General features: G+C 69.0%; 58 protein-coding genes, 1 pseudogene and 1 riboswitch. Of the genes and pseudogenes, 33 read left to right on the top strand and 26 right to left on the bottom strand.

Features of this window, described 5'->3' with window-relative positions:
- Window positions 1-312 precede the first annotated feature (312 nt).
- From JOL79_RS21450 to JOL79_RS21440, 3 genes are all read left to right on the top strand, one after another.
- Complete coding sequence (locus JOL79_RS21450; RefSeq protein WP_210157665.1) at window positions 313-2,250, top strand: amidase; 1,938 nt, start codon at window positions 313-315, stop codon at window positions 2,248-2,250.
- Window positions 2,247-2,453: a hypothetical protein gene (locus JOL79_RS21445; RefSeq protein ID WP_210157664.1), complete on the top strand. Its 207-nt coding sequence runs from the start codon at window positions 2,247-2,249 to the stop codon at window positions 2,451-2,453. Before JOL79_RS21450 ends, JOL79_RS21445 begins: the two co-directional genes overlap by 4 nt.
- Before the next feature lie 137 nt (window positions 2,454-2,590).
- Window positions 2,591-3,277: a siderophore-interacting protein gene (locus JOL79_RS21440; protein ID WP_210157663.1), complete on the top strand. Its 687-nt coding sequence runs from the start codon at window positions 2,591-2,593 to the stop codon at window positions 3,275-3,277.
- A gap of 11 nt (window positions 3,278-3,288) precedes the next feature.
- Here the strand turns inward: JOL79_RS21440 and JOL79_RS21435 are convergent, their stop codons facing one another.
- Window positions 3,289-3,870 (bottom strand): TetR/AcrR family transcriptional regulator, encoded by a 582-nt coding sequence (locus tag JOL79_RS21435; protein ID WP_210157662.1) that lies wholly within the window; start codon window positions 3,868-3,870, stop codon window positions 3,289-3,291.
- Between the two features lie 83 nt (window positions 3,871-3,953).
- Between JOL79_RS21435 and JOL79_RS21430 the strand changes: the two genes are divergently transcribed.
- Window positions 3,954-5,171 carry an FAD-dependent monooxygenase gene (locus JOL79_RS21430; RefSeq protein ID WP_210157661.1) on the top strand — a complete coding sequence of 406 codons (1,218 nt, stop codon included), beginning with the start codon at window positions 3,954-3,956 and terminating at the stop codon, window positions 5,169-5,171.
- Here the strand turns inward: JOL79_RS21430 and JOL79_RS21425 are convergent.
- Window positions 5,159-5,683, bottom strand: coding sequence for a hypothetical protein (locus JOL79_RS21425; protein ID WP_210157660.1), 525 nt, complete (start codon window positions 5,681-5,683; stop codon window positions 5,159-5,161). The two genes, JOL79_RS21430 and JOL79_RS21425, sit on opposite strands and share 13 nt — an antisense overlap.
- A 106-nt stretch (window positions 5,684-5,789) precedes the next feature.
- The gene (locus tag JOL79_RS21420; RefSeq protein WP_230985220.1) at window positions 5,790-6,335 is read right to left on the bottom strand and encodes a TetR/AcrR family transcriptional regulator; all 546 of its coding nucleotides are present in this window, start codon (window positions 6,333-6,335) and stop codon (window positions 5,790-5,792) included.
- 147 nt (window positions 6,336-6,482) lie between these two features.
- On the opposite strand from JOL79_RS21420, the gene JOL79_RS21415 reads away from it, so the two are divergent.
- Window positions 6,483-7,322 carry an oxidoreductase gene (locus JOL79_RS21415; RefSeq protein ID WP_210157658.1) on the top strand — a complete coding sequence of 280 codons (840 nt, stop codon included), beginning with the start codon at window positions 6,483-6,485 and terminating at the stop codon, window positions 7,320-7,322.
- A gap of 72 nt (window positions 7,323-7,394) precedes the next feature.
- On the opposite strand, the gene JOL79_RS21410 is transcribed toward JOL79_RS21415, so the two are convergent.
- Entirely contained in the window at window positions 7,395-7,823 is a 429-nt protein-coding gene (locus JOL79_RS21410) for a MerR family transcriptional regulator (RefSeq protein ID WP_210157657.1), read from the bottom strand.
- A gap of 27 nt (window positions 7,824-7,850) precedes the next feature.
- Here JOL79_RS21410 and JOL79_RS21405 point away from each other — a divergent pair, with 27 nt between their 5' ends.
- From JOL79_RS21405 to JOL79_RS21380, 6 genes are all read left to right on the top strand, one after another.
- Window positions 7,851-8,603: an MBL fold metallo-hydrolase gene (locus tag JOL79_RS21405; RefSeq protein WP_210157656.1), complete on the top strand. Its 753-nt coding sequence runs from the start codon at window positions 7,851-7,853 to the stop codon at window positions 8,601-8,603.
- Window positions 8,604-8,981: 378 nt separating this feature from the next.
- Window positions 8,982-9,139, top strand: a riboswitch (cyclic di-AMP (ydaO/yuaA leader).
- 128 nt (window positions 9,140-9,267) lie between these two features.
- Window positions 9,268-9,771, top strand: coding sequence for a C40 family peptidase (locus tag JOL79_RS34230; protein ID WP_210157655.1), 504 nt, complete (start codon window positions 9,268-9,270; stop codon window positions 9,769-9,771).
- Window positions 9,772-9,910: 139 nt separating this feature from the next.
- Window positions 9,911-10,492, top strand: coding sequence for a TetR/AcrR family transcriptional regulator (locus JOL79_RS21395; protein WP_210157654.1), 582 nt, complete (start codon window positions 9,911-9,913; stop codon window positions 10,490-10,492).
- A 79-nt stretch (window positions 10,493-10,571) separates the two neighbouring features.
- Window positions 10,572-11,012: a nuclear transport factor 2 family protein gene (locus JOL79_RS21390; protein ID WP_210157653.1), complete on the top strand. Its 441-nt coding sequence runs from the start codon at window positions 10,572-10,574 to the stop codon at window positions 11,010-11,012.
- A 60-nt stretch (window positions 11,013-11,072) separates the two neighbouring features.
- A complete protein-coding gene (locus JOL79_RS21385) occupies window positions 11,073-12,014 on the top strand; it encodes an NADP-dependent oxidoreductase (RefSeq protein ID WP_210157652.1) in 942 nt (313 codons plus the stop codon).
- 110 nt (window positions 12,015-12,124) lie between these two features.
- Window positions 12,125-13,264 (top strand): Gfo/Idh/MocA family protein, encoded by a 1,140-nt coding sequence (locus JOL79_RS21380; protein WP_210157651.1) that lies wholly within the window; start codon window positions 12,125-12,127, stop codon window positions 13,262-13,264.
- Window positions 13,265-13,595: 331 nt separating this feature from the next.
- Here the strand turns inward: JOL79_RS21380 and JOL79_RS35855 are convergent, their stop codons facing one another.
- A complete protein-coding gene (locus tag JOL79_RS35855) occupies window positions 13,596-13,895 on the bottom strand; it encodes a Fic family protein (RefSeq protein ID WP_372446800.1) in 300 nt (99 codons plus the stop codon).
- Window positions 13,896-14,824: 929 nt separating this feature from the next.
- Between JOL79_RS35855 and JOL79_RS34225 the strand changes: the two genes are divergently transcribed.
- Window positions 14,825-16,174 (top strand): CE1 family esterase, encoded by a 1,350-nt coding sequence (locus JOL79_RS34225; protein ID WP_230985200.1) that lies wholly within the window; start codon window positions 14,825-14,827, stop codon window positions 16,172-16,174.
- Window positions 16,175-16,269: 95 nt separating this feature from the next.
- Here JOL79_RS34225 and JOL79_RS21365 read toward each other — a convergent pair whose 3' ends face one another.
- Together JOL79_RS21365 and JOL79_RS21360 are read right to left on the bottom strand one after the other, a co-directional pair.
- On the bottom strand, window positions 16,270-16,884 hold the full coding sequence (locus tag JOL79_RS21365) for a histidine phosphatase family protein (protein ID WP_210157649.1): 615 nt from the start codon (window positions 16,882-16,884) through the stop codon (window positions 16,270-16,272).
- Between the two features lie 44 nt (window positions 16,885-16,928).
- On the bottom strand, window positions 16,929-18,176 hold the full coding sequence (locus JOL79_RS21360; protein ID WP_210157648.1) for a PEP/pyruvate-binding domain-containing protein: 1,248 nt from the start codon (window positions 18,174-18,176) through the stop codon (window positions 16,929-16,931).
- A 59-nt stretch (window positions 18,177-18,235) separates the two neighbouring features.
- Here JOL79_RS21360 and JOL79_RS21355 point away from each other — a divergent pair, with 59 nt between their 5' ends.
- The 3 genes from JOL79_RS21355 to JOL79_RS21345 all read left to right on the top strand — a co-directional run bounded on the left by JOL79_RS21355 (window position 18,236) and on the right by JOL79_RS21345 (window position 20,054).
- Complete coding sequence (locus JOL79_RS21355; protein WP_210157647.1) at window positions 18,236-18,631, top strand: DNA-binding protein; 396 nt, start codon at window positions 18,236-18,238, stop codon at window positions 18,629-18,631.
- Window positions 18,628-19,263 carry a transcriptional regulator gene (locus JOL79_RS21350; protein ID WP_210157646.1) on the top strand — a complete coding sequence of 212 codons (636 nt, stop codon included), beginning with the start codon at window positions 18,628-18,630 and terminating at the stop codon, window positions 19,261-19,263. The genes JOL79_RS21355 and JOL79_RS21350 overlap by 4 nt, the downstream gene beginning before the upstream one ends.
- Window positions 19,264-19,487: 224 nt before the next feature.
- Window positions 19,488-20,054, top strand: a complete 567-nt coding sequence (locus JOL79_RS21345; RefSeq protein ID WP_210157645.1) for a hypothetical protein — start codon at window positions 19,488-19,490, stop codon at window positions 20,052-20,054.
- A gap of 25 nt (window positions 20,055-20,079) precedes the next feature.
- On the opposite strand, the gene JOL79_RS21340 is transcribed toward JOL79_RS21345, so the two are convergent.
- Window positions 20,080-20,499, bottom strand: coding sequence for a MarR family winged helix-turn-helix transcriptional regulator (locus JOL79_RS21340; protein ID WP_210157644.1), 420 nt, complete (start codon window positions 20,497-20,499; stop codon window positions 20,080-20,082).
- A 93-nt stretch (window positions 20,500-20,592) separates the two neighbouring features.
- On the opposite strand from JOL79_RS21340, the gene JOL79_RS21335 reads away from it, so the two are divergent.
- Window positions 20,593-21,459, top strand: a complete 867-nt coding sequence (locus tag JOL79_RS21335) for an SDR family oxidoreductase (RefSeq protein ID WP_210157643.1) — start codon at window positions 20,593-20,595, stop codon at window positions 21,457-21,459.
- 69 nt (window positions 21,460-21,528) lie between these two features.
- On the opposite strand, the gene JOL79_RS21330 is transcribed toward JOL79_RS21335, so the two are convergent.
- The 4 genes from JOL79_RS21330 to JOL79_RS21315 all read right to left on the bottom strand — a co-directional run bounded on the left by JOL79_RS21330 (window position 21,529) and on the right by JOL79_RS21315 (window position 25,096).
- Window positions 21,529-22,884: a hypothetical protein gene (locus JOL79_RS21330; RefSeq protein WP_210157642.1), complete on the bottom strand. Its 1,356-nt coding sequence runs from the start codon at window positions 22,882-22,884 to the stop codon at window positions 21,529-21,531.
- Between the two features lie 49 nt (window positions 22,885-22,933).
- A complete protein-coding gene (locus tag JOL79_RS21325) occupies window positions 22,934-23,851 on the bottom strand; it encodes an oxidoreductase (protein WP_307848654.1) in 918 nt (305 codons plus the stop codon).
- Window positions 23,852-24,346 (bottom strand): hypothetical protein, encoded by a 495-nt coding sequence (locus tag JOL79_RS21320; RefSeq protein WP_210157641.1) that lies wholly within the window; start codon window positions 24,344-24,346, stop codon window positions 23,852-23,854.
- Window positions 24,347-24,532: 186 nt separating this feature from the next.
- On the bottom strand, window positions 24,533-25,096 hold the full coding sequence (locus tag JOL79_RS21315) for a TetR/AcrR family transcriptional regulator (RefSeq protein ID WP_210157640.1): 564 nt from the start codon (window positions 25,094-25,096) through the stop codon (window positions 24,533-24,535).
- An 81-nt stretch (window positions 25,097-25,177) separates the two neighbouring features.
- Here JOL79_RS21315 and JOL79_RS21310 point away from each other — a divergent pair, with 81 nt between their 5' ends.
- Entirely contained in the window at window positions 25,178-26,062 is an 885-nt protein-coding gene (locus JOL79_RS21310) for an NAD(P)H-binding protein (protein ID WP_210157639.1), read from the top strand.
- 30 nt (window positions 26,063-26,092) lie between these two features.
- On the opposite strand, the gene JOL79_RS21305 is transcribed toward JOL79_RS21310, so the two are convergent.
- On the bottom strand, window positions 26,093-27,109 hold the full coding sequence (locus tag JOL79_RS21305) for a helix-turn-helix transcriptional regulator (RefSeq protein ID WP_210157638.1): 1,017 nt from the start codon (window positions 27,107-27,109) through the stop codon (window positions 26,093-26,095).
- A gap of 92 nt (window positions 27,110-27,201) precedes the next feature.
- Here JOL79_RS21305 and JOL79_RS21300 point away from each other — a divergent pair, with 92 nt between their 5' ends.
- Window positions 27,202-27,600, top strand: a complete 399-nt coding sequence (locus JOL79_RS21300; protein WP_210157637.1) for a VOC family protein — start codon at window positions 27,202-27,204, stop codon at window positions 27,598-27,600.
- Between the two features lie 340 nt (window positions 27,601-27,940).
- Here JOL79_RS21300 and JOL79_RS21295 read toward each other — a convergent pair whose 3' ends face one another.
- Entirely contained in the window at window positions 27,941-28,795 is an 855-nt protein-coding gene (locus JOL79_RS21295; protein WP_210157636.1) for an alpha/beta fold hydrolase, read from the bottom strand.
- A gap of 179 nt (window positions 28,796-28,974) precedes the next feature.
- On the opposite strand from JOL79_RS21295, the gene JOL79_RS21290 reads away from it, so the two are divergent.
- The 4 genes from JOL79_RS21290 (at window position 28,975) to JOL79_RS21275 (ending at window position 32,714) form a co-directional block, all read left to right on the top strand.
- Entirely contained in the window at window positions 28,975-29,913 is a 939-nt protein-coding gene (locus JOL79_RS21290; protein ID WP_210157635.1) for a TetR/AcrR family transcriptional regulator C-terminal domain-containing protein, read from the top strand.
- Between the two features lie 309 nt (window positions 29,914-30,222).
- Complete coding sequence (locus tag JOL79_RS21285; RefSeq protein ID WP_210157634.1) at window positions 30,223-30,807, top strand: hypothetical protein; 585 nt, start codon at window positions 30,223-30,225, stop codon at window positions 30,805-30,807.
- A 57-nt stretch (window positions 30,808-30,864) separates the two neighbouring features.
- Entirely contained in the window at window positions 30,865-32,049 is a 1,185-nt protein-coding gene (locus tag JOL79_RS21280; protein ID WP_443674005.1) for a sensor histidine kinase, read from the top strand.
- Window positions 32,046-32,714, top strand: a complete 669-nt coding sequence (locus JOL79_RS21275) for a response regulator (RefSeq protein ID WP_210157632.1) — start codon at window positions 32,046-32,048, stop codon at window positions 32,712-32,714. Before JOL79_RS21280 ends, JOL79_RS21275 begins: the two co-directional genes overlap by 4 nt.
- Before the next feature lie 205 nt (window positions 32,715-32,919).
- Here the strand turns inward: JOL79_RS21275 and JOL79_RS21270 are convergent, their stop codons facing one another.
- The gene (locus tag JOL79_RS21270; protein ID WP_210157631.1) at window positions 32,920-33,954 is read right to left on the bottom strand and encodes a hypothetical protein; all 1,035 of its coding nucleotides are present in this window, start codon (window positions 33,952-33,954) and stop codon (window positions 32,920-32,922) included.
- Between the two features lie 262 nt (window positions 33,955-34,216).
- Between JOL79_RS21270 and JOL79_RS21265 the strand changes: the two genes are divergently transcribed.
- The 3 genes from JOL79_RS21265 (at window position 34,217) to JOL79_RS21255 (ending at window position 36,454) form a co-directional block, all read left to right on the top strand.
- Window positions 34,217-35,101 carry a fructosamine kinase family protein gene (locus tag JOL79_RS21265; protein ID WP_210157630.1) on the top strand — a complete coding sequence of 295 codons (885 nt, stop codon included), beginning with the start codon at window positions 34,217-34,219 and terminating at the stop codon, window positions 35,099-35,101.
- A gap of 104 nt (window positions 35,102-35,205) precedes the next feature.
- Window positions 35,206-35,958, top strand: coding sequence for an SAM-dependent methyltransferase (locus JOL79_RS21260; protein ID WP_210157629.1), 753 nt, complete (start codon window positions 35,206-35,208; stop codon window positions 35,956-35,958).
- Between the two features lie 118 nt (window positions 35,959-36,076).
- On the top strand, window positions 36,077-36,454 hold the full coding sequence (locus JOL79_RS21255; RefSeq protein WP_210157628.1) for a GNAT family N-acetyltransferase: 378 nt from the start codon (window positions 36,077-36,079) through the stop codon (window positions 36,452-36,454).
- A gap of 107 nt (window positions 36,455-36,561) precedes the next feature.
- On the opposite strand, the gene JOL79_RS21250 is transcribed toward JOL79_RS21255, so the two are convergent.
- Window positions 36,562-37,557: an ArsR/SmtB family transcription factor gene (locus tag JOL79_RS21250; protein ID WP_210157627.1), complete on the bottom strand. Its 996-nt coding sequence runs from the start codon at window positions 37,555-37,557 to the stop codon at window positions 36,562-36,564.
- Between the two features lie 130 nt (window positions 37,558-37,687).
- Between JOL79_RS21250 and JOL79_RS21245 the strand changes: the two genes are divergently transcribed.
- From JOL79_RS21245 to JOL79_RS21235, 3 genes are all read left to right on the top strand, one after another.
- Window positions 37,688-38,263, top strand: coding sequence for a dihydrofolate reductase family protein (locus JOL79_RS21245; RefSeq protein ID WP_210157626.1), 576 nt, complete (start codon window positions 37,688-37,690; stop codon window positions 38,261-38,263).
- A 10-nt stretch (window positions 38,264-38,273) separates the two neighbouring features.
- On the top strand, window positions 38,274-39,356 hold the full coding sequence (locus JOL79_RS21240) for a questin oxidase family protein (RefSeq protein ID WP_210157625.1): 1,083 nt from the start codon (window positions 38,274-38,276) through the stop codon (window positions 39,354-39,356).
- 78 nt (window positions 39,357-39,434) lie between these two features.
- Entirely contained in the window at window positions 39,435-40,013 is a 579-nt protein-coding gene (locus JOL79_RS21235; RefSeq protein WP_210157624.1) for a helix-turn-helix domain-containing protein, read from the top strand.
- A gap of 176 nt (window positions 40,014-40,189) precedes the next feature.
- On the opposite strand, the gene JOL79_RS21230 is transcribed toward JOL79_RS21235, so the two are convergent.
- The 3 genes from JOL79_RS21230 to JOL79_RS21220 form a co-directional block, all read right to left on the bottom strand.
- Entirely contained in the window at window positions 40,190-41,269 is a 1,080-nt protein-coding gene (locus JOL79_RS21230) for a hypothetical protein (protein ID WP_210157623.1), read from the bottom strand.
- Window positions 41,270-41,513: 244 nt separating this feature from the next.
- Window positions 41,514-43,883, bottom strand: coding sequence for an RICIN domain-containing protein (locus JOL79_RS21225; RefSeq protein ID WP_210157622.1), 2,370 nt, complete (start codon window positions 43,881-43,883; stop codon window positions 41,514-41,516).
- Between the two features lie 482 nt (window positions 43,884-44,365).
- Window positions 44,366-45,265, bottom strand: a complete 900-nt coding sequence (locus JOL79_RS21220) for a dihydrodipicolinate synthase family protein (RefSeq protein ID WP_210157621.1) — start codon at window positions 45,263-45,265, stop codon at window positions 44,366-44,368.
- A gap of 71 nt (window positions 45,266-45,336) precedes the next feature.
- Between JOL79_RS21220 and JOL79_RS21215 the strand changes: the two genes are divergently transcribed.
- On the top strand, window positions 45,337-46,323 hold the full coding sequence (locus JOL79_RS21215; protein WP_210157620.1) for a LysR substrate-binding domain-containing protein: 987 nt from the start codon (window positions 45,337-45,339) through the stop codon (window positions 46,321-46,323).
- Window positions 46,324-46,637: 314 nt separating this feature from the next.
- On the opposite strand, the gene JOL79_RS21210 is transcribed toward JOL79_RS21215, so the two are convergent.
- Window positions 46,638-47,585 carry an SDR family NAD(P)-dependent oxidoreductase gene (locus JOL79_RS21210; RefSeq protein WP_210157619.1) on the bottom strand — a complete coding sequence of 316 codons (948 nt, stop codon included), beginning with the start codon at window positions 47,583-47,585 and terminating at the stop codon, window positions 46,638-46,640.
- Between the two features lie 109 nt (window positions 47,586-47,694).
- Between JOL79_RS21210 and JOL79_RS21205 the strand changes: the two genes are divergently transcribed.
- Entirely contained in the window at window positions 47,695-48,360 is a 666-nt protein-coding gene (locus tag JOL79_RS21205; RefSeq protein WP_210157618.1) for a TetR/AcrR family transcriptional regulator, read from the top strand.
- A 50-nt stretch (window positions 48,361-48,410) separates the two neighbouring features.
- Here the strand turns inward: JOL79_RS21205 and JOL79_RS21200 are convergent, their stop codons facing one another.
- Window positions 48,411-48,854 (bottom strand): MarR family winged helix-turn-helix transcriptional regulator, encoded by a 444-nt coding sequence (locus tag JOL79_RS21200; protein WP_230985198.1) that lies wholly within the window; start codon window positions 48,852-48,854, stop codon window positions 48,411-48,413.
- Window positions 48,855-48,943: 89 nt separating this feature from the next.
- Here JOL79_RS21200 and JOL79_RS21195 point away from each other — a divergent pair, with 89 nt between their 5' ends.
- From JOL79_RS21195 to JOL79_RS21185, 3 genes are all read left to right on the top strand, one after another.
- On the top strand, window positions 48,944-49,675 hold the full coding sequence (locus JOL79_RS21195; RefSeq protein ID WP_210157617.1) for an SDR family NAD(P)-dependent oxidoreductase: 732 nt from the start codon (window positions 48,944-48,946) through the stop codon (window positions 49,673-49,675).
- 659 nt (window positions 49,676-50,334) lie between these two features.
- Window positions 50,335-51,225 (top strand): SDR family oxidoreductase, encoded by an 891-nt coding sequence (locus JOL79_RS21190; RefSeq protein WP_210157616.1) that lies wholly within the window; start codon window positions 50,335-50,337, stop codon window positions 51,223-51,225.
- 24 nt (window positions 51,226-51,249) lie between these two features.
- Window positions 51,250-52,257 (top strand): alcohol dehydrogenase catalytic domain-containing protein, encoded by a 1,008-nt coding sequence (locus JOL79_RS21185; RefSeq protein ID WP_210157615.1) that lies wholly within the window; start codon window positions 51,250-51,252, stop codon window positions 52,255-52,257.
- Between the two features lie 174 nt (window positions 52,258-52,431).
- Here JOL79_RS21185 and JOL79_RS21180 read toward each other — a convergent pair.
- From JOL79_RS21180 to JOL79_RS21160, 5 genes and pseudogenes are all read right to left on the bottom strand, one after another.
- Window positions 52,432-52,536 (bottom strand): annotated as a pseudogene (locus JOL79_RS21180) (peptide-methionine (S)-S-oxide reductase MsrA); the annotation flags it as partial.
- 94 nt (window positions 52,537-52,630) lie between these two features.
- Window positions 52,631-53,047 carry a type II toxin-antitoxin system VapC family toxin gene (locus tag JOL79_RS21175; protein WP_210157614.1) on the bottom strand — a complete coding sequence of 139 codons (417 nt, stop codon included), beginning with the start codon at window positions 53,045-53,047 and terminating at the stop codon, window positions 52,631-52,633.
- Window positions 53,044-53,250, bottom strand: coding sequence for a hypothetical protein (locus tag JOL79_RS21170; protein WP_030506893.1), 207 nt, complete (start codon window positions 53,248-53,250; stop codon window positions 53,044-53,046). Before JOL79_RS21170 ends, JOL79_RS21175 begins: the two co-directional genes overlap by 4 nt.
- Window positions 53,251-53,489: 239 nt before the next feature.
- Window positions 53,490-53,789 (bottom strand): helix-turn-helix domain-containing protein, encoded by a 300-nt coding sequence (locus JOL79_RS21165; RefSeq protein ID WP_210157613.1) that lies wholly within the window; start codon window positions 53,787-53,789, stop codon window positions 53,490-53,492.
- The gene (locus JOL79_RS21160) at window positions 53,786-54,127 is read right to left on the bottom strand and encodes a type II toxin-antitoxin system RelE/ParE family toxin (RefSeq protein ID WP_307848652.1); all 342 of its coding nucleotides are present in this window, start codon (window positions 54,125-54,127) and stop codon (window positions 53,786-53,788) included. Before JOL79_RS21160 ends, JOL79_RS21165 begins: the two co-directional genes overlap by 4 nt.
- Window positions 54,128-54,261: the final 134 nt, after the last annotated feature.

The following is a 54,261-nucleotide window of genomic DNA, read 5'->3' as shown; positions in this document are numbered from 1 at the left end:
CGATTACCACAGTCGGACGCACCGGCCTGGGTCCGTCACGCAGGGGTGATCGCGAAATGCGAACCGGAAATCGACCGGAAATGAATGCCAAAAGAGATGAGCCGCCGCAGCGGTCCGTCTTTGAAAGATTCAGCTCCTGAGCCGGCCCGGCCCGCCGCTCGGTAGATCACCCGAAATGTTGCCGACACGATCTATGTATCCCGCCGAAACGATCTCTTCCTATCGTCGCGCCTGGCGTTCCGGGCATCCCGAAGTCGTTGCCCGGCATGTCCTGATCACGTGCGAGGACCACGGAAGAGATGAGGTACTGACGTGGGTCAACACGAAAGCGCGGGCGCGTCCGCACCGGCCGGCGAGCGCGCCGGCCCGGGAACGCTGAGCCGCCGATCCCTGATCGGGGGCGCGGGCACGGCCGCCGCGGGCACGGCGCTGGCCATGACGCTGGGCGGCGGCGTGGCGAAGGCCGCGACCACGACGAAGGAGCCGGGTGAGGCCAAGGACGGGAACACCGCCTGCCTGCCCTCGGCGAAGGACATCCCCCACCGGTCGCGACTGGTCGACTACGAGATCGTGGAACTGGCGGCACTGCTGCGCGCGGGCAAGGTGTCGAGCGTCGAGCTGACCCAGGCCTACCTGGATCGGATCCACAAGTTCAACGGCCCGTTCGAGACCTACGGCAACAACGGGCTGTACAACGCGTTCGTCAGACTGGACGAGGCCGGCGCGCTCGCCGCCGCACGGGCCGCGGACAAGCGCCTCGCCGCGTGCCGCCGCGGCGGTGAAGCGGTGCCGCTGCTCTACGGCATCCCCATGGGGATCAAGGACTCCGTGGGCGTCAAGGGCCTCAACGCGCAGAACGGCTCGGCGGCGTTCTCCGGCAACCTGGCGCTCCAGGACGCGACCGTGGTGGCCCGGCTGCGGGCGGCCGGCGTGGTCCTGCTGGGCAGCACGATCTGCTCGGCCTTCTCCGGCTCCATCACCGGCACCTTCGCCGGCAACGCGTGGAACGTCGCCTACGTCCCCGGCGGGTCGAGCCAGGGCTCCGGTGTCGCACCGGTGGCCCGGCTGGCGGCGGCCTGCATCGGCGAGGAGACCGGCGGCAGCATCATCATGCCGTCGGCCGCCAACGGGGCCACCGGCATCAAGCCGTCCCTCGGCACGGTCTCCGTCGCCGGGGTCATGCCGCTGTCGCCCGGCTACGACGTGCTCGGCCCGCTGAGCCGCAGCGCCCGCGACTCGGCGCTGATCCTGGCCACCATCCTCGGCCCCGACCCGGTCAACGACCCGCAGACCCTGTCGGCCCCGTCCCCGTTCCCCGAGATCCCCCTCATCCCGCGCCGGGGCCGCAAGCCGCTCCAAGGCATGACCATCGGCATCCCGCAGACCGACTGGATGAACGTCAACGGCTCGATCAAGGTCGGGGTGAGCCCCCAGTCCACGTACGGCGCGGGGCATCTGGCCGCCTTCAACCGCCTGGTCGGGCAGTTGCAGAGCCTGGGCGCCACCGTGATCCAGTTCCCGGGCCTGGACATGACCGACTCCTCGCAGAACCCCTATTTCGCCTCGTCGGACGTGCTGGCCACGGTGGACGGCTCACCCGTGTCCCCGTCCGCGGCGGTCGTCAACTCCAACCGGTACGAGGTGCGCTTCGCCGCCGCCGTAGCGGACTTCTGTGCCAGTGGCATCCCGTCGGCCGCTGCGGTGGCCACCCTGACCTCCCAGTACGGCCGCCGGGCGCCCGGTGAGCCGGCCGCGAGCTTCGCCGCCGCCGACCGGTTCAACGGCGGGATCTCCGCCGCCGTCCGATACGAGGGCGAGCAGCGCCGCCGGCGGCTCATCGCCAACTACACCAAGGCGCTGCGGGACCACAACGTCGACTTCATGCTCGTCATGTCGATCGGCGACGTCGTCGGCCAGCGATCCGGCGGCGCCGGCTTCCCGGTCTACCGGGCCTACTACCAGGTGCCGAACGCGCTCGGCTGGCCGATGGTCAGCTTCCCGATCGGATACGTCCAGGGCCTGGCGGCCTCCGCCCAGTTCTGGGGGCCCCGCTTCGCCGAGGCCGACATCGTCCAGGCGGCGATCGACTACCAGGACCGCTTCCCCGAGTATCACAACGCCGCGCCGCCGGACCCCGCCCCGCCGGCGACCCCGTCGCCGAACGCGCGATCCCTGCCGTCGTTCGAGGACGACGGCCCGAGCAACGACCCGATCATCGGTGAGGCCGAGGTCAGGGCGGCACTGGGATGAGCCTCAACACTCCGGCGCCGTTCCTCACCGTCGCCTACGGCACGCCGATCGCCATCGGGTTCCTCCCGCGTGATCCCAACGAGCAGAACGGACGTCTGCTGACGCTCGGCTGGCAGGCGAAACTCGGCACCTCGTTCCTTCCCTACGACCCCGAAGACGAGGAGATCGGGCCCTACGCGCCGTCCCCCAACCCGTCGACCTGACGCGTCCCCTCACCCGCCCGGCCCCGGACCGCACTCCGGGGCCGGGTCCCCCATCGGCTCAGGGCTTGACTTCACGTACACATGAACCGGCAACGTATAGCCGTGATCAAGCCACACGAGCGCCGCGAGCCGGCGCCATGAGCCTGTTCCTGCACGGCGCCGTCGAGGAGGTCGAACGGATCGCCGACCGCATGCGCCGCATCCGTATCGCCGGCCCCGGCCTGCGTGACCTGCCCTGGGTGCCCGGTGCGCACATCCGCCTGGTGGTCGGCGACCTCCGATCGCCGCGCTCGTGGCTGCGCGGGCTGCTCCGCACCTACTCGGTCTGGGACTACTCCCCTGACGGACGCCTCGACCTGTGCATCCTCGACCACCCGGCCGGAGGGCCGGGAACGCAGTGGGCACGGCGGGTGCGGGCCGGCGACCGGGCGAGCTTCACCGCGCCGGAAGGCCGCCTCGTGCTGCGTGACGACGCCCCTTATCACCTGTTCGCCGGGGACGAGACCGCGGCCGTCGCGTTCGGGGCGATGCTGCGCGGGCTCCCGCCGTCCGCGATCGTGCACGGCGCGCTGACGGCGGAGGGACCGGGCGACCGTCTTCCGCTGGCGCACGGCGACAGCGTCATGTGGACATACCGGCCGGCCGATCTCGTCGACGCGGTCCGTTCACTGGACCTGCCCGGCACGCCGGGCGTCGCCTACCTGGCCGGCGAGGCCCGCACCTGTCAGGCGGTGCGCGACCACCTCGTCCGCGAACGCGGCTGGACGCGCCGCGCCGTCATCGTGAAGCCGTTCTGGGCCCCGGGACGGCGTGGCATGGATTGACCGCCGGCCGGTCACTCCGGCCCCAGACGCGTGGCGACCGTGCGCAGCGCGTCGAGGAGGTCGTGCGCCGACGGCGCGTGATTCTGATCGACGAGCCACTGGGCCGCCATCCCGCCGAGGAGCGCCTGGTAGAACGAGCCGACGGCCATCGCCCTCTTCTCGTCCGCGTCCGGGTCGAGGCCCTCGAAGAGCGCCGCCAGCCCGAGTTTCGCCTGCCGATTGGCGCTCGCGAACGCCTCTCTGACCTCGGGCAGGCGGTCCATCTGGGCGACGAGCTCGAACTGGATGGCCCACAGGGGCCTGAGCCTGACGTAGGACTCGATGATCCGCTCCCACGTCGCCTCGAACCGCTGCGCGGGCGTCGCGCCGGGGGCCGGGGCAGCGGCGAGGGCCTGCTCGATCTCCCTGCCCCACTCCTCCATCGCCTCGATGAGAGCCGCGTTGAGCAGCGCCTTCGTCGATCGGAAGTGGTAGCCGATGGAGGCGAGGCTGGTGCCGGCGGCCGTCGCGATGTCGCGTGCGGTGGTGCCCGAATAGCCCTTCTCCAGCAGACAGCGCCTGGCTCCCGCGAGCAGGTCTTCCCGGTTTCCCATGCCCCGATCTTAGCCGATCACCGAACAAACGTCTTGGACATTTGTGCTAGACAATCGAATGAGACGTTTGTACAGTCCAGGTCATGACGAACATCCTGATCTCCGGCGGGAGCGTGGCCGGAGCCACGCTGGCCTTCTGGGCGCGCAGACATGGGTTCAACCCGACCGTCGTGGAGCGCGCACCCGCGCTGCGGGACGGCGGCTACAAGATCGATATCCGGGGAGCGGCTCTCGAGGTCGTCGACCGCATGGGACTGCTCGACGAGGTGCGCCGGCGTGGCACGGACATGCGGATCGCGCGGTTCGTCGACGCGAAGGGCAGGCAGATGGCGACCATGAGCGCCCAGCTCTTCGGCGGCCGAACGGGGGGCGACGTGGAGATCATGCGCGGCGACCTCGTCCACCTGCTGTACGAGGCGACCAGAAACGACGTGGAGTACCTCTTCGGCGAATCAATCACCGGGCTACAGGAGACACCCGACGGGGTGCGCGTCTCGTTCGAGAACGGCCCTCCGCGCACGTTCGACCTGGTTATCGGTGCGGACGGCCTGCACTCCAATGTCCGCGCGCTGGCCTTCGGTGCGGAGTCCCGGTTTCTCCACCACCTCGGACACCACATCTCGATCTTCACGGTGCCCAACCATCTCCGTCTGGACCGCACCGAGATGATGCACCCGGCCCCGGGCCGGAGCGTCGGGATGTACGCCACCCGGCAGGGCGACGACGCCAAGGCGATGTTCTTCTTCGCCTCGCCGCCGCGAGCCCACGAGCGCCGGGACCTCGGCCGGCAGAAGCAGCTGCTCGCCGAGGTCTTCGCCGGCCAGGGCTGGGAGGTCCCCCGCCTCCTCGACGCCATGGAGGCCGCGCCGGACTTCTATCTGGACTCGATCAGCCAGGTCCGCATGGACCACTGGTCGTCGGGCCGGGTGGCCCTCGTGGGCGACGCCGCGTACGGTCCCTCGCCCGCCTCCGGTCAGGGCACCAGCCTCGCCCTCGTCGGCGCCTACGTCCTGGCGGGCCGCCTCGCGCTCGCGGCCGGAGACCACACCGCCGGTTTCGCGGCGTACGAGCGCGAGATGCGGCCCTTCGTGGAGCAGAACCAGAGACTCGCCGCGAGCAACCTCAAGGGCATGGTGCTGAAGTCGGCCGCGCGAATCCGGTTCCAGATGCTGATGCTGCGGCTGATGCCCCGTCTGCCGGGCAGGGACCGCATGATCGAGCGGATCGCGGAACCGATCCGCACGGCCGCGACCGCCATCACGATCAAGGATTACCCGGCGCGGCCGGCTCAGCCTTCGTAGTAGACGTACAGCGGCTTCCAGGTGCCCGCGTAGAGACAGTTGAGCGACGGCTTCGACGCCTTGGCCTCGGCACACACCTTCAACTCGACCTCGTAGACGTTCTTGTCCGCGAACGCGAACTTCAGCGGCGTGCCGTACGAGCAGGTGCGGTAGTTGTGCTGCTTGAGGACGACCTTGCCGTTGGGCGCCGCGATCGAGACGCGGAAGACGGCCCAGCCGCAGGTCGAACGGCTGACGGTCCGGTCGGTGACGCTGCCGGTGACGGCGACGAGGGAGGCGGGAGCGCTGGGGTCGTCCTTCGGCGTCGCCCGCAGCGACCCGAGCGCCTTGGCCCTGCGGCCGGGGGCGTAGTACGTACCCCACTGGGCGTGCGGGGCCTGCGCGACCGTCGCCGAGGAAGCGGCGGAGGCGGCGGAGCCCGCGGAGGTGGTGGCGGCGTGAGCGGTGGCCGGGGCGAGGGCGAGGATGCCGGCAGCGAGTGAGATCGCAGTGAGGGCGCGGGGGGTGGTCATCTGACGGTCCTTTCGTCTGTCGCTGACCGCAGTCTGCGATGCCCCGCTTGCAACCGGCTTGCTCCCATATTTCACCGCCTCGACGGTCCGGCCGGAGGGCGGGGCACTATCCCCGCCCGACGCCGTTGAGCAGGGTGTCGACGACGAGATCGGCGGCCTGAGGAGGGTCGAGCAGGGGGAACCCGTGGGCGGCGGTGTCGACGAGGTGATCCAGCATGGCCCTGGCCCACGAGATCGGCACGTCCGCGCGGAGCAGCCCTTCGTCGGCCGCCCTCCGGAGGAACCGGTCGAGCCGGCCGCTCGCCTCCTCCCGGAGGACGTTCGCGTCCGGATCCTCGCGCATCATCCGGCGGACGTCCAAGGGCCACTCGCGGCTGACCGGGACGATGCCCTCGACGTACCGGTGCAACGCCACCGCCACCGGTGCCTCGGCTAGCCGGGCCTCGTCCATGACCCGGTTGGCGGAGTCGAGTTTCGCCCGGAAGACCGCCGTGAGCAGGGCCTCGCGAGTGGGGAAACGCCGATAGACGGTTCGCCGGTCGAGACCGGCCTCGGCGGCGATCGTGGCGATCGTGGTCGCCGGATCCTCGGCCAGCAGGCGGGCACCCGTACGCAGGACCGCGTCCAGGTTGCGCGCGGCGTCGGCTCTCATCACTCCCTCAGTGTACGCATGAGTGACAGATACTCGCTTGACAGCATCAGTGATGAGACATATATCTGAGCTATTGTCACATTGATGTGACAGTTAACGATGACTGGCTCGCCTCGATCAGGACGGCGAGCCGAGGGAGGAACAGGCATGACCAGGACCTGGCTCATCACCGGCAGCTCGCGCGGCTTCGGACGCGAGCTCGCGGAGGCCGCGCTCTCCCACGGCGACCGCGTGGTCGCGACCGCCCGGCGGCCGGAGCAGCTCGACGACCTCGTCCGCAAGTACGGCGACCGGGTGCGCCCGTTCGCGCTCGACGTCACCGACGCCGACGCGGCGCGGGCCGCCGTACAGCTCGCCGTGGACACGTTCGGGGGGCTGGACGTCGTCGTGAACAACGCCGGCTACGCCAACTCCGCGCCCATCGAGGAGACCCCCGACGACGACTTCCGCGCGCAGGTCGAGACCAATTTCTTCGGCGTCGTCAACGTCACGAAGGCCGCCCTGCCGATCCTGCGCGCGCGGCGTTCCGGCCACATCATCCAGTTCTCCTCCATCGGCGGACGCGTGGGCGGCTCTCCCGGCCTGGCGGCCTACCAGTCGGCGAAGTTCGCCGTCGAGGGCTTCTCCGAGGTGCTCACCAACGAGGTGAAACCGCTGGGCATCAAGATCACCATCATCGAGCCGGGAGCCTTCCGTACCGACTGGGCGGGCTCGTCCATGAACATCCCACCCGTCGGGCCGGATTACGAGGACACCGTCGGCGCCATGAACCGCCGGCGTGCCGGATTCGACCGCACGGCGCCCGGAGACCCGGCGCGAGCGGCACAGATCATCCTCGGCATCGTGGACCTCGACGAGCCACCCCTGCGCCTGCTTCTCGGGGCCGACGCGCTGGAGCTCGCCGAGACGTCGTCGCGCGCCCGCGCCGCCGAAGCCGCGCGGTGGGCCGAGCTGAGCCGCTCCGCTGAATTCCCGCCCGGCGTGTGAACACGGCCGCACTCCGGGCGCGGCTCCCGTGCGGGCGCAGGTGAACGGCCGAGGACGCGGTCCGGCCGGCCGCTACCGCCCGCCGCTCCCGCCGTCCGCGCGGGGCCCGGGCGGGATCCGCGCCGCGATCTGCTCACGCGCGTGCTCGCAGTCCGCGAACCGGTACGGACAGGCAAGAGCGTGCTCGATCAGATCCTTGGCCGCACGTGCCCGCGCGATCCGCTGCTCCAGCTGGGCGACATGGCGATGGAGAAGGTCACGGTGATCCATCGGGTCGGGCGTGGAGAGCAGGACGCGCAGCTCGCGCAGCCCGAAGCCCGCCTCCTTCGCCATCCGGATCAGCGTCACGCGGACCAGCGCGTCCTGTCCGTAGCGGCGCTGACCGCCCACCCGGCGCGCGGGCTCGATCAGGCCCATGCTCTCCCAGTAGCGCAGCACGTGGGCGCCGAGCCCGAACCGTTCGGCCAACTCGCCGATGGTCAGATCCTCACTTGACTTCATGTTCACATTAACCGGCACCGTTGAGCCATGATCAAGGCATCGATCGCGGTAACGCGAGTGGTCAACTCATGTGTGCTTCTCGAACTGGACGGTCACGCCGTGCTGACCGACCCGTGGTTCACCGAACGATGGTTCCTGCGCCGCGGCGAGCCGCTCGGACTGCGCGTCGCCGACCTGCCGCCGCTCGCCGCCGTCGTCGTCACGAACCTGGCCGCCAACCACTCGGATCTCCGCGCGCTGCGCGCGTTGGCCGGTCCGGACTCCCCGCCTGTGTACGTGCCCACCTCACGCATGGCGCGCCGGGCCGCTGCCCTGGGGTTCCGGCACGCCGAGCGCCTCCGCTGGGGGCAGGAACGCGAGGTCGCGCCCGGCCTGTCGATGCGGGTCGTTCCCGCGGGACGGACCCTGGTGTGGCCCAACAACGCCTACGTGTTCACCACCCCCGGTTGCCGCGTGTTCTTCGGCGGAGAGATCGCCGAAGTGACGCCGCTCAAGCGGTATCGAGCCGGGCATCGGCCGGTCGACCTGGCACTGCTTCCAGTGAACGGGCTGCGTCCGCTCCTCGGCCCGCGCCTGGTGATGGGTCCCGCCCAGGCGGTCGCGGGGGCGTCGGTGCTCGGCGCGAAAGCGCTGGTTCCCGTACACGACGCGCACGGGCGTGATCCCCTGTCGGTGCTGTTCCGCATCGCGGGCACCGCCTCGGACGCGGTGGCCCTGGCCGGGCCGGACCTGAGCGTCGTCGACCTGCCGACGGGCGAACGCCGGGTCCTGACCCTGTGAGCCGAGCGGCCGGCCACCGCGCCGGCCGCCGTGCAAATGTTCAGTCCAGGCTCACGTCGGTCCCCTTGGTGTGCGGGCCGACGGACTCGATCGGGCGTGACCTGCGGTAACAGCCCTTACGCCAGACGCCGAGCCACGATGTGACGCGCATCACATCTCCTGGCGACTGCCGCCCTGACCTGCAGATTCGCGCTATTGATCCTTTTTATGGTGGTTTTACCTCTTTGCACCCTTTGCGGAGTTATGTAGCCCCTTGGTAGTTTCCTTGCCCTGCAAGCGGCGCTCCCCACGGCGCCGCCGGCACGAACCCGGCCAGGCCGGGTTCAGAACTTGAACATCCACGATCGCCGGTGTCACGTCCTCTCCGCCCCCCAAGGCGCCGGCGATCTGCCGAATCCGGGCAGCAAGGAGCTCGGAACCGGGGAACCAATCGACCTTCGACGAAGGTCTGGGGTGAATCGGCGCGCCATGCGCCGTAGGGCGTCTTCCCTGCCCGAATCCGTCAGCTAACCCGGTAGGCGCAAGCGGAAGACGCAAGGAGAGATCCCTGTCTACCAACTCCCCCACTCTGCCCCGCATCACGCGCGTCACGATCAGTGGTGTCGCGCTCGCCGTTTCCGTCGGGGCATTCAGCGCACTGCCCGCGTCGGCCGCCTCGGGGACGGTGACGCCCCCGCCGCCGGCCCCGTCGGTCATCCCACCTGGGCCTGCCGCACCACTCGTCACCAGGGCGATCCCCAACGTAGACGAGGCCCCCGCGGCTGCGGCCCCCGCTGAGAAGAAGCTCACCAAGTCGGCCCTGCAGCAGGAGAAGGCGGAGCACGCCATCAGCGTGGCGAGAAGGCACCTCGGCGATCCCTACATATGGGGTGCCACGGGTCCCCGGGCGTTCGACTGCTCGGGGCTGGTCCAGTTCGCCTGGCGCAAGGCCGGCGTCAAGCTCCCGCGCACGACGTGGGAGATGCTCGACGCCGTGAAGAAGAAGGTCTCCCTCGCGCATCTCAAGCCGGGCGATCTCATCTTCACCAACGGCGGCGGCCACGTGGGCATGTACCTGGGGCACAAGAAGGTGATCAACGCTCCCCATTCGGGCGCGGTGGTCAGTGTCGACAGGCTCAAGGGCTACTGGAGGAGCAACTTCCTCACGGCCGTACGCCCCGGGGTCTGATCCCGTACGCCGACAACCTCGGACGGGGATGCCCTGACGCGCGCCGCCAGGGCATCCCCGCACCGTTTCTCTTATTCGGTTCCGTGACCGTAGCCACAAATACTTGACCGGACGTTCCAGATATCCGTACGGTACCGACATGGCTCGAATCAGGGAGTTCGACACCGAGGCCGCCCTGGAGGCGGCCATGTCCGCCTTCCGCCGGAGGGGATACGAGGGGACCTCGGTTCAGGACCTGGTTGACGCCACGGGAATTGGGCGCGGATCGCTGTACGCGGCGTTCGGCAGCAAAGACGGTCTCTACCTGGCGGTCATGGACCGCTACCGCGAGCAGTACGCGGTCCCGCTGATCGAACTTCTCGACAGTGGCGCACCCGCACGGGACCTGATCCGCGCCGTGCTGGTCGGCGTGGTGGACGAGGTCGTTCGCGACGGCGAGCGGTTGTCCTGCCTCATCGTCAGCGCCACGACGGAGCGACTGCCGCACGACCCCGAGGTCGCGAAGCGTGTAAGGGCGACGACCACGTCACTGGAGGACGCACTGGTCGAGCTGATCGGAAAGGCCCAGAAGAGCGGTCAGGTGACGCCCGAGCGCGACGCGAGAGACCTGGCGCGCTTTCTTCTGACGACCGTCCACGGCCTGCGGGTCATGGGCGCGATCAATACCGATCGAGGATCGCTGATGCGTGTTGCGGAGGTGGCCCTGGGCTGCCTCGACTGAGTTTTTCACACCCCGAATATGTAACGATCATTCAAGATTTTTGGTTGGCGGTGGAGGCCGCGACCGCGAAGGAGGCATCTTGGAGGACGACCGGCTTCGGCTTCTCTTGGACATCGAGGAGATCAGGCAGCTCAAGGCCCGTTATTTCCGATACATCGACACCAAGGATTGGGGCGTCTGCCGTGAGGTGTTCACGGCAGACGCGCGCATCGACATCGGCGGCGTCAGGACAGTCGACGAGTTCATCTCCGTCACCCGCGCATGGCTCGGGGACGCCGTGTCGGTGCACAGCGGGTCCATGCCCGAGATAGACATCACCGGCCCCGGCGAGGCCACCGGGATCTGGGGCATGCGCGACTACATCGTCTTCCCCGACGAGGGCGGCGCCCCGAGAGGAATGCGGGGTTATGGGCACTACCACGACCGATACCGGCGGATCGACGGCCGCTGGCGCATCCACACCACAAGATTGACCCGCCTGCGGATCGATCCGTTCGAAGGCGGCCTTCCCGATGTATGAGCTCTCGGACACATATACCGGTCCACGACTTCGGCACGCGGCCCGGACTCTGGAGGACGCATGAAAGCGGTAGGCGCCATGGCGTTCGGGGGCCCGGAGGTGCTCCAGGTCGTCGACGTTCCCGAACCACACGCGGGCACGGGTGAAGTGCGCGTCCGCGTACACGCCGCGGCGGTCAATCCGACGGACACGCTCATGCGTGCGGGCCTCACCTCTCTGCCCGGCGTGCTGCCTCCGTACATCCCCGGTCAGGACGCGGCCGGAGTCGTGGACGAGATCGGGAAAGGCACCGTCACCGATTTGCGGATCGGCGACCGGGTGATGGCCATGGTCATGCCGAACGGACCGCTCGGCGGCGCCTATGCCGAGTATGTGGTCCTGCCCGCGTCATGGGTGACCAGGGCCCCGGTCGGCACCGGCCACGCCGAGGCGTCGACCCTTCCGTTGAACGGTCTCACCGCCCGCCTGGCACTCGACCTGCTGGCCCTGTCACCCGGACAGACCCTGGCGGTGACCGGTGCGGCGGGAGGGTTCGGCGGCTACATGGTCCAGTTGGCGAAGGCGGACGGCTTGCGCGTCGTCGCCGACGCTTCACCGGCCGACGAGGACCTCGTCCGATCTCTGGGCGCGGATCTCGTCGTGGCCCGGGGAGACGACGTCGGCGCCCGCATCCGCCAGGCAGTACCCGAAGGTGTGGACGGGCTGGCCGATGGCGCGCTCAACGGGAGGCCCCTGGTGACCGCGCTGCGGGACGGCGGGAGCGTCGCGGCCCTCCGCGGCACCCACGCTTTCGGCGCCCCTGAGCGTGGCATCACCTTTCACGCCGTCTACGTCCCCGATTATCGCGGTCGCCGGGACAAACTCGATCAATTGCGCGGCCTGGCGGATGCCGGAGCGGTGACCCTGCGCGTCGCCGCCACGTTCGCCCCCGAGCAGGCCCCCGAGGCCCACCGCCTTCTTGAAGGCGGCGGCATCCGGGGACGACTCGTCCTCGAATTCTGAGGGCGCCCGCCGGCCGTACCGGCGCATCCGGGTGCCTTCTTTCTTCCGGCACGTCTCGGCACAACACCCGGAACGCAACCGCATCCGGCTCCACCATTGGGGGAAAGCACATGAAGAAGATCGGCATCGGCATTATCGGGGCGAGTTCGCCAGGATGGGCGGCGATCAGCCACGTCCCCGCGCTCAAGGCTCTTCCTGACTACGAACTACGCGCCATCAGCACCTCTCGCCGAGAGTCCGCCGAGCGTGCCGCGGCGGAATTCGGCGTGCCGGCGGCCTTCGACGACCACAGGGACCTGATCGCCCATCCAGATGTCGATCTGGTGGTGGTGGCGGTGAAGGTGACCCACCACCACGCTCTCGTCTCGGCGGCGCTGGAGGCCGGAAAGATGGTCTACAGCGAATGGCCGTTGGGAGTGAATCTTTCTGAGGCGGCCGATCTGGCCGAGCGGGCCCGGGCCGCGGGCGTCCGGACCGTGATCGGGCTGCAGGCCCGCTTCTCCCCGGTGGTCCGTTACGCGCGTGACCTGGTCGCGGACGGTTACGTCGGCCGGGTGCTCGGCACGGCGATGATCGGGTCGGGGCTTTCCTGGGGGCCGGAAACCGACCGCGCCCACGCCTACATCTTCGACGCGGCCAACGGAGCGACACTTTTGACCGCGGCGGGCCTGCACGCCCTTGAGGCGCTCAACTTCGCACTGGGAGACTTCGCCCGTGTCTCGGCCAACCTCGTCAACGGCCGCAAGGAAGTCCAGGTGGTGGATGAGGGGACCACGATTCCAGTGACGACGGCCGACCAACTGTCCGTCACGGGGACACTGGACGGCGGCGCGGCCGTGTCCTTCTTCTACCGCGGCGGCTTCTCGCGGGGAAACAACCTGCGTTGGGAGATCAACGGCACCGAGGGCGATCTCGTCCTGACCGCGCCAGGCGTCAACGGGAACCTGCAGGTGGCGGACATGAGACTGGAAGGGGGTCGAGGCGGCGACACCGCCGTCGCCGAGCTCGTCGTGCCAGATCGTTACTTCGATCCGATCCCCCGCGCCCTGCCAGCACTCACGCAGAATGTCGCGCAGACCTACGCGGCCCTCGCGAAGGACCTTCGCAACGGCACCGACACCGTCCCCGGCTTCGACTACGCCCTCGCGCGGCACCGGCTCGTTGACGCGATCGAGCGCGCTTCCCGGACGGGATCCGTCCAGGGCCTCATCCGAGAGTGGCCCACAGAACCGATCAGCGAGCCGGGCTGAGGGACGGGTTTCCGCGGGTATCGGCCGCCGATCACGGATGACGCTCGGCGTAAGGATCGGCATACCGATGTGTAGATTGCTTGACGGCCTCGCGAATCGGTCGCATAGCCGGCCCGGCGACGTAATACCTTCCCCTCGCCTGCCCCTGAGGCTCCAACCAGCGCAGCCGGCACATCTCTCGAATGTCTCGGCGACTCGCTCGTCGAGGCCGTCGGCGACTGCGGCGTCCGAGAGAGCGACGCATGCCCGGCTCAACAGATCCACCCCGCGTTTCGCCTGCTGAGCCTGTAGGTGGTGGGCACGCAAGCAGAATTTCATCCATGGGCGCGTATCACGCTCGGGGCTCCATACGGCGCCTCCCACGTCCTCCAATATTTTGTGATAGGCGTAGGTGTTCCGCCCATGGGTGAATCTTCACCAGGTTCAGGTGTGCCATTGACGCCCGGACGTGAACCGGAGAATCCCGATCCCCCTCATTGAGCCACTGGATCAATTCCTGCATGAGCGCTGGGACCAGTCCGTGCTCCGGCCCGGTGTATGCCGGCACGGCAGGATCATCAGGACTCGTAACATGGACAGGCCCCTGACGCAATCGACCTGGCCGCTTGTTCGGATGATGCTCCTGAATCATGGAATGCAGGACATTTATCAGACCCAAGTCGTAGCCGAACTCCTCGCCGGCATCAGACAGCGCCTGAATGTAAGTCATGGCGCGCTGGTGGCCCTCCAGCTCCCTGCGCGTCGCGTCGCTCGTTTCGAGCGGAACTTCTCCGGCCATGGGCGCCTCAACATCCTCGACCGACGCCGCATGACTTCGATCGTGTTGGAGCCGACAATCGCCCTGGCAGTAAGGCGGGGCACGTGCTCGCCCACGCTGCCCGCGCCGGGGGCCACTGCTCGTCGGTCGCCGGACGATCGATCTCTCGAAGCCCCACCACCCCGTCTGCGCACAGGCGGCGAAACGGGCGGCCTCGTCGCCGGAGACACCAGGACATCGACGATGGAAGTTTCATCGCGGGCGTCAACGGCAGCCGCCGCCTCTTCCCTGGTCAAAACCGAAGAAATGGACGGCCGCCGGCGAGAGGCTCGCGAGGAGAAGGCAAGCTCCTTGACATATCTCATGACGTCATATTTGCTCCGCTTCACCACCACCAATTTCGGTCGCCCGGTAGAGAGGAGAACTTGGCCGCCCCCGTCACTGTTAGCGATAACATGGCGCCGGCTCCACGCCAGGCGGAACTGATTGGGATCGGCAGATCCCAGCACAGGCCGGCAAGCGCCGTGCTGACGCTAACGGGAAGCTGAACTCGCCCTGCTCTTCTGCAGCAGGGAAGGGGCGAGCACGCATACGCCGACGACGGTCGGTCGCCGCGCCGCTCCGGGTCGACTGACGGTGGGCTCACTTAGCGTTCGAATCCGTCCGGGGAGACCGGCTTGGCCGGCAATGCACATGCCGGCTGACGACGCTCCACCAGGTGAAGAAAAACAAATGGATTCTCTATCGATGAAAGTCGATTTTCGAACCGCCAAGGGAGTTGCGTGAAGTTGAGACCGAGATCCATGTTCGCCACTATCACGGCCGCCGCGCTGCTCGTCCTGGGTACGGGACGAATGGCGCTGAGCGACAGCCTGAGCGCGACGACGTCGTCCTCGACCAATGCCGTCGCAGCGGCGACCGCCGGATGCGGCAAGACACCGACGCTGAGAAGCGGTGCGCAGACGATTACAACCAGCGGCAAGAATCGCAGCTGGATTCTCCGGATTCCCGACAACTACGACAGCAGCCGCCCCTACCGGTTGATCATGGCGTATCACTGGTTGAACGGCACCGCCCAGATCGTCGACTCGGGCGGGTCGGACGGAGCCGTCTGGGCCTACTACGGGCTCAAGCAGCTCTCCAACAACAGCACGATCTTCATCGCGCCCCAGGGCATCAACAACGGCTGGGGCAACACCAACGGTGAAGACCTGACCTTCACCGACGACGTGCTGAAGCGTGTCGAGGGCGATCTCTGTGTCGACACGACGCAGCGCTTCGCCCTGGGGTGGAGCTACGGCGGCGCGATGAGCTTCGCGGTCGCGTGTGCCCGGCCGACGGTCTTCCGTGCGGTCGCGGTCTACTCCGGCGCGCAGCTCAGCGGATGCAGCGGCGGCACGCAGCCCGTCGCGTACATGGGCATCCACGGCATCCACGACTCGGTGCTCAACATTTCCAACGGACGGTCGCTCCGTGACAGGTTCGTCGCGAACAACGGCTGCACCCCCATGAACCCGCGGGAGCCCTCGCAGGGCAGCCTGACGCACATCATCACCGCCTACTCGGGCTGCCGGGCCGGGTACCCGGTCGTGTGGGCCGCGTTCGACGGTGATCACACGCCCTCTCCGAACGATGGTTCCACCTCCACCAGCGGCGCCAGGACCTGGACTTCGGGAGAGGTCTGGAAGTTCTTCACGCAGTTCCAGTCCGGTCCGACGACATCTCCTTCCGCCTCCCCGTCCCAGTCCCCGTCGGCGTCGCCTTCCGCTTCGCCCTCGGCGTCACCTTCCGCCTCGCCGTCCGCCTCGCCGTCCACCTCGCCCACCGGCGGATCTGGCGCCTGCCGCGTCAGCGCGACCGTCAACGCCTGGAACAACGGCCTGACGGAGAACTTCAGCATCACCAACACCGGCTCCTCCGCCATCAACGGTTGGTCGCTGGTCTTCACCCTCCCCGGCGGACAGACCATCACCAACGGGTGGAACGCCACCTACTCGCCCACCAGTGGCCAGGTAACCGCGACGAACGTCAGCTACAACGGCTCGCTGGCGCCCGGAGCCACCACTGAGATCGGCTTCCAGGCCACTCACACCGGCAACGCCGCCAAGCCCTCGGCGTTCACCCTCAACGGAAGCCCCTGCACCGTCGCCTGATCAACGAGATTCACCCGGGGGTGGCGCCCGCTCGGGCGCCACCCCCGGCCCTTCTCGGACCCCCCTCGGCGCGTACGGATGGCAGGGGAGCCACCTCACGGCCTGATGCCTTCGGGGAACCCGGTCCAGCGGAGGTCGCGCGGGAGGTGGCTCGTGTCGTTGAACATCACGATTGTGGGCGGCAGGCCGTCGCGGTACTCGATGACCGTCAGCGCGGCGTTGGCACTGTTCAACCCGAGCCATCGGGCCGGCGGCGCGTCCAGTGCGTGCCGCACCAGCCACGCGATCGGGTAGGCGTGCGTCACCAGGACCTCATGTGTGCCGGGCCGGCTCCCTTTCGCGGTCGCGTCGGTGACCTTCGCGAACCGGGCGACCAGGGCCTCGGCCAGCCTCTGCCCCGACGCCGCCTCGGTCTCGTCGTAGCCGTCGAAGAAGCCGACCCACGATGGGGGCGTTTCGGCCACGCTGGGAACGTAGGGCACATGGTCGACGAGTTCGGCGGCCTCTGCCACGGGCGCGTTCGGCAGATGACGGGCGAGCTCGTACGCGCTTGCTGTGGCACGCGGTAGCGGAGAGTGCCACACGGCGTCGACCGGCACTCCGGCGAGTCGTTCGCCCAGCAGGCCCGCCTGCCGGCGCCCGATGTCGGTGAGTTCCCCGAACGCGTCCGCCGCGCCGTGACGTGCCAGGTAAAGGCGTCGAGTGGTCATGCGTAGCTTGGGAGCGGGGTCCGTGCGGGCATGGAAGTGATCAGTCACGCGTCTGTCGCCGTGACGGTGCCGGTGGCGCCGTCGATGGTGATGACGGTGTCGTCGCGGAGCCTGCTCGTCGCGTTCGGGATGCCGAGGACGGCGGGGATGGCGTGCTCTCGGGCGACGATCGCGGCGTGCGAGAGCACGCCTCCGGTTTCGGTGACGACGCCTGCGGCGATGCGGAGCAGCGGCGTCCAGGCGGGGTCGGTGAAGGGGCAGACGAGGATGTCGCCCGGGCGCACCCGCGCGAAGTCGCCGCGACCACGGACGATCCTCGCGGTGCCGGTCACGGTCCCGTGGCTGCCCGGCGTTCCGGTGAGCGTGGCGGCGGGGATGTCGGAGGCGCCGGACGGCGATACCGGTGGCGGGAGTGCCGCGGTGACCGGCCGTGCCTGCAGAATCCAGATGCGGCCGCCGGCGATCGCCCACTCGATGTCCTGTGGCCCACCGAGTACGGCAGCGATCTGTTCGCCCAGCTCGGCCAGTTGCGCGGCGGTCACGTCATCGAGCGTCGGCTGGTTCCGGGTCACGGTGAGGACGTCGCGGACGACGAGTTGTGTGCCGCGCCGGTCAAGGCGTGTCCGTTTGTCCGCGACGGTGCGAATGACCGACCCGTCCCCGGCGACGCGATAGGTGTCAGGGGTGACCTTGCCCTCGACGACGCTGGGCCCGAGACCCCAGGACGCCTCGATCCGGGTCGGGGCGTTCGGGTCCACGGGTGTGAACATGACCCCGGACACCTCGGCGTCCAGATGGCGTTGGACGATGACGGCCATCACAAGATCGTCGGACGGTCGGCCGTCACGGCCGGCGGCGGCCCGGTAGGCGACGGCACGCGGCGAGAAGAGCGAGGCCCAGCAGGCACGTACGGACTCGGCGACCTCACCGACTCCGTGCACGGCGAGAAAGCTCTCATGCTGACCGGCCGCCGACGCCTGACCGGTGTCTTCGCCGGCCGCCGACGACCTCACCGCCACGGGGGGATCGCCAAGCTGGTCGAGCGCGCGTCCCAGCGCATCGATCACGGCGGCGTGGACCGGGCGGGCCTCGATCGTCCGCCGCGCCGCGTCGGCGTCGCCCGGCTCGCCGGCGAATCGCCCGAGGTCCAGGTCGCGGACGGCGGCGAGGTAGGCGGCGAACGAGACGACGAAGCCGTCGGGAACCGGCAGACCCGCGCGGAGCAACACGCCGAGTGCGCCGGCCTTGCCCCCGCAGGTATCGGCGACAGCCTCCACGAGAGGTACGATCATCCATCCGGCCCTTCAACAGAACGTTGACAACAATTTGTTGATTGTGCATTCTGAGACGCATGGAACGCAAGCACGACAGCGCTCACAGCGTTCACGCCGACCACGCCCAGGCCCAGCGTGAGCGGGACGCGCGTGACCGGCTTCTGAGCCTGGGCGCGGATGAGCTCGACGCCCGCCCGTGGCGCCCCTCCCCGGCCCCGCCGTCGGCGGTCGACCTCGCGCACTTCGCCCTCTGGCGCTGGGCCGACCTAGCCCCTGAAGACATCCTGAGCGCGCTCGCCCTCCTGCCCGCCGCGCGCGCCGAGGTCGAAGGACTCGAAGCCGGCCTGCTTTTCACGGCCCGCAGCGCGGGGCTGAGCTGGGCGCAGATGGCACACGCGATGGGGTTCAACTCCCCGCAGGCGTGCCAGCAGCGATACACGCGCCTGACAGCGCGACGGGAGGCCGGCTCGTGACGCGCGACTCCACGGTCGAACTCCTGGTCCTGCACGCCGTGCGCGTCACCGGGTTCGCGGACACTCCGGTGGTCGCTCGTCGCTACGGACTCGACGTGGCCACGACCGAAGAACTGCTGCGTGACGCCGAGGCACGTGGCTGGGTTGAGCACACCGCCTTCGCCGGCACCGGAGGCTGGTCGCTGACCGAGCCGGGCCGGGCCGAGAACGAGCGCCGGCTCGCGGACGAGCTCACCCTCGTCGGCGCGGCCGACGAGGTCCGAGACGTCTACCGCAGGTTCCTGCCGCTGAACACCCTCCTGCTACAGGCCTGCACGGACTGGCAACTCCGGCCCACCACCGACGATCGGCTCGCCGTCAACGACCACTCCGATCCCGCCTGGGACGCCGGAGTGCTTCATGAGCTCGCCTGCGTCGACCGGGCACTCACCCCACTCGCCGACCGGCTCGGCCGCGTCCTCACGCGGTTCCGCGGATATGACACACGATTCACCACAGCCCTGACGCGAGCCCGAGCCGGGGACGGCGCCTGGGTCGACCAAACCGACGTGGACTCCTGCCACCGCGTCTGGTTCGAGCTCCACGAAGACCTCATCGCCACGCTCGGTCTCGACCGGCACGCGGAGCCCTGACCCCGCCATTCCGCCGTCCGCAGCCCGGGTTTTCTTAGGCGTACGGCTTCGGCTATTCGGCCGGAATTTCGTTCCATCCAGATCTGGTTACCCCGATTACGGGACAGACTCCATTCTCTTGACACCTCCGCGGCAGCCGCCACAATGACGGTGTCGTCGTGAGTGGAACTCTCTCGACGTGAACCATATTTCTTGGTTTCGGGTCGAGACGTGGGAGTTCACACATGCGTTCAGGATTGTCGCGTGCGTTGATGGCGGCGGTCATCGCCGTCGCAGCGACTCTCGTACCGGCGGGGCCCGCGTCCGCGGGGATCTGGCAGCTCACCGACGGCTTCGAGCCGTCGACGAATCCGGCGTCCAGATGGACGTTCACCGCGAACGGGGGGTGCGGCGGGCCTGTTTTCAGCGGCCCGTCGAGCACGCCGCGTACGGGGAGCGGCTGGGCCAGCATGTGGGCCTACACGAAGGGCGACTGGTGCGCGCTGGGGCGGACCATCCAGCTCACGCCGGTGAGCATTCACCCGGGGGCACGATGCACCGCCGGCGTCTGGACGGAGTTGTGGGGGGAAGAGGCCTCATTCAACCTCGAGGTGATCGACCCCGACACGTGGACGTACATCGCGCTGAAGTCGATCACCCAGGACTGGGTCCACGGCTGGGAGCTCCAGACGGTGAGCTGGACGGCGCAACGCTCCGACGTCGTGCTGCGGTTCGCCGTGGGGCAGCGGGACCCGTACTGGCACGCCGCGCAGGTCGATCTCGACGACGTCGTGGTGCAGTGCGCCTACTGATCGACTGAGCCGTCCGGCTCTGCGGTCACAGCAGGTCGCCGCCCGACTTGTAGATCTTGGTTAGTGCGGTCAGCAGATGGCGGCGCTCGGCCTCGGTCAGATCGGCGGTGACCTTCTCTTCCAGGCTGCGGCGTTCGGCCTCGACCGGCTCCCGAAGCGCCCGGCCCGCGTCGGTCAGCCAGAGTCTGACCAGCCTGCTGTCGCGTTCGTCCCGGCGACGGGTGAGCAGGCCGGCGGCGCTCATCCGGGTCGCCATTTTGACGACCGTGGGCGTGGTGACATGCAGGGCGGCGGCGATTTCGCCGGGCGTGCTGCCATCGCGCTCCCACAATGCCGCGAGCAGATGATCCTGCCCCTGGTGCAGGCCATGGCGGCGCAGAGCGGTCTCGACCAGCGCACGCAGCACCTTCGTCGTTTTGCTGTGCAGGTCGAGGAACTCGGTCACCGCCACCTCCGGACAGCAGGTCGATTGACGGCTAATCATGAACCGGCTAACGTTCGGTCTCGATCGCTAGACGGCAAACGACTAGGAGCACCGATGATACTTGTGACCGGAGCCACCGGCAGAATCGGCCGCGAGCTGGCCCGTGAGCTCGATGCAAGAAACGCGGAGTTCCGCGTCCTCGTCCGCGACCCGGCCCGTGCGTCCGGCCTCCCCGCAAGCGCCGAGCGCGTGGTCGGCGACCTGGACGATCCCGCGACGCTCAGCCCCGCCTTCAACGGCATCGACCGGCTGTTCCTGCTCACCCCGGGCATCGGCATCGACCAGGCCGCCAACGCCATCACCGCCGCCCGCACCGCCGGAGTGCGTCACATCGTGCTGCTGTCGTCCATCTGGGCTTCCGGCGATCCGGTACCCGCCATGGGCCGCTGGCACCACCAACGCGAGCAGCTCCTGCGCATGTCTGGCATACCGGCCACGATCCTGCGTCCCGGCGGTTTCACGACCAACGCCCTGGAATGGGTACCGTCCATCAAGAAGGAGGGATTCGTCCTCGACGCGATCGGACCGGGCCGGGCCGCATCGATCGATCCGGCCGACATCGCCGCCGTCGCCCGCCTCGTGCTGACCGAGGACGGCCATGAGGGCGAGATCTACACCCTCACCGGGGATGAGGCGCTCACCATCGCCGAACAGGTCGAGATCATCGCTGACACCATCGGCCGCGACATCGAGGTCCGCCCGGCCGCCTCCCCCGAAGAGATCGTCCGCTCTCGCTATCCCAACGGCGCGCCCAAGCCCCTTGCCGACGCGATCCTCGAAGCCGCGGCGATCATGCGGGCGGACACGACCGGAGTGCGGACCGACACCGTGCGACGCCTGCTCGGCCGCCGCCCTCGCACCTTCGCCGACTGGTGCGCCCGGAACGCCAACGCGCTGCGCCTCGACGGCGAACCCGAGTAGAGCAACCGACGCAAGCCCCGAACACGGGGAGCAGACAGAACTACTCCCGCCCGTGTTTCTATCGCGTCCCTAGCCTGCACGCCAGAGGGCGGCGTGGGAGACGTCGAAGGCGCCCCTCTTCTCCAAGGTCACCGAGCCTACTGCGTAGACCTGACTCGTACCGGGTCGCCGAGCCAGAGAGTTGACCGCTGCCGCGTACCCCGCCGGCACGGGCACGCGATGGCGCGTCCAGCTCCCGTCGGACAGATGCCAGACCAGGTCGCCGCGGCCGAGCACCCACAGGCCGCCCCTGCCATCGGGCTCTGCCTGGCCAAACGTCGTTATCCTCCAAGCAGGGCGCCCCAAGCTCGACCCCAGCGGACCCCAGTGGCAGGTCCACGACCTCCCGTTCCAGTGCAGAGCCACCGGGCGGCCCCTTTCCAGTGGCTCGCGGTCATCGTCGTACTCGTGCTCCATCAACCATGAGACCCCGCCCACGACCCACACGTCATCGGGACCGATCACGACGACATCCCGGAGCGTGCTGCGCGACACGTCGTGGTCCGGCGTTTCCAGGACGGGCACCCCGATCAGGCGCCAGCCCGCCTGCTCCCAGCGCATCGCCGCCGGCTGCCTGTCATGGTCCCCGGTCACGGCCCAGACCTGTTCGTCCTCCGAGCTGAGCGCCCCCGCCTCGGCGGGTAGGTGATGGTACTGCCATTCCTGCCCCGTCCACAGCAGCCCCACCTGCCCGTTCACCGTCCACGTGCGGTCCGCTCCAACGGATCGCGCGGCGGTATAGGCCCACCCGATCACGTCGGCCGCCGGCTTCTCCAGTACCTCCGAACGCCACCGGCCGCCCTCGTAGGTGCCGATGAAGCCCATCGTGTCCGCCCCCTTCCTGTCACTGGAGTTGCCAAACACCCAGGCTTCATCTACTGAGGCGGCGGCGAGCGCGACGATCGACTGCCCGCCACGATGGGGAAAGGGAGGAATCTCAAACGTCTCCCATGCGCCGCCGTCCCAACGGCGCACGCCACCGCTCCTACCTTCCAAGGCGCTTCCGCGTTCCCTTTCTTCCCAGAATGTGGTCCAGACCGTGCCGTCGGCGGCCACGGCGAGCAGGTCCATGGATCCCCGGTCGCGATCAATCCAGAGCGTGCGCCACGCCGTCGGTACATCGGACGCACGCAGGTCGTCGCGGCCCTCCGGCGGCTGCGCGCACCTCGCCGGTTGGGCCGGCAACGGCTGAAGCTTCGTAGCATCGGCTGGGGGCGTCGAGATCACGGCCATCGTCCCCGCACCGGCGACGCGGCCAGGCGAGGACGTACTCCCACCGAAGGTGGCAGGCGTGGAAGCGCGATCGGCGGGGGTCGCATCGGGATAGAACGCGCAACCGGCGACGGCCACCATCAGCACGGCCAATGCCCAACTCGCCGGTTTCATGCCGGGAGTCTCGCACGCCGGAGCTCAAGGCTGCGCGCCCATGCCGTTCTCAGGCGAGCTTGTTCAAAACGGCGAGGTCGTCATCCGAAAGGACCAGATCGGCCGCCGCCATGTTCTCCTCCAGGTGGACGAGTGAGGAGGTGCCCGGGATGGCCAGGGTGACCGGGGAATGACCGAGCAGCCAGGCGAGCGCCGCCTGGATTCGGGTCGCGCCGTACCGGCCGCCGATCTCGTCGAGCACGGCCAACTGCGCGGCGGAAGGGGCCATGCCGGGCGGGGCCTGCGACAGGTCCAGGCCGGGGCGGAGCATTCCGGCGGCGAGCGGGAAGTAGGCGGTGAACGCGATGCCGGCATCCTCGCACGCGGACAGAACATCGGCTCCTGAGCGATCGAACAGGTGCAAGCGGTTCTGCACCGCGGCCACGGGCGCGATCGCACGGGCCTCGGCCAGCTGGGCCACCGTCACGCCGCTGAGCCCGAGGTGCCGGATCAGCCCGCGCTGCCGCAGTTCGGCCAGGGCTTCGAAGGACTCGGCGAAGGGCGCCTCGCTGGGAAACAGCAGCCCGTCTCCGCCCACCCGCAGGTAGACCAGGTCCAACCGGTCTCGGCCCAGCCGCAGCAGGTTCTCGTCGACTTGCTCACGCAGCCGCTGCGGCTCCGCAGCCGCCTCGAAGCCGTGCCACTCATCGCGGACCACGCCGACCTTGGTGGCGATGACCAGGTGGTCGGGGTAGGGGTGCAGGGCCTCTTTGATCAGGTCGTTGGCCACATGCGGGCCGTAGAAGTCGCTCGTGTCGATATGGCTGACGCCCAGCTCCACCGCCCGGCGCAGGACGGCCAGCGCTGTGGTGTGGTCGCGCGGCGGCCCCCACACGCCGGGACCGGGCAGTTGCATCGCCCCGTAGCCGAGTCGCCCCACGGTCAGGTCGTCCGCCAGATGAAGGATCTTGTCAGCGGGAACGGTCACTTAGTGTCTCCTCGCGTCGGCCACGGCTTGGCCACCGCGGCTGCGGGAAAGGCGGGCCTGGATCGACGCCGTGGTGATAGCGCCGTCTGGATCGCGTTCGAGCTTGCGCCGCCGCACCAGGTCGTGCACCCCCTGGCGGGTGATGCCGAGCATCGCCGCGGCGACCGAGACCGGCACCGCGGTCGCGGCCGGGTGCCCCGCGCGCCGGGCGACCGCCCGGCCCAGTGGCGTGCCCCACCAGGCGGCCGGCGGGTCGAACGGCGCATCGCCTGGATACAACCCGCTCACCAGGCGGATCGCCAGGAAAGCCGCCTCCCGGTCGTCCTCGCCGAGCAGCACGTCCGCCCAGCTTCGGCTTTTGACCCCAAGCAGTTCGCGGAGCCGCTCACCCGTTCCGGACAGCTCGTCCGGGTCGAACAGGATGTCCAGGGCGTCGAGCACCCTGGAGCCGACAACCCGGCGAAGATCCTCGGCCAGGGCATGGCGCTCGTCCATCCCGCCCCCTCCTTCTACTTGACGCCAAGCATCAAGTACTTGTCGACAATCGTCAAGTAGCCAGGATCGCGCATCCTCGCCGACGCTCCGCGATCGGAGTGAAAGGCGGCCCTCGGCTCGCCGCGTCAAGATCATCGGCCGCTTCACTACGAGCGGCAGCCACGACTCAATCGAAGTGAGCGATGATCAGAGTTCGGGACCGCGGATGCCCTCGAGCACAAGCGTGACGTGCCTGCGCCAGGCACCGGCGCCGGTCATGTTGGCCATGGCACCACGGGTGATGAGGACGAAGTCATCGGCGCGAAAGTCTTCCCGGAGGCGGCCGGCGTCGACGGCGCGCCGCACGATGCGTTCGGTGATCGCCGAGAAATCCGTCTTCTCGGCGGCGATGTCGTTCCAGCTCGGCTCTTCCGGGCCGAGGAGCGCGAAGCGGAATGCGGCGTCGGCCTCCGCGGACTCCAGATAGCCGTAGAGCAGCGTCTCGAACGCCACCCACGGATCCTGGGCCTCGTCGGCGGCGCGGGCGAGGGTGGTTATCGCCTCGAACCGGCGGCCGATGATCGCCGCGAGTAGCGCTCGCTTGTCGACGAAGTGCCGGTAGAGGGTGCCGACTCCCAAACCGGCACGCTCGGCGATCTCGTCCATCTGTACGGCGTCGCCTCGCTGGGCGAACAGCTCGGCGGCGGCATCGAGGACGGCCTCGCGGTTGCGGCGGGCGTCGGCGCGCAGCGAGCGTTCGGGAGCGGTCATGGTCACTCCACTTTAGTTGACGAGCGTCGGACGCCGTATATATTCGGAACCGGAGTTCAGGTTCAGGTTAGGGGAGATCCGTTGATCGTCGTCACCACACCGACAGGACAGATCGGCACGCAGTTGGTCCGTCAATTGCTTCATCAGGGAGAGGAGGTCCGGGTCATCGTTCGTGACGCCTCGCGTCTGGATCACACGGTTCGCCGACGGGTCGAGACCATCGACGGCTCCCATGACGATCCGGCCGTGCTCGACAAGGCACTGCCCGGAGTCGATGCGCTGTTCTGGCTCGTCCCGCCGAACCCGCAGGCGCCGAGCGCCGAGGAGCACTATCTCAGTTTCGCCCGGGCGGGCTCCGCTGCCGTCGCCCGCCACGATGTCGGTCACGTCGTCGGGGTCTCCAGCGCCGGGCACGGCTGGCCGACACCAGCCGGCGTCCTCTCGGCGGCGTTCGCGATGGACGCCGAACTCGCCAAGTCCGGGGCGGCGTACCGAGCGTTGTCCATGCCCTTCTACATGGAGAACCTCCTCGGGCAACTCGATGCGATCCGTACGAACGGGGCGTTCTACCTGACCTGTGCGGGAGACCTGCCGCTGGCGCTGATCGCGACGCGGGACATCGCCGGCACCGCCGCCAACCTGCTCACCGATCTGTCCTGGACCGGGCAGGAGAACCTCCCCGTGTTCGGCCCCGACCGACTGACCCCTGACGGCATGGCCGAGGTGATCAGCCAGGAACTCGGGCGTCCGGTCACCTATCGTCGTATGAGCCTGGACGACTACGCGTCGCTCCTCCGCTCGCGAGGCGCCGGCGACACGGCAGTCAAGGACGTGACCGAGGCGTTCGCCGCACAGGACCACGGCGTCTACGACGCGGACTGGGCGACCGCCAAGCCCACACCGACGGACTTCCGCAGCTGGTGCAGGGACGTGCTCAAGCCCGCCGCGGACGTTCAGGCGCCCTGACGCGGGCACTGCCGGTGGTAGCGGTTCACTTCAGGCGACAACTGTGCCTGGCGGAGGTGGGACACTGCGGGCGGAGGCCGCGAGCCGGTCCGCGAGCGCGGCGACAAGGCCGCGGAGGTCGTCCGGCCGCTCGATGACGAACGGCCGGTCGAGCGACGCGAGCACCGGTGGCAACCAGTCGAGCCGCTCCGCTCGCAATTCGACGCGGAGCCAACCTTCTGTCTCGGGATCTGTGCCTCCCGCGGGCGTGGGCTCCTCCACAGTCGCGACGCTGGCGGGGAGCCGGGCGCGGATCTGCTCGACCGTTCCCTGGATGCGCAGGACCACTTCATGCCGGTACATGGCCTTGGCGAGCCCTGACAGAACGCGCTGCGCCGGATCAAGCCCGGCGGGCGGCTCAAACGAACCGGGTAGGGTCCTCGCGTCCGCGATGCGATCCAGCCGGAAGGTCCGATCCTCGCCGATCCCGGCATCCGCGCCCGTGACATACCACCGGCCCGCATGAGCGACGAGCCCGTAAGGATGCAGCGTGCGTTCGCTGCGCCGGCCGTCGGCGGCGGTGTATCTGATCGAGATCGGCCGGTGATTGCGCACCGCATCGGCGATGGAGAGCAGGACCCCGGTCTCCGGGGTGGCGAACTCGCCGGGCGGAGCCGTGAAGGCGAGGGACTCGATCACGGTGTCGAGCCTGCGGGCGAGCTGCTCGGGCAGGACCCGCCGGATCTTGGCCGCCGCCGTCTCACTCGCCGTGCCCGTCGTCGTCGTCAAGCCTGACCGGCGACCGGCGACCAGGCCGAGCAGCACGGCGAGCGCCTCGTCGTCGCTCAGCATGAGCGGAGGCATGCGGTATCCGGGGGCGAGCCGGTACCCGCCGTACCGGCCCCGCACCGACTCGACAGGCACGTCGAGGTCGATCAGGTGGTCCACGTACCGCCGCACGGTGCGCTCGTCGACCCCGAGCCGGTCGGCGAGCTCGGCCATCGTCCGGATGCCGCCCGACTGCAGGAGTTCCAGCAGGGTGAGCACGCGATGAGTAGGTCGAGCCATGTCACACAACTTAGTGACAATACGGGGCCGTTTCTGTCCAGTATTCGCCCTAGCCTGCTCAGCAGAACGGCCCCACAGACCAGGGAGATCCAATGGATTTCGTTTCGATCCGCGTCATCACGGATGATGTCGCGCGTCTCGTCGGCTTCTACGAGCGAGCAACGGGAGTGCAGGCCACCTGGGCCACCGAAGACTTCGCCGAGCTCAGAACCACCTCCGCCACCCTCGCGATCGGCAGCACCCGCACCGTCCCGCTCTTCGCGCCTGGCGCCGCCCGTCCGGCCGACAACCACACCGTGATCATCGAGTTCCTCGTCGACGACGTGGACGGCGTGCATCAGAACCTGGCCGGCTTCGTCGAGGAGTTCGTCAACAGCCCCACGACGATGCCCTGGGGCAACCGGTCACTCCTGTTGCGCGATCCCGACGGCAACCTTGTCAACTTCTTCACGCCTGTCACCCCGGCCGCCATCGAGAAGTTCGCTCACTGACGACGACGCGACCACCGGCAGGCGCCTCCGGTGCGACTGCCGGACCCCAACGATGTCGGCGCTTCCGCTGAGCGGCGCCTCGTCCACAGCGTCATTGACGGAATCACGCCGCGCCTGCCGCGCGCACTCTCTGCGTAGACCGGCCCCACCCGAGCGCGGCGGGCGGGGCCGCGGGCCGCGCCGACCGCAAGGCCGGCCGGGCAGGAGACGCCGGTGCCGCCGACGCCGCAGCAACCACTACCCAGGCCGCGGCCTTCCGCACGAGTGGGCATGGCTTATTCATCCCCACCCGGGCGAGCTGCGCCGTGTCCGGCCGGCGCGCCCCGTCCAGGAGCGCGGGTCATCCCCCGATCTGCGTGCCCGTCCGGGCGTGCGCGGCGAAGAACCGCAGGATGGCATCCGCGATCTCGCCGGGCTTCTTCTCCGGCGCGAAGTGGTCAAGTGTGCGGAAGGTCGCGGTCTCGGAGCGGGGAATCGTCCCGGCGAGCCGGGTGAGGGCGACGGCCTGCCGGCCGGTGTCACGGCCCTTGCCGCTCATGATCAGAGTGGCCGCGGCGATCTCGCGGTAGTCGGCCAACCGGCCGTCGAACCGCCCCACCTCGACGTGCTCGCTGATCGCCTGAGGCATGAGCGCGAGGTTCTGCCGCAACTCGGCGCGGGGGATCGCGTGCCGCAGGATGATCCGGAGAAGCCAGCGTGGAACCCGTCCCGACTGCTCTGGGTTGACCCCGCGGACGAAGGTGATAAATGACTCGAAGTCTGCGCCCTCGGAGATCTCGCGGCGCGCCCGATCGATCCAGTCGACCGGGATCGACCCGTCGGCGGACACTCCGGGCTCGTAGACGGCGACGGCGTCGAACCCCGTGTTGCCGCACGCGGCTCGCAGGGCCACCAGTCCGCCGAAGCTGTGCCCGAAGATCAGCCGCGCGCCGGTTCGCGCGCGCACCGCCTCGATGTCCTCGCACTCCCGTGCGATGCCGTACCGGTCGCCCTGTGGACCGCTGCCGCCACGGCCGCGCCGCTGCACTACGTGCACGGTGTGCCGGGCCGCCAAGAGCCTGGCCAAAGCGGTGAGGTCGGACGCCACGGCGAGCGCTCCGGGGACCACGATGACATGGGGCCCGCGCCCCGCAATGAGGTACTCGACGGACGTACCATCCGCCGATGTCACCACCTGGGTGGCCAGATCAGACATGGTGCTCTCGTTTCTCCGTTGCCCGGACCCGCCCGGACCATGCGTACAATGTACGCATCATTGCCAGATCAGGCCGAACGATGCACGCGCAAGGTAGTGCACTTCACCTGTTGCCGCAGCATATGGAGTAGTGCGGCAGGCAGCCGAACCCCCGAGCGCACTAGTACACCTGGAGGGCCATGCCAGATCGAGCGCTCTACCTGCGTATCGCCGACGACATCGCCGACGACATCCGGAGCGGGCGGCTGGCGGAAGGTCGGCCGGTGCCCTCTACCAGGCGAATCGTCCGGGACTGGGGTGTCGCGATGGCCACCGCCACCAAGGTGATCGGCGCTCTGCGCGCGGAGGGCCTGGTCGAGACGATCCCCGGCAGCGGGACCATCGTGCGGCGACGGGACGAGCGGCCGGCCGGGACGGCCCCGCGAGTCGCCGGCGAACGGTCCCGGCGCGCCGGGCTGACCCAGCGCGAGATCGTCGAGGCCGCCGTGCGGATCGCCGACGCCGAAGGGCTGCCGTTCGTCACGATGCGGCGGGTGGCCGTGTCCCTGGGCGTGTCGACGATGGCGCTCTACCGGCACGTCCCGAACAGGAGTGACCTGACGCTGCGGATGGCGGACCACGTGTTCGCCGGAGCCCGGGTGCCCGAGATCCCGATGGCGGCCTGGCGGCGACGACTCGAGGCGGTCGCGCACCTGTTCTGGTCTATCTTTGGCCGCCACCCGTGGGCCGCCGATGTGTTCTCGCTGAGCCGCCCGCAGCTCATGCCCAACGTGTTGCCGATCGCCGAGTGGTCGCTCAGCACGCTGCGCGCGATGGGCTTCGACGCACACGACATGCTGTGCGCGCACATCAACCTGTTCGGGCACGTGCGCAGCATGGCGCTGGTCCGTCTCGTGGAGGCACAGGCAGAGGACGACACTGGAGTGTCAGCGGACGACTGGATGCGTCTCCAGGGCGGCGGCCTGCGGCGGTGGGCGTCGTCCGCCGATCACCCCGGACTCGGCTACGTCGTGCGGGAGCAGTTCGACTTCGACCTGGACGTGGTCTTCGAGTACGGGTTGCAGCGCATGCTCGATGGCATCGACACCCGCCGCCGCGCTCTCGGGCTGCCGGGCTGACCGTGCCGAGGCGTGCTACGAGGTGAGCTCGCCTGGTAGCGTTCCCGCCTCCGCCGGGCGATGCACTCGCTTCGCGGGTTCTTCCGACCGGCAGCGGCCTTCCTGGATGGACCGCGATCCCAGGGCAATCCCAGGCCAACGGCGCGGACACGACCGCGAAGCGCCCGAGCCCGGTGGCGGCGCCCATGTCGCCGATACGACGGAGGCGAGCTCCCTCGTAAGAGGGAGCATCGGAATCGCTCCGATCGGCGATTACTTTCCGGCCGGAAAAATCCAGGATCGGGGGATACACAGTGAGGAGTCACCCACATGAACCCCCGCATCGCATTCGTCGCAGCCCCTCTGTTCGTCCTGGCCTACGGAGTGATCCGGATCCTCGACGGACTCGACGGCAGTCGGGGTCCCGGCCTCGCCTGGACCTCCGGCCACATCGCCTTCATCACCGCCATGATCTTGTTTGTCTCCACCTTCGTGCAGATGCGCCGGATGGCGGGACGTACCACCCTTGCCACGGCGAGCGCCACGGTCGGGATCGCCGGCGTCCTGGCGCTGATCACCCAGTTCATCATCGACATCGTGGTCGGCTTCCTGTCCGCCGACCACGCCGCCATGGGTCCCCTCTTCGAGCGGATCCAGGCCGTCCCAGGGGTTTCCGTCGCCGTCTACAGCGGCGGCCCGATGCTTTTCTACCTCGGTCAGTTGGCGATCGTCGTCCAGCTCGCCGCGACTCGCCGCGTCAAGGTCTGGACCCCCTTCCTCGTCCTGCTCGACTTTCTCCTTCCGCTCATTGACAAGGACTTCATCCCGCTCGGAGCCATCTGCCTGCTCATCTCGTTCGTCCCCCTCGCCGGTCAGGCGTCCCGCACCGGCAAGCCCACGCCCGCCCTCGCCTGAGGGGACGCCGACCGACCGTGGGCCACGTCCCGTTTCCGCCGTCACCGCACCGGACCCGTGGAGGCACAATTGGGCGTCGTGTCCGTTCTGCCATTCTTCACATCGGTTCGCGCCCGATTGAGATCACTTCCACCCCTGTTGGTAGATACGGCGCTGACCGTACTCGTGATGGTCGTAGAGCTGTGGCCGTTCTTCACCCGGGACAGCCCGCCCGGAACGCCCTGGCACTGGTGGGGATACGTCGTAGTGATCGCCTCGGCCCTGCCGCTGGCGTGGCGACGGCGGATGCCCGCGGTCATGTTGTTGATCAGCCTCATCGCCACCGCCTGCTACGACATCGTGGACAACGTCCCCCCGCAGCCGATCTGGTACAGCGGGCTGATCGCGATGTACACGGTCGCCCTCCACAGCCCTCGCCCGACCCGCGTGATCATGCTCGTCGCCACGCTCAGTGGCGGAATCCTCCTGGTCGGCTCCTCGGAAACCGCCCTGCGCGGCATCGTCTTGTTCCTCGCCGCGTACGCGATCGGCCGCGCTTCCGCCACCTCCCGGGCATATGCCGCCGCGCTGGAGGAACGAGCGGCCACGCTGGAGCATGAGCGCAAGGTGGAGGCTGAACGGGCGGCCGAACGCGAGCGTGCCAGGATCGCTCGCGACATGCACGACATCCTCGCCCACGCGGTCAGCCTCATGGTGGTGCAGGCCGAGGCCGGCCCCGTCGTGGTGAGGAGCAACCCCGCCCGAGCCGAGGCCACGTTCGACGCGATCGCCTCCGCAGGACGCGACGCCATGGTCCAGCTGCGCCGCATGCTGAGCGCGCTCAAGGATGACGCGGGTCCTCGAGCGCCCCAACCGACCATCGGTGACCTGGCCAGGCTCTCCGATCAGATGGCGGGCGCCGGGCTCGACGTGACCTACTCCGCTTCTGGCCGGCCCAGGCCGGTGCTTCCCGACGTCGAAGTCGCCGCCTACCGGGTGGCCCAGGAAGCCCTCACCAACATCGTCAAGCACGCCGGCGCGACCCAGGCCGACGTCCGGCTCCTCTGGCAGGATGACATGCTCGTGATCAGCGTCACCGACGATGGCCGCGGTTCCGATTCGTCCTTCCCGGCCAGCGGGAACGGGCTGATCGGCATCCGCGAGCGGGCCGCCGCCTTCGGCGGCTCCGCCACCATAGGCCCCCGCCCGGACGGACCGGGCTTTCAGGTGCTCGTACGGCTGCCGCTGGGGGTGGCGGCATGACCGTGCACATCGTGGTCGCCGACGATCAGGAGCTGGTGCGCGCCGGGTTCAGCATGATTCTCGACGCGCAGCCTGACATCGACGTCGTGGCCGAGGCGAACGACGGCGCCGAGGCCGTCGCCGCCGTCCGCGAGCACCGACCGGACGTGCTCCTTCTCGACATCCGTATGCCGACGATGGACGGCATCGAGGCGGCGAGGATCGTATGCGCAGAGACCGACTGCCGGGTGCTCATGCTGACCACGTTCGACCTGGACGACTACGTGTACGACGCGCTTCGAGCGGGGGCGAGCGGGTTCCTGCTCAAGGACGTCCGCCGTGACGACCTCGTCCACGCGGTGCGCGTGGTCGCCGCCGGGGAATCGCTGCTCGCCCCCTCTGTCACCACGAAGCTGATCGCCCAGTTCACCTCCAGAACGGCCGACCGGCCCGCTCCGCCGCCTGGCAGCCGGCTGGACATCCTCACGACTCGTGAGCGGGAAACGCTCGAAATGATCAGCCGTGGGCTGTCCAACGCGGAGATAGCCCAAGCCATGGTGGTGAGCGAGCACACGGTCAAAACGCACGTCAGCAACGTGCTGGCCAAGCTGGGCCTGCGCGATCGCGTGCAGGCGGTGATCGCCGCCTACGAGACAGGTCTCGTGGTGCCCGGCGCGCTGTCGTAGCCGCGAGCGGCCTCGCGCTCCGCCGACCCCGTCGGGCACCAAGCCGAAGGTCACTGCATTGACGTCCGTGCCGCAGACCAGGCAGACAGAGTGGACGCCATCGTGTGCTGGCACGTGGACGGGCTGACACGACGCCTTCGACCTGCGAGAACGCTTCGGTTGGTTGGCCTCGCTTCTCACCAGGCGGCGGGCAGGCCGAAAGTAATCACTGCATGTTCTCCAGATGAGGGTGGTCGAACGACTCCGGACAGACGTAGATCTGCATGTTGTAGCCGCGGCCGATGGAGACCATCGGAGGGTCGGATGGCCTGCGGAGGCCGGCCGGTCCCGGCGGTACGCGGTCTTCGAGGGGAATCCAGCTCCCGCTCCCGCCGTCCCATTCACCGGAGCTGACCGTCAGCAGCGGCCGGCATTCGGTCTTGCAGGTGGCACAGAGCATGGGCCACGGGTCGCAGAAGCTCCATGGCCCCCACCCACCGAGCTTCCATCCGGGGGCGACGGACAGCTCATACTGGTAGTAAGCGCCGCCAATCCCGTCATCTTCATCCTCCGGGTGGCTTTTGGCCCATTCCGCGCGGCCCCAGGCAGCGAGACGGCCCGCCAACTCTTCTGGCAACTCCTGCGGAGCCGGATACTCGATGACGGACTCCGGGTGAAGGACGCAGGGTTCGGGGACATAGTTGCCGTCGGGTTCGACATCGGCCGGCTCGGGCGGACTGACCAGAGGATCGACGACGCTCGCGGCGTCCCGCCACACCAGGCGGGCCGCGGGCAGTCCGCTTTCGTGGTCGAGGGGACACCACAACACCTGGAGCAGATCTGCCCCATCGGGGCCGGTCAGCCCTGGGATGTCGCGCAGATAGAGCTGTGCGACGGGCAGCAGGGCATTCGGCTCGCCGTGCCAGGGGTGGCCTGCTTCCAATGTGTCCAACAGGGCCCGCTCCTCTGGGGAGAGAAGGTTGTCCTGAGGGCCACGGGGACGAAGCCATGCCGCTTCCAGCAGGGCGCGACACCTGCGCACGTCGTCCAGCGACACCGGCAGCTGCCAATCATCGTGCGCTTCCGCGCACACCGGCCACTCCTCATCCGCCGGCCAGAGCAGCGGGCCACCAATGGAACTCTCGTAAGGCGTCGGTATGCCGGGGCGCGGATGCAGCCGGACCGCCTGCCTGGCCAGCGGAGCCAGCTCAGGAAATATGGAAGCGATGTCAACCGGACGCGGCGGCGTCGTCCGTACCATCAGAGCTCCTTCTACCGTCACCCGCGCCCGTCGGTGGCATGCTTCAATCAGTGATCATTCTCTGAGTGGAGCCACCAGGACTTGGACCTGTGGCCTCTTCTTCTATCAGGCGACGGCGACAGATCTGAATCACCCGCTCGGACCGTCAGTTCTCGGCGCGTTCGGGCCGTTCAAGCATGACCGGTCCCTCGATCGAGCGCCGAGGGTTGGGACGTGATAGACGTCCACTACCCGGGCCCTCGGGGAGTGGAGGAGCACACCCGTGACAGAAACGACCCGTCTCCTGCTGGAACGCCTGCACGCGGCCGGCCTGACCGACGTCGTCGCGGTCGAGCCGGCCGCTGGAGGCCTCGCCGCGACCGCGGGGCTCGCGCGCCGCGGTGACGGCGCGCCGGTGTTCGTCAAGGCGTTCGGCGAGCCGCCGTCGGACGACGTCTTCGTCGCGGAGGCCGAAGGGCTCACCGTGCTGCGCGAGGCGGGCGGCGTCGCCACACCCGAGATCATCCTCGCGGACCGCGACCTGCTCGTGCTGTCCGTGCTGCGGCCCCGGCCGGACACCGAGGCCTTCTGGGAGCGGTTCGCGCACGCGCTCACCCACCTGCACACCACCACGCGGTACCCCCGCTTCGGGTGGCACCGGGACAACTGGCTGGGCCGTCGCCGGCAGGTCAACACCTGGAATGACGACGGGTTCGAGTTCTTCGCTCAGCACCGTCTGCTGCGCTGGCTCGGCGAGCGTCGCGTCCAGGAGGCGCTCGACACTGCGGACCGGGCCGCGCTGGAGCGGCTGTGCGACCGGCTGCCCCAGTTGCTGCCGGTCAGGCCCGCGTGCCTCACGCACGGCGACCTGTGGGCGCTGAACGTCATGGCCACCCCCGACGGGCGGCCCGCGCTGATCGACCCGGCCGTGTCGTACACGTGGGCCGAGGTCGACCTGGCACACCTCTGGACGACGGCGCCGCCGCCCGAGGCGCACGTGTTCTTCGAGCTGTACGCCGAGCTGACCGGGCTCGACCGCGACTGGCGCGCCCGCATGCCCATCCTCCAGCTACGCCAGCACCTGGCGGTGATCGCCCAGTTCGACCCCGACTGGGGCGCCGCCGACCTCGTGCGCGCCACGCTCGCCCCGTTCCGGCGGCGGCCGTGAGCTCAGCCGAGGACACGAGGGAAGCGGGGGCGGCGAGAGCCTCGTGAGCCCATCAGTGCGAATACGACTTGCCGCAAGCTCCTGGGGATGCGAAGGATTAGGCCATGGATCGCCAGTTGATCAGCCATCTTGCTCATCGGGACCATCCGATCGCCGCGCCGGTCTCTGGCGCCCACGTGACCCGGCTACTGCGCCGGGCTCGGCTGCCCGAAGGGGCGAGGATCCTCGATCTCGGCTGCGGCGAGGCGGCTTGGACACTACGCGCGCTGGCTCTCTACCCGGATGCGACCGCCGACGGTGTGGACATCTCTGCAGAAAGCCTCAAGGCGGCTGAGCACGCAGCCGAGATCCAGGGTGTCTGGGAGCGCATCCGACTTCACGGAAGACCGGCCGCCGACTTCCCGGTCGCCGAGCAGTACGACCTGGTGCTCTGCGTCGGGGCCACACACGCGTTCGGCGGGCTCAGCCCGACCGTCAGGCACGTCCGCCGCTATCTGCGGCCGAATGGACTGGCACTGGTGGGCGAGGGCTTCTGGGAGCGCGAGCCGACGGCGGAGGCGCTCACCCGGCTGGGCGTCGAGACGTCCGATTACCTCGACCTACCGGGCACCGTCACCGCCGCCGAATCCGCCGGCTTCGACCTGATCTACGCCTACACCAGCGACCTGGCCGAATGGGACGAATACGAGTGGTCCTGGACGGGGACGCTGCTGCGCTGGGCTAACGAGCATCCCGGCCCAGACGCCGACGCTGCTCGCACGGCGGCTCTGGAGCACCGCGACATGTGGTTGCACGGTTACCGGGGAATCCTGGGCTTCGCCACGCTCCTACTCCAACGACGACCTGACCCGTCCTAGGACCTGGATGAGGTTTGAATCATGAGGTTGTTCAGCGCTGATCATTCAGCTTGGTGGGTCATCGCTGGATCAGAGCCTCCCGCGCCCCAGCTCGTTCCCCTATGGGGTGCTCTGCGCCATGGAGATTAGAAACGGCAAAATTGACGACATTGTCCCTATTGTTGCTCTGCACGTAGACAGTTGGCGTTCGGCGTATGCGGGGATCATGCCCGACAGCTTCCTGAACGGGCCCCTGACCGATGACCGGCTCACACTGTGGCGGGAACGGCTGGCTTCGCCTGTGCAGGGTTCAGGGCTGTTCGTCGCTCACGACGATGGAGAGCTGCTTGGCTTTGTCTATTTGTTTCCGGCTCCCGATGAGCGCCACGGACGAGCGGATATGCCGTTTCCAGCAGGGTTTCGAGCTGCCCGAGTTCGAGTACGCCTGGCCGATGAACTGATCGGTTGGATGCGCACCTCGGGCCTGCACGGGACTTCGGAACTTCAGATGGCTTGAAGGCTTCGGATCCACACGATGGCTCCGCCGACGGGGCAGGAGACGCCCGTGCCGCAGCAGCCGTCCGGGTTACGGAAAAGGTACCGCTGGTGGTAGCGGTATGCGGCTCAGGCGTCGGGCTGCCGGCCTGCCTCGCTGAGCAGCCGGTCACCGAGCTCGGTCCGCGAGTAGAGCACCTGCCGGCCCGCCCGGCGCGAGGTGAGCAGCCCGGCGGCACGCAGCGCCTGGAGGTGCACACTGAGCGTCGGCGCGGAGAGCGCCATCTGAGTGGCGGCCTGGCTGGTCGACATCGGCAGGTCGAGCTGGGCCATCAGGGCCGCCCGGGTCTGCCCGAGGACGCCGGCAAGCGCCGAGCCGGTCTGCTCGGGGTACTCCTCCCAGAGCCGGCCGAGGCCGCGCGGGGAGTAGGAGACGCTGGGTGAATCCGGCTGCGCGGTCCGCACCAGGACGTCCGGCCAGGCGAAGGCGCACGGCACGAGGAACAGGCCGCGCCCGCCGCAGTCGGCGTGGCCCTCGTAGTACTTGACGATCCTCAGCGTCTGGTCGGCGAACGTCACCGACGGGTGCAGGTTGCTCATCATCCGGTCGACGCCGCCGTCGGCCAGGGCATCGAGTCGGTAGGCGATGTCGTCGTTGAGTAACGCATTGATCCGCGGCCAGTCCGGGGCGATCGCGACCCGGTGGTAGGTCTCGAGCGCCTCCGTGACGGGGCCGATGCCCGCATCCGGCCGGTCCACCAGCGCCTGGAGCAGCGCTCGCCGCCCTTCGCGGCCGGGCCCCTGCTGGGCGACCGGGTGGGCCGCCAGGTGCGCCAGCTCCTGTGCCACGATCTCCGGATCGGCGTCGGCGATCTGCGCCAGAGCGTCCGCGAAGGTCGAGGACCGGCGACCCGGCGGCGGCACCATGAAGTCGGGGATGTAGCCCTCCGGACGCACCAGCGCCCGCAGCAGGTCGAGGTCGCGCTCGCGCAGCCGGCCCGCTCGCTCGGCGAACCTGTCCATCCAGGGACGGTGCAGGTGCCGCCCCTGCCTGCGGGCGGCCAGCGTACGCAGGCTGGCGACCGTCTCCATGAGGGGTGAGGCGGCGAAGCGTACACGGGTCAAGTCCGTCGCCGTGAAGTGCAGGTGGATCACGCGGCCGCCCTTCCGATTAGCTCTGAGCCTAATCGTGGCGGTGTGTGTGATGTCAGGACAGACTTAGGTCATCCTCGTTGACCACGGATAGGAATCGAAGATGCGCACACTGATCTACACCGCCTTCGTCTCGCTGGACGGCGTCGTCGACTCTCCCGGCGGCGGCACCGAGACCCACCGCAGCGCCGGCTGGACCTTCAAGGACATCGAGTTCCTGCCCGAGGCCTACGAGCTGAAGGGCCGTGAGATCGAGGAGGCCACCGCGCTGATGTTCGGCCGGACCAGCTACGAGGCGTTCGCGCCGGTATGGCCGGGCATGGAGGAGTTCGCCGCTCTCAAGGAGATGCCGAAGTACGTCGTCTCGACCACCCTCGGCCAGGACGCCCTCGTCGACAACTGGGGTGACATCACGATCCTGCGCTCCCTCGAGGACGTCGCGAAGGTCAAGGAGACCGACGGCGGCCCCATCTTCATCCACGGCAGCGCCGCCCTCGCCCACGACCTCTCCGACGCCGGCCTGATCGACCGCTACCACCTGCTGGTCTTCCCCGTGCTGCTCGGAGCCGGCAAGCGGATGTTCAGCGACACCGACAAGGACAAGCAGATGCTGAAGGTGGTCGAGTCCGAGACGTACGCCAACGGCATCACCAAGCTCGTCTATGACGTCGTCCGCTGAGGTGGCCGTCATGACCCGCGAATCGATGATCGAGGCCCTGCCCGCAGCGTACGAACGACTGCACGCGTACGGGCCGGAGTTCGGCGGCGACGAGGAGGGCAACCACGGGTTGACCAACCACGGTCCGATGGCCGTGGAGGTCATGGTCCGGCGGGGGCTCGACATCGACGTCGAGGGCTGGCTCGACCGCTACGTACGCCGTCTGGCGGAGCTGCCCGGCACGAGCGCGGCCATCCGGCCCGGCGAGTGGCGCGCGGCGCTGGGCCAGGCGCGACGGCTGCCCGACTGGGCCGCGTACTTCCGCCACGACCTGACCGAGCGCCCGTGGCAGGAAGTGCTCGCCGAGTGGTGGCCACGGCTGCTGCCGGGCATCGTGGCCGGCTCGACCCACGGCGTGATCCGGGTCAGTCACGCGGTGCGTACGCTGCGCGGCACCGCTTGCGCCCCAACACGCCAGACCCTCGACGAGCTGGCCCACGGGCTGGCGTTCTGGGCCGCGCGCTACCGCGAGCTCGCCGGGGTGGTCGCGCCGGAGGGCACCCTCACACCGCAACAGGCCCTGCCGGCCGTCACCCGGCTCAAAGAGCAAACCGGCTTCATCGCCCACCGGCTCGACCGGCTCGAGCGCAGCTCGGGCTGGACTGGGAGCCTGCGCGCGCTGAAACCCGCCGCGTCCGCCGAGGAGGTCCCGGCGCGGCTGGAGTCGCTCGTCGACAGCGCCGCCCAGGCGTACCTCACGCTCGGCCACGGCTCGCCGGTCCTGCTGGTCCACGCCGCTACCGCGCCCAACGCCGTGCGGCACGTGCTCCCGGTCCTGCCGGCAGAGCAGTGGCTGCCGAGCCTGACGGCGGCCTGGGCGGCCGTGGTGGCGGTCATCGCGACGTACGCCCCGGCCCGGCCGGCCCCGTGCGCGGAGATCGTCCGGCGCTATCCCGAGCTGACCCGCGAGGACGCGCTCCAGCGAGCAGCTGAGCACGGCGACGAGCACGTCCTGAAGTTCGCCGACACGGCCGTCGAGTCTTACGACCGCATCGGCGACCCCGAACTGCTCGCCGCGACCCTGCACGTCGGCGAGCTGATCGGCCGTCCCTGACGCGAGCAAGTTCAGGCGTCGCCCAGGAAGCGGGCCTCATCCCGAAGTGAGGCCCGTTCGACAAGTAGCATTGCCAATATGGCAAACGACGACGCCGTGGTCCTGGCCTCCGTGGGCCCGCGGCTGCGTGCGCTGCGCAAGAAGCGCGGCAGCACCCTGAGCCGGCTCGCGGAGTCCACCGGCATCTCGGTCAGCACGCTGTCGCGTCTCGAGTCGGGTGAGCGCAAACCCACCCTGGAGCTGCTGCTGCCGCTCGCGCGGACCTACCAGGTGCCGCTCGACGAGCTCGTCGGCGCGCCACCGGTCGGTGACCCGCGGGTGCGGATGACGCCGATCCACCGCGACAACATGACGATCCTGCCGCTGACCCAGCATCCCGGTGGGCTGCAGGCGTTCAAGATGATCATCGCCGTCGACCGCTGCGCTCCCGAGCCGCGTACGCACGAGGGCTACGAGTGGTTGTACGTGCTCAACGGGAGGCTGCGGCTGGTGCTCTCCGAGCACGACGTCGTGCTCAAGGTGGGAGAGGCGGCGGAGTTCGACACGCGGCTGCCGCACTGGTTCGGCAGCACGGGAGATGGGCCGGTGGAGGTGCTCAGCCTGTTCGGGGCGCAGGGCGAGCGGATGCACGTCCGGGCGAAGCCCCGCGGCGCGTAGTCCGGCGGGCGGTCACAGCACGGCCGGCGCTCGCGACGGCGACTGGGGGCGCCCTCGCGCCACGGGCGCGAGGGCGAGCAGAAGCAGCGCGGCGGCCAGAGGGATCAGGTCCTTGCTCACCAGCGGCATCACGGCCTTGACGGCGCCCCATGTCCGGGCAAGCAGTGACCAGACCGTCAGCGGGTGCGCCAGAACGTCCCGTTGGCCGTCGGGTCGTCGGGGTCGCCCTGCGGCACCGTGAAGCCCGCGCCCCAGACCGTGGCCGTACCGGGCCTGCGCGCAATGGAGAATACGACGGCGTCGGTGCCCGCCTTGTGAGGAAGCGGGGTGCGCGTCCAGGCCGACCCCGTGACGTGCCACAGGGCGGGGTTCCAGCTGCCCTGCACGACCCATACGCCGCCGCTGCCGTCCGGTTCCACCTCCGTGTACGGCTGCGCCTGGGTCGAGCCGACCGAGGCGGCCCATGCCCTGCCGTTCCAGCGCATCACCAGGGTGCGGCTGTAGTTCACGTCGTCACCCTCGTCGTTCGCCCCCTCCCAGGTGACGCCCCCGACGGCCCACACGTTCCCGGGGCCCAGCACCGCGATGTCCTCGATGGCCGCGACCGCGTCGGATTGGGGGAGCGTGAGCGCGGGGGTGGGCATCAGCGCCCAGGACCTCCCGTTCCACCGCATGATCGCGGGCTGGCCGCCCCTGCCTCCCGCCGCCCACACGTCGCCGGACCGGTACGCGTCGACGGCCGCGGCCTGGCCCGGGAGCTTCACGCTCCTCCAGGAGGACCCGTTCCAGTGCCTCGCCGAGGCCGTGCCCCCGACCGCCCAGATGTCCTTCGCGCTCGTCCCGTCGGCGTCGGCGGCCGCGAACGCGCCGCCCAGCGAGGCGGAGGCCCACGTGCGCCCGTTCCAGCGGGCGGCCTTGCCCGGACCGAAAACCCACACGTTCCTGCTCGACGTGGCCGTCACGGCCCGCAGCTCGTACGGCGGGCTGTTCGGGATCACCCGCCACGTCCTGCCGTCGTACCACTGGACCAGGCCCCGCTGCTGTCCGTTCACGATCCGGTGACCGGCCGCCCACACCGACCCGTTGCCCAGGACGGTCACGTCGTTGAGGACGTCGTCGCCGGGCAGCGTGTTGACCCTGGCCTGCTTCCACCCCGGCGTCGGCCCCTCGGCCCGGTGTGCGGCTCCGGACGCCGCCGTGGCCGGCACACACGCCAGCCCGAGCGCCGTCACTCCTGCGATGAAAACGGTACGCATGACGCTTTCCCTCCGTTCACATGTATGACGCCCGGAGGAGAGCCGTAGTTCACGGAAAGCCGGGAGCGGCAGACGCTGTCCGTGCTCGAGCCGGCGATGGTGAAGGACCGAACGGAACCGGCGCACGCCCACCGGCCGAGCACGGGTAGCACCGCCCGGCGCCGCGCCATCAACGGAAGCGCGGCCGGCCGGGTCCGCGCCGCGGGCTGCGGCGCGGATCCGGCCGGCCGGTGTCACCGCCGGATCAGCTGCGCGACCACTTCTGGTTCGAGCCGCCGTTGCAGGTCCAGATCACCAGCTGCGTGCCGTTGGCGGTGCCGGCGCCGTAGGCGTCCAGGCACTTGTTCGAGCCGACCCCGACGATCGTGCCGTCGGAGTTGAGCGTCCACTGCTGGTTGGCGCCGCCGTTGCAGTCGTAGATGTCGACCCGGGTCCCGTCCGCCGTGCCCTGTCCAGCGGCATCGAGGCACTTGGTGCCGTAGACCATGAGCTGCTTGGAGGACGTGGCGGTCCAGGTCTGGTTCGCGCCGCTGTTGCAGTCCCAGAGCGCGACCTGGGTGCCGTTGGTCTGAGAGGCGTTGGGGACGTCGACGCAGCGGCCGGAGGCCTGTCCCCTGATGGGGCCGACACTGGTGTTGCCGTTTCCGCCGCTGGTCGCGGTGACGGAGAGGTTGTCGAACATGTCGGTCTGGTATCCGACCACTCCGAGCCCGACCTGTCCGGTGAAGTAGGAGCCGTCCGTCACCGAGCCGAGCGCGGTGCCGTCGAGGGTGGCGCTGATCTGGTTGCCCGAGAAGCTGAGCGAGATCGTGTGCCAGGTGTTGGTCCCGAGCGAGCTCCGGGTGCCCGAGGTGAGGGTGCTCACCGCGCCGGACGTGGTGCTCTTGGCGATCGACCAGGCTCCGGAGCTGTTCAGCCGCAACTGGTAGGCCGCCTGGTGGCTCTGCGGGCGCTGCTGCGTGTTCGCCCGCCCGAGCAGCGTGATGGTGCCGGCCTGCTGGAAGTCGACGTCCACGCTGACCTTGTAGTTGCTCCAGGACGGGTCGCCGACCAGGCCGAACGCGTCACTGTCGTCCTGCCACTCGATCGGACGCTGGGGGGTCACCTGCTGCAGGCACTGACCGGACCGGCCGGCGGCGCAGGGCCGGACCTCGAAGGAGCCCTGCATGTCGGAGAAGTACTTGGCCTCGGTGCGGGAGGCGTAGGACTCGAAGTCGTCGGAGTACGGCAGAGCCAGCGGCGCGCTCGCCGGGCCGGCCTCCGTGCCCTTGCCCTGGCCGGTCGTCGTGGTCACCGAGTAGATCCGGTTCGGCTGCATGGTGAGCGAGTAGGAGCCGTTGCTCGGGGTGATGTCCGGCTGCCTGACGAACCAGTCGGCGGGGTTGTTCGAGCCGAGGTTGGTGGACCACACGTGCACGGTCCCGGTGCTCAGTCCACCCGTCACGTTGACGTTCACGGTCTGCGTGCTCGACGACGTGGTGGTCTCGTAGATGGTCGAGTAGTCGGTGTTGTTGGTGGACTTCAGGGAGATGTAGCTGCCGTTGCTCCGGTTGCCGCCGAGGTATCCGCTCGCGGAGCCGGTGAGGAAGCGCCAGCCCGGCTGGGTGAACTGGGCGACCTGGGCGTTCGCCCACAGGCTGCGGCCCAGCTGGTAGGCGCCCGACCACGGCGAGTTGGCGACCGCCAGGGCGGTGGTGTTGAAGGGCAGGTTCGGGTAGAGCGCGGCCACCAGCGGCCAGTTGACGAAGCCCGTCATCTGTCCGTCGATGTATCCGCGGGTGATGCTGCGGATGTAGGGGGCCGAGCCGCTGATGTAGTCCTGCGATCCGAACTCGCTGTTCCAGATCGGCTTGCCGGTGGCCACGGCGTTCGCGCTGGACGGACACGAGGTGGCGTCGCCCAGGTAGCCGCACAGGTAGTGCGACCCGACCACGCCGACCGCCGCCTTGAACGCGGGGTCGCTCTGCATGTCGTCCGCGGTGGACAGGCCGAAGCTGTCGTCACTGACGATCTGCACGTTGCCGTAGCCGTTGGAGTTGAGGGCCGACCGGAGATTCTCGTACCAGGTCTTGTTGTGCCCGCGCTCGTTCCATCCGCCGATGTAGCTGATCGTCAGGCCGTGCTGCTTGGCGCAGTTGAGCCAGGAGATGTCATAGTTGATCATGTCCTGGGACCAGAAGTTACCGCCGCCGATCCAGCCCGGCGCGGTCCACGGCAGCGCGATCAGCTTGATGTTCGGGTTACGCGCCACCGCCTGCTCGCCCAGCCAGAACTCGTAGCCGACGTTGCAGTTGATGTCACCGCGGGCGTGCTCGATGCTGGGCTCGGAGCCGTCAGTGGAGTTGGCGTCACCGCCGATCTCCAGTTTCAGCAACTGCACCGCCGCGCCGTACCCGGGCTTGAACAGGTAGTCCAGGATCTGTGAGCGCTGCGTCGCCGGGTAGTCGATGAGCAGCCGGGAGTTGCCGCCGCCGCCGCTGATCGCCCCCACCCCGTCGAACGTGCGTCCCGTCGAGCCACCGTTGACCGTGATGGTCGTCGTGGCTGCCTGGGCCGCCGGCGCGGACGTCACCACGGCGCCGGCGCCGGTCACGGCCGCCGCGACCGTCGCCATTACGATGCGGACCCATTTCCTGTCGCCGACTGGTCGACGTTTGCGCATGCCGGACCTCCGGGGGTGTCCGTGTGGGGGATGGGTGACGGGCGGTTCACCGGCCCTGCCGGGTCCGGAGCGGTCGGCCCCGGCACGCTCGGTTGGACGTCGTACGTCACACTTCTGTTGGAAGCCGTTTGAAAATGTCAGAGCGCTTGGGACATGTCAAGACGTAGTCAGACGGGAAAACCGGCCTGTGAACCTGGCAGAACCGGCGGGCAGCAGAAACGCGTGGGTCGGGTGTCGCCTGCGCTGAACGTTTCACGCGTACGTTCGGTTGCGCCCGGTTATGGCAGAGATTGTTGGAACGCGAGGCATCGCGAGGAGGCGAAGACGGACTCTCCGCTCCACCCCCTGTCGTCGCTTTGCCTCGGACGAGGACGACATGAACCGGCTGTGCGGCAAGGCGGTCCGCCTCGTGTCCGTGTAGACCAGCTGCCGCCTCATGCCATCCCCTGGCCGACCGCCACCGGCGGCCCGACGTCCTGGCCGGCATGCCGGAGCGCCGACCGCAGCGCGCCGGGACCGGCGGGCAGGAGCGGCAGCCGTACGGCGGGGGTCGGGATGCGCCCCTGCGCGTGCAGGACGGCCTTGACGACAGTGGGGTTGGGCTCGGCGAACAGTGCCGCCGACAGGGCGGCGAGGCGGTGGCCGAGCGGCCGGGCGCGTACGGCGTCGCCCGTGCGCCACGCGTCGATCAGTTCGGCGAACTCCGCGGTGCGCAGGTGTGCCGAGGCGACGACGCCGCCGTGCGCACCGAGCGCCAGCAAGGGCGAGACGACCACATCGTCGCCGCCCAGCAGCGCGAAGCCGGGCGGCAGGTCGGCGAGGAGCCCGACGGTGTCCGCGTCGATCCCCCCGACGGCGTACTTCATCCCGGCGACGCCGGGCAGGGCGGCCAGGCGCAGGACGGCCTCGGGCGACAGGCGCTGCCCGGTCCGGTACGGGACGTGGTAGACCACGAGAGGCACCGGGCTGACCGCTGAGAGCGACGTGAGATACGCGACCACGCCGTCCTCGCCGGGCCGCACGAACGGCGGCACGAGCGTGAGGGCGGCGGTCACCTCGGGACGGCCGCGCAGGGCGGTCAGCGCCTCCGCCGTCCCGGCGCCGACCAGTAGCCGGGCCGAGCGCGCACGGCAGACTCCGGCGACCACGTCAACGACGGCCCGCCGTTCCCCGGAGCTGAGCGACGAGGGTTCCGCCGTGGTGCCGAGGGCGACGACGCCCGCCGCGCCGCCGTCGAGCACGTCGTGCGCCAGCGCCTCCAGCGCGGTGAGGGCGACTTTCCCCTCGTCGTCGAACGGGGTGACCAGGGGCACGTACAGACCGGTGAGCATCATGGGCCCAGCGTCGGGCAGCGCGACCGGTTAGGTCCATTTCACGTTTCTGAACAGAACCGTAAGCTGTTCTGATGCTCGATGTGCGCCGTCTCCGGCTGCTGTGTGACCTGTCGCATCTCGGCACGATCGCCGCCGTCGCGAAGGCGCACACTTACACGCCGTCGGCGGTCTCCCAGCAGCTGTCCCTGCTCGAACGGGAGGCGGGCGTCGCGCTGCTCGAACGCACCGGGCGGCGGGTGGCCTTCACTCCGGCCGGCCGGCTCCTCGTCGAGCACGCCGAGACGGTGCTCGCCGCCCTGGAACGGACGTCGGCCGCGCTCGCCTCGATGTCAACCGGGCTGTCCGGCCCGCTGCGCATCGGCGCGTTCCCGACCGCGGTGCGCACGCTCCTGCCCGCGGCGCTGGTGGAGCTGGGACGGCGGCATCCCGGGCTGGAGCTGATGGTGACCGAGCTGGACCCGGTGGCGGTGCCGGCCGCCCTGCGCGAGCGGCGGCTCGACGTGGGGCTGCTCCACGACTACGACGTGGTGCCCGTCGACCCGGACCCCGCGCTCGGCACCGTACCGCTGCTGGACGAGACCGTCTTCCTCGCCCTGCCTGCGGCCATGCCGCCCGCCGAGCCGCGGCCGCGCGCCGCCGGTTTCGCGGCCCTGGGCACTTCGGCGGGTGCCTCGCCGGCTGCTTCCGCCGGTGCCGCGACGGGCGGGGACGGCGACCCGCTGGTTCGCGTGCGGGACGCCGACTGGATCATGGCCAGTCCCGGCACCCTGTGTCACGACGTCATGCTCCAGGTCTGCCGGGCCGCCGGTTACACGCCCCGGGCGCGTCACCACGCCGACGACTTCGCCACCGTGCTCGCCCTGGTCGCCGCCGGTCAGGGCGTGTCGCTCGTCCCCAAGCTGGCCGCGGCGGAGCCGCCCGCCGGCGTCCGCCTCGTCCCGCTGCCCACACGCCGGCGGACCCGCGTCGCCTACCGGCGGGGCGCCGCCGCCCACCCGGCCGTCGCCGCGTTCGTCTCCGCGCTCCGCGCCTCCACCGGCGAGTTCCTGGCCCGGTAGATCGCCCAATACGGTGGCGGCTCGTGTCGTGGAGATCACGTTGGTGGTGGGCCGCCGCCTTGATCGTGTCGTCGGCCGGCGCGCCGCGAGCCTTGACCCTGTAGTGAAGGTTCTCGCCAGAAACGGTGCCGGCCCTCGATCGCGGGTTCGGTCTGGTGGTCCTGGCGGAGCGTTTCCGGCTGATCGGCGGAACCGTGCGCGGCGGGCCGGCGATGCGGGAGGCCGGCGTCTTGAGGGCCGGCTGCTCGCGCCGCAGCTCATTTCGGCGCCTCCCGCTTGCTCCGCGACGAGCCGACGCCCCCTACCAGCGCGGGCTACATCGTGATGACCGATTTGGAGGGAAGCGACTTCTGCTTGGACTGAACGCCGGGGAACTTCACCCCGGTGAGGTCTTCGGAGACGGCCCACAGCCGCTGCTGGACGGCTACCCCATACGACTCCGGACTGGAGGTGACCAGCCGGGGGTGGCCCATGACCTCGAAGCGTCCGCCGGGACCGTAATACTGGCCGCCGAGCACCGCGGGGTCGGTGGCGGCGCGCAGGGTCGGCAGCGCGCCCATGGCCGGCGTCTGGGCGATCAGCGGCGCGAGCCAGGTGAGTGGAAGCCGGAGGGCCGCGGGGCTGTTGCGGGCGAGCTCGGTGCTGGAGAGCCCGGGGTGCGCGGCAACCGCGACGGTGGTGCCGTGCGCGGCGAGCCGACGCTGCAGCTCGTAGGTGAACATCAGGTTGGCCAGCTTGGACTGACCGTAGGCGGCGGCCCGGCCGTACGACCGCTCCCACTGCAGGTCGTCGAAGTGGATCGCGGCCCGGACACGGTGGCCGATGCTGCTGACCGTGACCACGCGGGAGCCGGGCACCGGCAGCATCAGGTCCAGCAGCAGCCCGGTGAGCGCGAAGTGGCCGAGATGGTTGGTGCCGAACTGCATCTCGAAGCCGTCCCGGGTGGTCTGCTTCGGGGTGTACATCACGCCGGCGTTGTTGATCAGCAGGTCGAGCCGGTCGAGCCTGGACCGCAGCGCCGCCGCCGCGGTGCGGACGGAGTCGAGCGAGGTCAGGTCCAGCGCCTGCACGGTCACGTCCCCGGTCATGCGGGCCGCGGCCTGCTCGCCCTTCTCGACGTTGCGTACGGCGAGCACCACGGACGCCCCGCGCTCGGCGAGCGCCTTGGCGGTCTCGTACCCCAGTCCGGTGTTGGCCCCGGTCACCACGGCCACCCGTCCGCGCTGGTCCGGAATGTTGGCCGTCGTCCACTTCGCGCCCATGTCAGGCTCCCAACTAACTAACGTACCAAAGGTATCTTGCACCGACGACGCTAAGGTACTTCCGGTACGTTGTCAACGTACCGGAGGTACCTAAGTTAGGCTGGCGGTCGTGACTTTCCAGCGGGCGCGCACCGAAGAGCAGCGGGAGATCCGCCGACGGGCGATCCTCGACATGGCGTCGGCGATGCTCGACGAGATGCCCGTGGCCGCGGTCACCCTGAACGAGCTCAGCCGCCGGGTGGGCCTCGCGAAGCCGAACGTGCTGCGCTACTTCGAATCTCGCGAGGCGGTGCTGCTGGAACTGCTGGATCGCTTCCTGCGGGAGTGGCTGACGGAACTGGCGGACGAGCTGGCGGCCGGCGTCGACGAGAATCTGCCCATGGCCGAGCGAGCGGCAGCGGTGGCCGAGATCCTCAGCCGCTCGCTCTCCAGCCGAGTGGTACTGTGCGACCTCTTCGGCTCGCAGAGCGGCGTCCTGGAGCACAACGTCTCCGTCGAGGTCGTAGCACGCTACAAGCGCGCCTACCTGGAGCGCCTGGCGACCATGACCGCCCTGATCCAGAACCACCTGCCGGAGCTGGGCGAGAACGCAACACTGTTCAGCCTGCAAACCATGGTCATGGCCGGCGCGCTGTCGGCGTACAGCACACCCCCACCCAGCCTGCAGGCGGCCTACCAGGCCGAGCCCGACCTCGCCCGCTTCCACATGGAGCTGAAGGACTCCTTGAAGTTGGCCCTGACCGCAACTCTCCTGGGCGTGCTACCCCGCCGCTGACCTGCCTTGCATCGACAGGTCCTGGAGCCTCGATAGCGCGTCAGCAGCTCTTAGGGCGCTTGCCGCGGTCGGGAACGCAGCCCTGAGGTGGCGGAGCTCAGCAGGCGGATGAGATCGTCGCGTTCGGTACTGGGCCAGGAGCTGAAGCCCGTGGTCAGGGTCGTGTCGATGACTCGCTGGAACTCACCGCTGAGCGCCTCGCCTTCAGCGGTGAGGTGGACGCGAGTCACGCGGCGGTCGTCGGGGTCGGGTCGACGGGTCAGCAGGCCGCGCCGCTGAAGCCGGTCGACCAGGCCGGTGATGTTGGTTTTGTCACAGTGCAGCAGGGCCGCCAGCTCTCCGGATGACGGCTGCCGATGTCGAGCGAAGCACAACAACTGCGCCTGCTGAGGAGTCAGCCCCAGCCGACGACTGGCCGCAGCGAACAAGCCGTCGATCTCCTGAAAGAGGCCGATCAACATCTCGACGAGTTCGTCCTCGTGGGCGGCGGCCATAGAGAAAGTCTACTACCTCGACCGTTGACATGCCCAACCAAATAGTTGATGATCTCGACTGTCCATAGGATCGTCTAATTGGAGGGGTTATGCGTGCCGAGGAGCGGGTTGCGGTCGTTACCGGGGGATCGCGCGGCATCGGACGCGCGATCAGTGAGCGGCTCGCCGTAGCGGGAATGCACGTCGTCATCGGCTCCCGCGATCAGGAAACGGCGGCGCGGGTCGTCGCCCGAATCAAGGACGTGGGCGGGCAGGCCACCGCGATCCGGACCGACATCACTCAGCCCGCAGCGGTCAAGGAGCTGTTCGACGCTGCCGAGAACCAATACGGCCGCGTGGATGTGTGGGTGAACAACGCGGCCACGGCAACCGCGGGGCCGCTATCTCATGCCACCGACGACGACTTCGATCAGTATGTACACGCGAACATCCGGGCCACGTTCGTGGCCCTCCGTGAGGCCGCACGGCGCATCCGCGACCACGGCCGGATCATCGTAATCTCCTCCGCCCTGACCGTCTCACCGTTGCCCGGCATGGCGCTGCTCGCCGCGGGCAAGGCCGCGGGTGACCAGTTCGCCCGTACTCTGGCCTGGGAAGTGGGCTCCAGATCCGTCACAGTCAACAGCGTCCTGCCCGGTCTGACCCGTACCGGCGTCATCGACACCGTCCCCCAGCACGTCATCGACGACGCCAAGGCACGCACGCCGTTGGGCCGTTTGGGCGAACCGTCTGACATCGCCGACATCGTCGCCTTCCTCGCCTCCGATGCCGGCCGCTGGATCACGGGCCAAATCATCCACGCCGCAGGAGGAATGATCTGAGATCCGCGCCCGGCAAGGCAGACTGGGCTGCAGGGCGATCGTCGGCATGAGCGGCACGGTCGCCGCGTAAACCGCGAGCTCGGCGACCACCTGATCGTCGGCTTCTTCCTCTACACGGGTCAAGAAACGGTGGGAAGCGACCCCGGCCGCCGTCGGTATGGCCTGCCACCATGGCCCGTCTGCCGACAACTGATCCCCCAGCGCCCTGTCGTGAAAGGCCTCGCCGGAAACGGGCCTGGCCCTCGATCGGCGCCGGGCCTGCCGGGCGACCTAGGGCCAGGAGTTCCGCCGCCAGTTCCGAGCGGGGTGATCGCTGAGCCGGCACCAGGGCCGGCGCACGGTCTGCGCAACCTCGGGCGCACATTGCGCAATTTACCGACATAACGGGCGGGCCGCATCTGGCAATGTGGGCAGGCGTTGATGGAGTGCCGCGGTCCTATTGAGATATCGACTGCGATAGCGCAGGTCACGTGGGGTCGCAGCGCCGTCGTGGCGCGGTCTCGGCGGGCACGGACAGGGCGCGGCGAGGACGTCGCCGAGATCTCGATCAGTGTCGGGACCTCTTTCCACCATCATCGCCGGCTTCGGCGTTCGCCGGGCAAGCCGAGCCGGGATGTGCGTCCTGCGCACGTCGCACGACCGACAGGAGAGGAATCGATATGACCAACGTCATCGTCATCACTGGGGCGTCCAGCGGTTTCGGCGCGCTGTCCGCGCGCGCTCTGGCCGATGCCGGCAACATCGTCTACGCCGGGATGCGTGCCACCACCGGCCGCAACGCGCCGCAGGTCCAGGCTGCCGCCGACTATGCCAAGGAGTACGGCGTGGACCTGCGCTCGATCGAGCTGGACGTGAGCTCACAGGAGTCCGTCGACGCGGCGATCGCACAGATCGAGGCCGACTCCGGCCGGATCGACGTTCTGATCCACAACGCCGGCCATATGGTGGTCGGCCCGGTCGAGGCGTTCACCCCTGAACAGCTCGCCGAGCTGTACGACGTGAACGTCCTGTCGACCCAACGGGTGAACCGTGCGGTGCTGCCGGGCATGCGGCACCGTGGGCAGGGCCTGGTGATCTGGGTGTCCAGCTCCAGCGTCAAGGGCGGCACCCCGCCGTACCTGGCGCCGTACTTCGCCGCGAAGGCCGGCATGGACTCGCTCGCGGTGAGTTACTCAGCCGAGCTGGCCCGGTGGGGCGTGGAGACCTCGATCGTGGTCCCGGGATCGTTCACCAGCGGAACCAACCACTTCGCCCATTCGGGCCGCCCAGCCGACACCGACGTCGAGACGGAGTACGAGGCCAGGTATACGGGTTTGATGGATCAGGTCTCGCAGAAGCTCGCCGCCTTGTTCCCCGCGGAAGCCGACGTCTCGCTGGTCTCCGATGAGATCACCCGGATCGTCGCCCTGCCGGCCGGGCAGCGGCCGTACCGGGTTCACATCGACCCGGCGAACGACGGATCCGAAGAGGTCTCGAATGTCGCCGACCGCGTCCGGCGCGAGTTCTACGCCCGCATCGGCCTCGATGACCTGCTCACCGTTCACAAGTAGAACTGACAGAGAAGAGGAGTAGCGATGCGTGCAGCTGTCGCGACCGGGGTGAATGAGCCTCTGTCGATCGTGGAACGGGATGTGCCCACGCCAGGGCCGGGTCAGGTGCTGGTCCGGCTCATCGCGTGTGGGGTGTGTTTCACCGACCTGAACCTGGTCCGGGGGCACTACCCGTTCGCGCGGTTCCCGGTGGTGCCTGGGCATGAGGTCACCGGTGTGGTGGAGTCTGTCGGGGAGGGCGTCACCTTCCCGGCGGTGGGCACCCATGTCGGGGCGCAGTTCCTCTACGACTCATGCGGGCACTGCGACTACTGCGTACGGGGCGAGCAGATTCTGTGCCCGTCCAAGCGGATCACCGGCATCATGACCGATGGCGGATACGCCGAGTACGGCATCTTCAAGGCCGGGTTCGTCACCCCGCTTCCGGACGGGCTGGACCCGATCGCGGCCGCGCCACTGATGTGCGCGGGCATCACCGCCTACAACGGATTGCGCCGGGCCGGGATCACGCCTGAGTCCAGGGTGGCGGTCATCGGTGCCGGCGGCATCGGGGCACTTGCCATCCGGTACGCCGTCGCCATGGGCGCTCGCGTCGCGGTCATCGGGCATTCGCGCCGGTCGGAGCAGGAGGCGCTGGGACTGGGCGCCGAGCGGTTCATCGCCGGCGGGGAGGAGGATCCGGCGGTCGCGCTGAAGGCCTGGGAAGGTGGCGCCAACGTCGTACTGAACGCGGCCCCTACCACCGCGGCCGCCGCGTCGACGCTTGGCGGGCTGGCCCCCGACGGCACGCTCGTGCTGTGCGGGTACGACGCGGGCAACCTCTCGTTGCCGACCATGCCGATGGTCCTCAACCGGCTGCACGTCATGGCCAACCCGTCGGGCTCCCCGCACGACCTGCGCGACACGCTGCGCTTTTCCGCGTCCCACAACATCCTGCCCGAGATCACCCAGATCTCGCTGGACGAGACGCCGAAGACGCTGGAGGCGATGGCCGCAGGTGGTGTCCACGGCCGCCGGGTGATCGTCTTCTAAGGCGCAGGCGACTCGGTGCTGGGTGATAAAGCCGGCGGAGCGGGCGGTGAAGGCGCCCGCTCCGCCGTTTCATGAACGCGCACCCTCGCCGATCCGCTGCTTCTCCATCAGTTGATCTCGATGATTCGTCCCGTTCCTCGCACTCGGACGGCTTGATCCTGGGCTGACCGCAGGTCAGGCCTCACCAGAGGTCAGGCCGACCGGGCACGCGACACCGGTGCCGCCGATACCGCAGTAGCCGTTCGGGTTACGGAACAGGTACTGCTGGTGGTAGCACTCCACTTCAGGCAAAAATCGCAAGGCCCGCGCCCGCCCTGGCAGGACCCTCAACTAAAGGGAACACCGCCCTCCATACTGGCGGGCGGGACAGCGTTCAGAGCCGCTCCGGCAGGAGCATGAACGCTCCGGTGTGCTGTGGGCGGACAACAGTGAAGTGGCGGCGATCGAGAGTGGCCACCTCTGTGATACCGAGTCGTTCAGCGACGGCGACGACAGAGGCATCCACCGCGCCGAGGGGAAGACTGGCGTATGTCTCAACCAGAGTGCTCATTCGCTGAAGATCACGATCCGCGAGCTCCACCAAGGTAAGGCCAGACCCGAAGGATCGCAGGAACGCCGCCTCCGCCTTGCTCCCCTGCCGCTTCTCAACGAGTTGACAGACCTCGGTGACCACGGTCGCGGGGACGAGCAGTGGCTCTGGATGGGTCTGCAGAAGGCGGGCACAGGCCTCGTGGTAGCGATCGCGGATGTTCAGTGCGGCGATCAACGGACCCGAGTCAATGACGATCACAAGGAGTGATTGTCCTCCGCACGCAGGATCTCCTCCGAGCGTTCCGCGAAATCAGGCTCCGCTTCGAGCAGGCCGATGAACGGCAAGTCACGTACCACAGGCGCTTCTTCGAGCTGATCCCGGACAAGCCGGAGCAGAGGAGCCACCTTCTCCTCCGGCAGCCGATCCACCAGGTGGTGGAGTTCCTCGCGCATCACGCTCATGCATCGAGTGTAATCAGTCGGGCTGCTACGGACAGTCCCGTAGCGTCTCTCCTTTACTTCCGCGAACCTGGCCGCTGCCGAGGCTGTCAGCCCAGGGCCTTCAGGCGTCTCCGGGCCGACGAGACCCGCCCTCAGGCTTCGCCGGCGGTCAGGCCGACGGGGCGTCCCAACCAGGCCGCAGTAGCCCTCCAGGCTCTCGGCGCGTGATAGCGGCTTCCGAGCGGCACTCGGACCTCACTTCAGGCAGCGGGAGCCCGAGGTGTCAGCCGGACCTCGACGTCCGCGTCCAGGGCACGTGCCAAACGCTCCAAGACCGGCAACGTGGGGATTGTCCCGCCCGCTTCGAACCGCGCCACCGCCGACTGCGTCATGTCGGCCTGACGGGCCAGGTCATTCTGGCTCCAGCCCCGCCCTTCACGCATCGCCCGAACCGTTTTGCCCAGCTCGTAGGCCAGACGCGTCGCCTCATAGGCCTCAGTCGCACCCGGCTCAGCCAACCGGCGATCCCTGAGCTCTCGCCAGCTCTCCTGCTCGCTCATATCGCTTCTTCTTCCCCATCGACGGTGTGCGCCATCTCAATACAGCGACGCATAGCTCGCCGAGCCCGTTCGGCCTCACGGTCCTCGCGCATCCGAGTCTTGCGGAACACCGTCAAGAGCACGATCCTGCGACCCGTTGCAATCCAGTAGGTGATGCGCACAGCGATCTCGTCCAGATGAAACCGCAGTTCGCGGAGCTTGCCGTCAAGCTGCTTCGTATAAGGCTCACCCAGCAGGGGACCCTCCGCAGCCAGCAGATCAACATAGAAGGCCACCCTCGCGAATGCCTCCGCAGGTAAATCCTCAAGCCACTTCCGAACCTCTGGCTCAAGCTCCACCGTACCCCGAGCAATTGTCAAATCCTGTGGATTGCGTGTGATTCACAGAGCTCGAAGCCATTGGTCGAGGGCTGCGAAGTCGTCGTCGGCGAGTCCCCGGTATGACTCCACGTGGTGGAGGAGAGCCTGGCCGC

Origin of the sequence: Microbispora oryzae, from assembly GCF_017896165.1 — a bacterium.
In the GTDB taxonomy this organism is placed as follows: domain Bacteria; phylum Actinomycetota; class Actinomycetes; order Streptosporangiales; family Streptosporangiaceae; genus Microbispora; species Microbispora oryzae.
This window is presented reverse-complemented; position numbering and strand designations above follow the sequence as displayed.

Excerpts from the sequence above, each read along its gene's own strand:
- JOL79_RS21315 (WP_210157640.1), bottom strand. The coding sequence starts at position 25,096 with ATGACCGCTCCCGAACGCTCGCTGCGCGCCGACGCCCGCCGCAACCGC.
- JOL79_RS21395 (WP_210157654.1), top strand. The coding sequence starts at position 9,911 with ATGGCTCGAATCAGGGAGTTCGACACCGAGGCCGCCCTGGAGGCGGCC.
- JOL79_RS21260 (WP_210157629.1), top strand. The coding sequence starts at position 35,206 with ATGGATCGCCAGTTGATCAGCCATCTTGCTCATCGGGACCATCCGATC.
- JOL79_RS21285 (WP_210157634.1), top strand. The coding sequence starts at position 30,223 with ATGAACCCCCGCATCGCATTCGTCGCAGCCCCTCTGTTCGTCCTGGCC.
- JOL79_RS21300 (WP_210157637.1), top strand. The coding sequence starts at position 27,202 with ATGGATTTCGTTTCGATCCGCGTCATCACGGATGATGTCGCGCGTCTC.
- JOL79_RS21345 (WP_210157645.1), top strand. The coding sequence starts at position 19,488 with ATGCGTTCAGGATTGTCGCGTGCGTTGATGGCGGCGGTCATCGCCGTC.
- JOL79_RS21215 (WP_210157620.1), top strand. The coding sequence starts at position 45,337 with ATGCTCGATGTGCGCCGTCTCCGGCTGCTGTGTGACCTGTCGCATCTC.
- JOL79_RS21355 (WP_210157647.1), top strand. The coding sequence starts at position 18,236 with ATGGAACGCAAGCACGACAGCGCTCACAGCGTTCACGCCGACCACGCC.
- JOL79_RS21230 (WP_210157623.1), bottom strand. The coding sequence starts at position 41,269 with ATGCGTACCGTTTTCATCGCAGGAGTGACGGCGCTCGGGCTGGCGTGT.
- JOL79_RS21305 (WP_210157638.1), bottom strand. The coding sequence starts at position 27,109 with ATGGCTCGACCTACTCATCGCGTGCTCACCCTGCTGGAACTCCTGCAG.
- JOL79_RS21185 (WP_210157615.1), top strand. The coding sequence starts at position 51,250 with ATGCGTGCAGCTGTCGCGACCGGGGTGAATGAGCCTCTGTCGATCGTG.
- JOL79_RS21220 (WP_210157621.1), bottom strand. The coding sequence starts at position 45,265 with ATGATGCTCACCGGTCTGTACGTGCCCCTGGTCACCCCGTTCGACGAC.
- JOL79_RS21235 (WP_210157624.1), top strand. The coding sequence starts at position 39,435 with ATGGCAAACGACGACGCCGTGGTCCTGGCCTCCGTGGGCCCGCGGCTG.
- JOL79_RS21195 (WP_210157617.1), top strand. The coding sequence starts at position 48,944 with ATGCGTGCCGAGGAGCGGGTTGCGGTCGTTACCGGGGGATCGCGCGGC.
- JOL79_RS21290 (WP_210157635.1), top strand. The coding sequence starts at position 28,975 with ATGCCAGATCGAGCGCTCTACCTGCGTATCGCCGACGACATCGCCGAC.
- JOL79_RS21440 (WP_210157663.1), top strand. The coding sequence starts at position 2,591 with ATGAGCCTGTTCCTGCACGGCGCCGTCGAGGAGGTCGAACGGATCGCC.
- JOL79_RS21405 (WP_210157656.1), top strand. The coding sequence starts at position 7,851 with ATGATCAAGGCATCGATCGCGGTAACGCGAGTGGTCAACTCATGTGTG.
- JOL79_RS21240 (WP_210157625.1), top strand. The coding sequence starts at position 38,274 with ATGACCCGCGAATCGATGATCGAGGCCCTGCCCGCAGCGTACGAACGA.
- JOL79_RS21170 (WP_030506893.1), bottom strand. The coding sequence starts at position 53,250 with ATGAGCGTGATGCGCGAGGAACTCCACCACCTGGTGGATCGGCTGCCG.
- JOL79_RS21295 (WP_210157636.1), bottom strand. The coding sequence starts at position 28,795 with ATGTCTGATCTGGCCACCCAGGTGGTGACATCGGCGGATGGTACGTCC.
- JOL79_RS21225 (WP_210157622.1), bottom strand. The coding sequence starts at position 43,883 with ATGGCGACGGTCGCGGCGGCCGTGACCGGCGCCGGCGCCGTGGTGACG.
- JOL79_RS21415 (WP_210157658.1), top strand. The coding sequence starts at position 6,483 with ATGACCAGGACCTGGCTCATCACCGGCAGCTCGCGCGGCTTCGGACGC.
- JOL79_RS21430 (WP_210157661.1), top strand. The coding sequence starts at position 3,954 with ATGACGAACATCCTGATCTCCGGCGGGAGCGTGGCCGGAGCCACGCTG.
- JOL79_RS21320 (WP_210157641.1), bottom strand. The coding sequence starts at position 24,346 with ATGGACGAGCGCCATGCCCTGGCCGAGGATCTTCGCCGGGTTGTCGGC.
- JOL79_RS21200 (WP_230985198.1), bottom strand. The coding sequence starts at position 48,854 with ATGGCCGCCGCCCACGAGGACGAACTCGTCGAGATGTTGATCGGCCTC.
- JOL79_RS34225 (WP_230985200.1), top strand. The coding sequence starts at position 14,825 with ATGTTCGCCACTATCACGGCCGCCGCGCTGCTCGTCCTGGGTACGGGA.
- JOL79_RS21410 (WP_210157657.1), bottom strand. The coding sequence starts at position 7,823 with ATGAAGTCAAGTGAGGATCTGACCATCGGCGAGTTGGCCGAACGGTTC.
- JOL79_RS21270 (WP_210157631.1), bottom strand. The coding sequence starts at position 33,954 with ATGGTACGGACGACGCCGCCGCGTCCGGTTGACATCGCTTCCATATTT.
- JOL79_RS35855 (WP_372446800.1), bottom strand. The coding sequence starts at position 13,895 with ATGATTCAGGAGCATCATCCGAACAAGCGGCCAGGTCGATTGCGTCAG.
- JOL79_RS21435 (WP_210157662.1), bottom strand. The coding sequence starts at position 3,870 with ATGGGAAACCGGGAAGACCTGCTCGCGGGAGCCAGGCGCTGTCTGCTG.
- JOL79_RS21165 (WP_210157613.1), bottom strand. The coding sequence starts at position 53,789 with ATGAGCGAGCAGGAGAGCTGGCGAGAGCTCAGGGATCGCCGGTTGGCT.
- JOL79_RS21335 (WP_210157643.1), top strand. The coding sequence starts at position 20,593 with ATGATACTTGTGACCGGAGCCACCGGCAGAATCGGCCGCGAGCTGGCC.
- JOL79_RS21210 (WP_210157619.1), bottom strand. The coding sequence starts at position 47,585 with ATGGGCGCGAAGTGGACGACGGCCAACATTCCGGACCAGCGCGGACGG.
- JOL79_RS21360 (WP_210157648.1), bottom strand. The coding sequence starts at position 18,176 with ATGATCGTACCTCTCGTGGAGGCTGTCGCCGATACCTGCGGGGGCAAG.
- JOL79_RS21330 (WP_210157642.1), bottom strand. The coding sequence starts at position 22,884 with ATGAAACCGGCGAGTTGGGCATTGGCCGTGCTGATGGTGGCCGTCGCC.
- JOL79_RS21445 (WP_210157664.1), top strand. The coding sequence starts at position 2,247 with ATGAGCCTCAACACTCCGGCGCCGTTCCTCACCGTCGCCTACGGCACG.
- JOL79_RS21275 (WP_210157632.1), top strand. The coding sequence starts at position 32,046 with ATGACCGTGCACATCGTGGTCGCCGACGATCAGGAGCTGGTGCGCGCC.
- JOL79_RS21245 (WP_210157626.1), top strand. The coding sequence starts at position 37,688 with ATGCGCACACTGATCTACACCGCCTTCGTCTCGCTGGACGGCGTCGTC.
- JOL79_RS21380 (WP_210157651.1), top strand. The coding sequence starts at position 12,125 with ATGAAGAAGATCGGCATCGGCATTATCGGGGCGAGTTCGCCAGGATGG.
- JOL79_RS21425 (WP_210157660.1), bottom strand. The coding sequence starts at position 5,683 with ATGACCACCCCCCGCGCCCTCACTGCGATCTCACTCGCTGCCGGCATC.
- JOL79_RS21190 (WP_210157616.1), top strand. The coding sequence starts at position 50,335 with ATGACCAACGTCATCGTCATCACTGGGGCGTCCAGCGGTTTCGGCGCG.
- JOL79_RS21255 (WP_210157628.1), top strand. The coding sequence starts at position 36,077 with ATGGAGATTAGAAACGGCAAAATTGACGACATTGTCCCTATTGTTGCT.
- JOL79_RS21365 (WP_210157649.1), bottom strand. The coding sequence starts at position 16,884 with ATGACCACTCGACGCCTTTACCTGGCACGTCACGGCGCGGCGGACGCG.
- JOL79_RS21385 (WP_210157652.1), top strand. The coding sequence starts at position 11,073 with ATGAAAGCGGTAGGCGCCATGGCGTTCGGGGGCCCGGAGGTGCTCCAG.
- JOL79_RS21420 (WP_230985220.1), bottom strand. The coding sequence starts at position 6,335 with ATGAGAGCCGACGCCGCGCGCAACCTGGACGCGGTCCTGCGTACGGGT.